The organism is Hydrogenophaga sp. (assembly GCF_030158645.1).
Taxonomy (GTDB): Bacteria; Pseudomonadota; Gammaproteobacteria; order Burkholderiales; family Burkholderiaceae_C; genus Hydrogenophaga.
Genome location: NZ_JAOASO010000168.1, coordinates 1 through 56,406, shown reverse-complemented (window position 1 = coordinate 56,406; position 56,406 = coordinate 1). Strand labels below are relative to the sequence as shown.

Sequence of the window (56,406 nt, the reverse complement as noted above, 5' to 3'; positions counted from 1 at the left end):
ACGGCGTCTGCTTCAAAAACGTGGCCGCTGGCCCGAGCGTGAACAGGTTGGGCGACTGCGTGGGTGGCAGGCCGGCGCGGATCAGCGCGTGCATGCGCGCGTAGCTGCCGGTGAAGGCGCCGTTGTTCCACACGCGCAGCAGTTGTTCGGTGAAGGCCCCGTTGTGGTCGCCGTCCATGGAGAACTGGTTGTCCTGACACCCCGAGATGAGGATGAGCGCGGGCTTGAATGCCTTGACGATGCCGGTGAGGCGGTTGCTCACGGTGACATTGGCCAGCGCGGTGTCGGGATCGGTCACGCGCCCACCGGCGTGCCTGGCCACGTCGTTCTGGAGCTGGTCGTAGAAGGCCTTGTGCGCCGCGTAGACCCGCATGCCCACGGCCAGCGGCATGATGCGCGGGCGCTGCGCCGGTGTGCCGGGCTGTGGCCGCCCGGCGCGCACCACCGTACCGCTGTGGCAACTGTCCGAGACCACGAAGATGCGCACACCGGCCTTGAACAGGCTGAGCTCGTAGTAGAGCTCGTCGTCGATCAGCTGGCCGTCGAACAGGCACCAGGTTTCGTCCTGCTTGTCGTCTTTTTCTTCACCGCTCACGTCCGGCACCTGGCCACCATGCCCGGAAAAACTCATGAAGAAAAAGTCACCGGTGGAAAGTGATTTGGCCGCTTTGCGCAGCGCCGCCAGCAGGTTGGAGCGCGTGGCTTTTTTGGTGATCAGCAGGGTGCTTTTCATGCCTTGTGATGTGGCCAGGGCGGCCATGTCGTGGGCATCGAATTCACAGGCCGCCAGCGGTCCGGTCCAGCCCTCGTAGTGGGCGGCGCTCACCTCGTTGATGCCGATGTGAAGCGACAGGGCCTGCGGCTTTTTTGCGGCGGTGGCAGATGCTTGGCTGGACATTTGAACTCCCCCGGGTGGCTGTTTCAAATTGTTTGAACTGTGCAATCTGTCACAAATTCTGGGCGCTTTGTGCCTATGAAGCAATTCACAAGTTGTAAGTGAATGTCTGTTGTGGGAGCTTTTGGGTTAAGCCTTGTGCTTGCTGTGTACACCGCCCTCATGGACAAAGGGGGCCTGGACCGCATCGCGAATCCAGGCCCCCAGGCGTGCATCGAACCGTTGAAATCGGTGCTCTTCAGTGGCCCGAAGCACCCGATGCGCCGATGCCGGTTTCCGAACGCACCTGCTGCGCAAGGAAGCCCGCGCGGTCGATCTTGGCGCGCCGGCTGTTGTCCAGGATGGAGAAGAGCCAGATGCCCACGAAGCCGATGGTCATGGAGAAGAGGGCGGGCGAGGTGTAGGGGAACAGCGCCGAGCCTTTGGGGTTGCCCAGCGTCACTTCCCACACCGAGGGCGACACGACGGTGAGCGCCACCGACGAGATCAGCCCGAGGAAACCACCGATCACCGCGCCCTTGGTCGTGCAGTCTTTCCACAGCACGCTCATGAACAGCACGGGGAAGTTGGCCGAGGCCGCGATGGCAAACGCCAGCGACACCATGAAGGCGATGTTCTGCTTCTCGAACGCGATGCCCAGCACCACCGCCACCACGCCGAGCGCGATGGTCGTCATCTTGGACACCCGCAGCTCGGAAGCGCTGTCGGCCTTGCCCTTCTTGATGACGGTGGCGTAGAGGTCGTGCGAGACGGCCGAGGCGCCCGAGAGCGTGAGGCCAGCCACCACCGCGAGGATGGTGGCAAAGGCCACCGCCGAGATGAAGCCCAGGAACACGTTGCCGCCCACCGCGTTGGACAGGTGCACCGCCGCCATGTTGTTGCCGCCCAGCAGCGCGCCCTTGGCGTCGAGGAACTGCGGGTTGGTCAGCACGAACGTGATCGCGCCGAAACCGATGATGAAGGTCAGCAGGTAGAAGTAGCCGATCCAGCCGGTGGCCCACATCACCGACTTGCGCGCTTCCTTGGCGCTGGGCACGGTGAAGAAGCGCATCAGGATGTGCGGCAGGCCGGCGGTGCCGAACATCAGCGCCATGCCGAAGCTGATGGCCGAGATCGGGTCCTTGACGAAGTTGCCCGGCCCCATGATGGATTGGCCCAGCGAGGCCGCCACCTCGGCGGTCTTGCCGTCCTTCAGGGCCAGGTCGGTCTTGATCTTCACCGCGCCGGCGAACATGGCCTCGGGGCTGAAGCCGAAGTGCCACAGCACCGACAGCGCCATGAACGAGGCGCCACCCAGCAACAGGCAGGCCTTGATGATCTGCACCCAGGTGGTGGCCGTCATGCCGCCGAACAGCACGTAGACCATCATCAGCGCGCCCACGATCACCACGGCGATCCAGTACTCCAGACCGAACAGCAGCTTGATCAGCTGGCCCGCACCCACCATCTGCGCGATCAAGTAGAAGGCCACCACCACCAGCGTGCCCGAGGCCGCGAAGATGCGGATGGGCGTTTGCTCGAAGCGGAAAGCCGCCACGTCGGCGAAGGTGAACTTGCCCAGGTTGCGCAGGCGCTCGGCCATCAGGAAGGTGATGACCGGCCAGCCCACCAGGAAGCCGATGGAGTAGATGAGACCGTCAAAGCCACTGGCCATCACCGCCGCCGAAATGCCGAGGAAAGACGCGGCCGACATGTAGTCGCCCGCGATCGCCAGGCCGTTCTGAAAGCCGGTGATGCCGCCACCGGCGGTGTAGAAGTCCGACGCCGACTTGGTCTTGGCCGCGGCCCATTTGGTGATGAACAGCGTGAACAGCACGAAGGCGCCGAACATGCCGATGGCGGTCCAGTTGGTGGCCTGCTTCTCGGACTGACCGAGGTCGGCGCCAGCGGCCCAGACAGCGGCCGACACCCCGAAGAGGGCCAGCAGTGTGAGGATGCGGCGCAGGGTGGGCGTGAGGTGCTTCATTTCGTCACCGCCTGTGCCACTGCGTTGGAGAGTTCGTCGAACTCGGTGTTGGCGCGCTTCACGTAGATCGCCGTGATGACGATGGTGAACACGATGACGCCGAAGCCGATCGGTATGCCGATCGTCATCACACCGTCACCGAACCGCTGCGAGAGGAACGCCTTGTTGAAGGCCACCAGCAGGATGAAGCCGTAGTACACGACCATCATCGCCAGGGTCAGCCACCAGCCGAAGCTGGATCGTTTCGCCTTGAGCTCCTGGTACTTCGGGTGGCTCAGGATGCGTTGGACCATGTCGTCTTGCATGGGGTCTCCTCGGTTGTGAAATGGAGCCCTCAGCGTGCGCCCGGGCTCTTACCAAGCACTGACCCGAATCTGAAGTGATGCTGACAAGGTGTCTGTCTGGTGCCGTACGCAAGCAGCCCGCTTGCTCTACTTTTGAAAGCTTCGAGTCAGCTTCGCCGCTTTCTCCTAAGGGCTTTCCCTAGATTTGAACGGTTGCGTCATGCCTGCAATTTTTCAGTAAGAAACCGTTAACACACTCGCCGCCGGAGTCACAAACTGATCCGCAGCCGACTGCGGGTGAGAACCGTCGGGCCACTGTGCCGGACCTACATGGAGCAAGCGAAAACAATGGCAACAGCTGACATGGCGAACAATGTGCGGGAGCGATCCCGTCCGATGACCCGCGAAGAGAAGAAGGTCATCATGGCCTCTTCCGCGGGCACGATTTTCGAGTGGTACGACTTCTATTTGTATGGCTCGCTGGCGGCCATCATCGGAGCCCAGTTCTTCACCGCTTTCCCTGAAAGCACGCGCAACGTGTTCGCGCTGCTGGCCTTCGCTGCCGGCTTCATCGTGCGCCCCTTCGGCGCGCTGGTGTTCGGCATGCTGGGCGACATGATCGGTCGCAAGTACACCTTCCTGATGACCATCGTCATCATGGGCGTCTCGACCTTCCTGGTGGGCATCCTGCCCAACTATGAAACCATCGGCACGGCGGCGCCCATCATCCTGATCCTGCTGCGCATGGCGCAGGGTCTGGCCCTGGGCGGCGAGTACGGTGGTGCAGCCATCTACGTGGCCGAACACGCGCCCGCCAACCAGCGTGGTTACTTCACCGCCTTCATCCAGACCACGGCAACGCTGGGCCTGCTGCTGTCGCTGATCGTGATCCTGTCGGTTCAAGGCTACGTCAACGGTGCCTACCCCGATGTGCCTCTGCTGAAGGATGGCGTGGCGGTCCTGATGGCCGACGGCAATCCGACCATGGTCAAGGCGTTCAACGCCTGGGGCTGGCGCATTCCGTTCATTGGCTCGATCTTCCTGCTGGCCATCTCGCTCTACATCCGACTGCAGATGAACGAGAGCCCGGCCTTCAAGAAAATGAAGGAAGAGGGTCGCACGTCCAAGGCTCCGCTGAGCGAAGCCTTCGGCAACTGGAAAAACGGCAAGATCGCACTGCTCGCGCTGCTGGGTCTGGTCGCTGGTCAGGCCGTCGTTTGGTACACCGGCCAGTTCTATGCGCTGTTCTTCATGCAGAACGTGATCAAGGTCGACAGCTTCACCGCCAACGTCATGGTCGCCTGGTCGCTGATCCTGGGCACGGGTGGCTTCCTGGTCTTCGGCGCGCTGTCCGACCGCATTGGCCGCAAGCCCATCATCCTGACCGGCTGCCTGCTGGGTGCGCTCACCTTCCTGCCGGTGTTCACGGCCCTGACCAAGACCGCCAACCCGGCGCTCTACACGGCACACCAGACGCCCGTCACGGTGACGGTGTCGCCGACCGACTGCTCGTTCCAGTTCAACCCGACCGGCACGGTGAAGTTCACGTCGTCCTGCGACATTGCCAAGGCACAACTGGCCCGCACCTCGGTGAACTACGAGACCATCGAGAGCGCGGCCGGCACGGTTGCCACCGTCAAGGTGGGTGAGACCGCCATCGTGTCGTACGACGCGAGCAAGTTGACCGGCGATGAGCTGAAGAAAGCGAAAGCCACCTTCGACGGCAGCCTGAATGCCGCGCTGAAGCAGGCGGGTTATCCGCTGGTGCCGGCCGACAACACATCCATCGCCAAAGCCAATCACTTCTTCGACATCTTCTCGGCGCAGAAGCTCACCATCGTTGCCATCCTGACTTATCTCGTCATCCTGGTGACCATGGTCTACGGCCCGATTGCCGCCATGCTGGTGGAAATGTTCCCGACCCGCATCCGCTACTCCGGTCTGTCGCTGCCGTATCACATCGGCAACGGCTGGTTCGGTGGTCTGATGCCCGCCACCGCGTTTGCGATCTCAGCGCAGACCGGGAACATCTACTCCGGTCTGTGGTACGCCATCGTGATCGCCGTCATGACGGTGGTGATCGGCACGATCTTCGTGCCGGGTGGCACGCACAAGAAGGACATCTTCGCCGGCGACTCAGCCGCTCGATAATGACGGGCCGATGATCGGGCCTTGGTCCTCCCGGGGACCTTGGCCCGATTGTTTTTGCGATCCGACCTTCTCCCGATTGGGCAGATGGTCGGCTTGCTTCTCGCAAATCCGATGGTGATCTCGCCGTCGGATTTGCAAGGTGCATGAAGAGGCGGGCAGGCTGCCCGTTCAAACCCCTAGGAAACGCCCCGTGACTGATCTCGTGTTCTCGCAATTGACCGACGTGTTCCGCATCGGCCTGATCATTGCCTTGGTGGTCACCATGCTGAGAACCGCGCCGGTGACCGGGCGTGTCCTGCCGTTGGCCTGCGGCGTGGTGTTTGTCGCCGTGATACTGCCAACCACCATGCCGGGTGGTTCGGCCAGCCTCACGCAGGCCATTTTGGCGGGGCTCGTTTCGAACCTGGTCATCCTGGTGCTGGTTCTGGGCATCGCCAGACTGGTCTCACGCTTGCGCCGGTGAATCCCGCAGTGGCCTGCCACTGGAGGAGGCGGATCAGTACTCCAGGCGTTCGGGCCGGATTTCCTGCAGGATGGTCGTCGCAATCTCCTCGATCGACTTGGTGGTCGTTGACAACCACCGGATGCCCTCGCGCCGCATCATCCCTTCGGCCTCGCTCACTTCCATGCGGCAGTTCTCCAGGCTCGCGTAGCGCGAGTTGGGGCGGCGCTCGTTGCGGATCTCGCTGAGGCGCTCCGGCGCAATCGTCAGTCCAAAGATCTTCTTGCGGTGCGGCACCAGGGCGGGGGGCAGCTTGCGGCGCTCGAAGTCTTCGGGGATCAGCGGGTAGTTGGACGCCTTCAGACCGTATTGCATGGCCAGGTAGAGCGAGGTCGGTGTCTTGCCGCTGCGGCTCACCCCCACCAGGATCACATCCGACCCTTGCAGGTCCTTGTGGCTCTGGCCGTCGTCGTGCGCCAGCGAGAAGTTGATCGCCTCGATGCGGTCGTTGTAGGCCTTGCTCTTGGAGGCGTCCGAAAAGCGCCCCACGCGGTGGTTGGACTTGATGCCCAGCTCCTGCTCCATGGGCTCCACGAAGGTGCCGAACATGTCGAGCATCATGCCGTTGCAGTGGTTCTGAAACACGGCCAGCACCTCCATGTTGACCACGGTGGTGAAGACCAGCGGGCGTTTGCCCTCGATCTCGGCGGTGTGGTTGATCTGGCGCACCGCCTGGTGCGCCTTGTCCACGCTGTCCAGAAACGGCAGGCGCACGCGCCGCACCTCGATCTCGAACTGGGCCAGCAGGGCGTTGCCAAAGGTCTCGGCGGTGATGCCGGTGCCGTCGGAGATGAAGAAGACCGTTCGGTTGGGCATGGGGCGCGTCCTTACAATACCGGGTGTTGTGTCGGGGCCATTATCAATGGCCCTGCCGTCTCATTTGCCTCCCTGCCCGGTGCCAGACCCACAACAGAACAACAGGTCACCAGCCCCCCGCATGGAACCCCCGGTTTTTCAACCTTAGGAGTTTTCCCATGTCCCACCTGTTTGGAGCGACCGATCTGGTCGTGCCGTTCGAGCACCTGCGCATGACCGACGTCGAGTCGGTCGGCGGCAAGAACGCCAGCCTCGGCGAGATGATTTCGCAACTGCCCAGCGGCGTGAAAGTGCCGACCGGCTTCGCCACCACGGCACATGCCTTCCGCGAGTTCCTGAAATTCGACGGCCTGACCGACCGCATCAACGCCCGCCTGGACGCGCTGGACACCGAGGACGTGCGCGCGCTGGCCCAGGCCGGTGCCGAGATCCGCGCGATGGTCGAAAACCAGCCGTTCCCGGCCGATCTGGAAAAGGCCATCCGCGAAGCGTTTGTGACGCTCACCCACGGCAACGACACGGCCTCGTTTGCCGTGCGCTCCTCGGCCACGGCCGAAGACCTGCCCGATGCATCCTTCGCCGGCCAGCAGGAAACCTTCCTCAACGTGATCGGCATCGAGGAGGTGCTGCACAAGATGAAGGAGGTGTTCGCATCGCTGTACAACGACCGCGCCATCAGCTACCGCGTGCACAAGGGCTTTGCCCACGCCGACGTGGCCTTGAGCGCTGGCGTGCAGCGCATGGTGCGTTCCGACCTGGGTGCCGCCGGTGTCATGTTCACCATCGACACCGAGAGCGGTTTTGAAGACGTGGTCTTCATCACCAGCAGCTACGGCCTGGGCGAGACCGTGGTGCAGGGCGCCGTGAACCCCGACGAGTTTTACGTGCACAAGCCCATGCTCAAGGCCGGCAAGCGCGCGCTGATCCGCCGCAACCTGGGCAGCAAGCTGATCCAGATGGGTTTCACCTCCGGAGCCGAGAAGTCGGGCGACGGCGTCCACAAGGGCAAGCTGGTGAAGACCACCGACGTGCCGGTGGAACTGCGCAACCGCTACAGCCTGACCGATGCCGACGTCGAGCAGCTGGCGCGCTACGCGATGGTGATCGAGCAGCACTACGGCCGCCCGATGGACATCGAGTGGGGCAAGGACGGCATCGACGGCGAGCTCTACATCCTGCAGGCCCGCCCCGAGACGGTGAAGAGCCAGAGCGCCGGCAAGACCGAGGTGCGCTACAAGCTCAAGGGCAAGGGCACGGTGCTGGCCTCGGGCCGCGCCATTGGCCAGAAGGTGGGCACAGGCCCGGTTCGGCTGGTGCACAACATCAGCGAAATGGACAAGGTGCAGCCCGGCGACGTGCTGGTGACCGACATGACCGACCCGAACTGGGAGCCGGTGATGAAGCGGGCGAGTGCCATCGTCACCAACCGCGGCGGGCGCACCTGCCACGCGGCCATCATCGCGCGCGAGCTGGGCATTCCGGCGGTGGTGGGTTGCGGCGACGCCACCGAGCACCTCAAAGACGGCACGCTGGTCACGGTGAGCTGCGCCGAGGGCGACACCGGCCACATCTACGACGGCCTGCTGGAGACCGAGATCACCGAAGTGCAGCGCGGCGAGATGCCCCCGCTGGACGTGAAGATCATGATGAACGTGGGCAACCCGCAGCTGGCCTTTGACTTCTGCCAGATTCCCAACGGCGGCGTGGGTCTGGCGCGACTCGAATTCATCATCAACAACAACATCGGCGTGCACCCCAAGGCGATCCTGGACTACCCCGCGGTGGACGCCGACCTGAAGAAGGCGGTGGAGTCGGTGGCCCGTGGCCATGCGTCGCCGCGCGCCTTCTATGTCGACAAGGTCGCCGAAGGCGTGGCCACCATCGCAGCGGCCTTCTGGCCCAAGCCGGTGATCGTGCGCCTGTCGGACTTCAAGAGCAACGAGTACCGCAAGCTGGTGGGTGGATCGCGCTACGAGCCCGATGAAGAAAACCCGATGCTGGGTTTCCGCGGTGCGGCGCGCTACATCAGCGAAGACTTCCGTGAAGCCTTCGCCATGGAGTGCGAAGCGCTCAAGCGCGTGCGCGAAGACATGGGCCTGGACAATGTGCAGGTGATGGTGCCGTTCGTGCGCACATTGGCGCAGGCCAAGCGCGTGACCGAGCTCATGGCCGACAAGGGCCTCAAGCGCGGTGACAACGGTCTGAAGGTCATCATGATGTGCGAGATCCCCAGCAACGCGGTGCTGGCCAAGGACTTCCTGCAGTACTTCGACGGCTTCTCCATCGGCTCGAACGACCTGACCCAGCTCACCCTGGGCCTGGACCGCGACTCCGGCCTGGAACTGCTCGCGCACGACTTCGACGAGCGCGACCCGGCGGTGAAGGCGCTGCTGAAGATGGCCATCAGCGCCTGCCTGGCCGAAGGCAAGTACGTGGGCATCTGCGGACAGGGCCCCAGCGACCATCCCGACTTTGCGCAGTGGCTGCGCGACGAAGGCATCAGCTCGATCTCGCTGAACCCGGACTCGGTGGTCGACACCTGGCAATTGCTCTCGTCCGGCCAGAAGTGAACCCCCGGCGCTGCGGCGTCTGAGCGGCAAAGCGGCAGCGGGCAACCCTGCCGCTTTTTTCATGGCCATGCCGCGTCGGTGCAAGGTCGGCGCATGGCGCACAATCGAATAGGCCACCAGCGGTCAGCGGCCGCGGCGGACGATCGAGGAGACAACCATGTTCAAAGGCCTTGCCGCCCAGCGCCTGGTGGCCCTGTTCTTCGCCGCTGCGGCGTTGTTCAACTTTCCCTTGCTGGCCTTGTGGGACCACGACGCGCGCGTGTGGGGTCTGCCCCTGTTTCCGCTGGCGCTTTTCGTCATCTGGGGTGTGCTGATTGCGGCCCTCGCCTGGGTGGTGGAACACCGCAGCAACGTGCCACCAGCCGACTGACCATGCTCCCGGCCCCGCTGGTCATCGGCGTCTCCTTTGCCTACCTGCTGCTGCTGTTTGCGGTGGCTCATTGGGGCGACCTGCGGGCCGCGCAGGGGCGCTCGGTGATCTCCAGTCCGTGGGTCTACGCCTTGTCCATGGCGGTGTACTGCACCGCCTGGACCTACTTCGGCAGCGTGGGGCGCGCGGCCAGTTCCGGTGTGTGGTTTTTGCCGATCTACCTCGGACCCATGCTGGCCATGTTGCTGGCCTGGATGGTGGTGCGAAAGATGATCCGCATCGCCAAGACCTATCGCATCACGTCGATTGCCGACTTCATCGCCAGCCGCTACGGCAAGAGCCCGCTGCTGGCCGGCCTGGTGACGCTCATCACGGTGGTGGGCATCGTTCCCTACATTGCGCTGCAGCTCAAGGCCATTGCCAGCGGGTACGCGGTGCTCACCTCCCCGCTGGGCATGCCGGCGGTGCAGAGTGCCGACTGGTGGAGCGACAGCACGCTGTACGTGGCGCTGGCCCTCGCCGGTTTCACCATCGTGTTTGGCGCGCGCCACCTGGACAGCACCGAGCGCCACGAAGGCATGGTGGCGGCGATTGCGTTCGAGTCGGTGGTCAAGCTGGTGGCGTTCATGGCGGTGGGTCTGTTCGTCTGCTTCGGCCTCTTTGCCAGCCCGGCGGCGCTGTTTGACCAGGCCCACGCGGTGGATGAGCTGCGCCGCCTGATGCAGTTTGGCCAGGGTCAGCCGTTTGCTTACGCGCAGTGGTTGGGCCTGACCTTGCTGGCCATGCTGTCGGTGATTTTTTTGCCGCGTCAGTTCCAGGTGATGGTGGTGGAAAACGTGGACGAGAACCACCTGCGCCGAGCGGTCTGGGCGTTTCCGCTGTACTTGTTGCTGATCAACCTCTTTGTGTTGCCCATCGCGCTGGGCGGTCTGCTGCACTTTGGCCCCGGGCGCATGGACCCCGAGACCTTTGTTCTCTCGCTGCCGTTGTCGCAGGGGCAGGGCGCGCTGGCGCTGTTCGCCTTCGTGGGCGGACTCTCGGCCGCCACCGGCATGGTGATCGTCGAAGCCATCGCGGTGTCCACCATGGTCTGCAACGACCTGGTGATGCCGCTGCTGCTGCGCATGCGGCGCTTTGGCGCGCGCGCCAGCGGTGACCTCACCGCGGTGCTGCTGCGCATCCGGCGCCTGGCCATCCTGGGCATCCTGCTGCTGGGCTATCTGTACTTTCACCTGGCTGGCGAGGCCTACGCGCTGGTGAGCATCGGCCTCATCAGCTTTGCAGCGGTGGCGCAGTTTGCACCCGCACTGCTGGGCGGCATGTACTGGAAGGGCGGCACGCAGCGCGGGGCGCTGGCGGGGCTGCTGCTGGGTTTTGCATGCTGGGCCTACACCCTCATGCTGCCCTCGCTGGTCAAGTCGGGCTGGCTGACCGCCGGCTTCCTGGAACAGGGGCCCTGGGGCTGGTGGCTGCTCAAGCCCGAGGCCTTTCTGGGCCTGGCCGGGCTCGACAACCTCACGCATTCGCTGATCTGGAGCCTGCTGGCCAACGTGGCGGCCTATGTGGGTGTGTCGCTCTGGCGGGCGCCCACCGCGCGCGAAACCAGCCAGGCCGTGTTGTTTGTGGATGTGTTCCAACGCACGCCGGCTTCGCGCCCGGTGTTCTGGCAGGGCAAGGCGCAGGTGTCGGCCCTGCTGCCGCTGGTGGGACGTTTCCTCGGCGTGGAGGCGGCGCAGCGCCTGTTCGAAGGCTATGCCGTGCGGGTGGGCGCGCGGCAGATCGAACAGATCCCCGCCGACGCGCGCCTGGTGCATTTTGTGGAAACCCAGCTGGCGGGTGCCATCGGCAGCGCGTCGGCGCGGGTGATGGTGGCCTCGGTGGTGGAGGAGGAGGCGCTGGACCTGGACGACGTGATGCGCATCCTCGACGAAGCCTCGCAGCTGCGCGCCTATTCGCACGCGCTGGAGGAGAAGTCTCAGTCGCTGGAGCGGGCCACCGCCGACCTGCGTCAGGCCAACGAACAGCTCAAGAGCCTGGACCGGCTCAAGGACGATTTCATGTCGTCGGTGACGCACGAACTGCGCACGCCCTTGACCTCGATCAGGGCCCTGGCCGAACTCATGCGGGACGATGCAGAAATGGACACCGTGCAACGGCAACAGTTTGTGGGCATCATCGTGGGCGAGGCCGAACGGCTGAGCCGCTTGGTGAACCAGGTGCTGGACATGGCCAAGATCGAGGCGGGCCACGCCGAGTGGCACGACGACGAGGTGGACATGAAAGCGCTGCTGGAACAGGCCGCCGGCACCATGGCCGAGCCGCTGCGCGAGCGCGGTGTGCGGCTGGTGCTGGATGTGCCGCCTCGGGTGCAGCCGCTGCAGGCCGACGCCGACCGCCTGATGCAGGTGGTGCTCAACCTGCTGTCGAACGCCGCCAAGTACGCGCCGCGCGACACCGGGTGTGTGGTGTTGAGCCTGAAGGACCGCGAGGAAGGTGTCGAAGTGGAAGTGCAGGACAACGGGCCGGGCATTGCGCCCGAACAGCAAAGCATGGTGTTCGAGAAGTTTCGCCAGATCGCGGGGGATGCGCATTACCGGCCCGGCGGCACGGGCCTGGGCTTGCCGATCAGCCGCCAGATCGTGACGCACCTGGGCGGGCGCATGTGGCTGCGGTCCACGGCGGGGCAGGGTGCGGTGTTCGGCTTCTCGTTGCCCCGCCACCGACCGACAACAACGCAAGGAGACGCACCGTGAGCCACAAAATCCTGATCGCCGACGACGAGCCCAACATCCTGATCTCGCTGGAATTCCTGATGAAGCGCGAAGGGTTCGAGGTGGTGCTCGCGCGCGACGGGCAGGAAGCCATCGAGGCCATCGTGCGCGAGCGACCGGCGCTGGTGCTGCTCGATGTGATGATGCCGGTGAAGACCGGTTTTGATGTCTGCAGCGAGGTGCGCGCCAGCGAGAGCCTGCGCGACACGCTCATCGTGATGCTCACCGCCAAGGGGCGCGACACCGACGTGGCCAAGGGCCTGGCGCTGGGCGCCGACGCTTACATGACCAAGCCGTTTTCCACCCGGGAGTTGGTGCAGAAAGTGCGCGAGCTGCTGGAACCTGCGCCATGAGCCGACGACCCGTTGACCGGCGGTTGTGGCTCGGCGTGGGGCTGGCTGGCGCCGCGGTGTTGCTGTGGCTGGGCGCCACGGCGGGCATCGTCTGGTCGACGCTGGATGAGGCACAGCGCGAACGGATGCTGGATCTGCTGAGCACGCGCGGCACGCTGGTGGCCATGATGGTCGTGGTGTTGTTCGGCGCGCTGGCGTTCACGGTGCGTGCGCTCATCCAGCACTTCATCGAACCCGCCGCCCAGCTGGCCGAGGAGGGCATGGTGCTGGTGCGCACCGATGTGGCCCGCAGCCTGCCGCCACAGGGCAGCGCTGAAAACCGCGCACTCACCGAGGTGGTCAACCAGCTGGTGGCCCAGCGCACGCGGCTGGGCAGCGAGATGGACGCGCGCGTGCAGGAAGCCAGCCGCGACATCGAGCAGGAAAAAATCCGGCTGGCTGCGTTGATGGCCGAGCTCACGCAGAGTGTGGTGGTGTGCAATCTGGACGGGCGCATCCTGCTCTACAACCAGCGCGCTCGCCAGCAGTTCCGGGCGCTCTCGCAAGCGCCCGAGGTGGGCGGTGGCGCCGAGCTGATCGGCCTGGGGCGCTCGATCTACACGGTGTTTGACCGCAAGCTGGTGGCGCATGCGCTGGAGAACATCCAGCAGCGCATGCTCGCGGGGGTTGCCCAGCCGTCGGCCCAGCTCGTCACCACCACACCGGCGGGTCAGTTGCTGCGGGTGCAGATGGCGCCGGTGCGCTCGGCGCAGGCCCAGAGCGCTGAAGACGCGGCCGACCGGGCGGAGCTCACCGGCTTCGTGCTCATGCTCGACAACATCACGCGCGAGTTCGAGGCCGAATCGGCACGCGACCGGGTGCTGCACACCCTGACCGAAGGCACGCGCTCGGCCCTGGCCAACATGCAGGCCGCGCTGGACGTGCTGGACCACCCCGATCTGGAGCCCGCCGGACGCGACCGGTTCCTGCGCGTGATCCGGGAAGAGAGCGGTGCGCTGGCGCGGCGCATCGTGACGATCGAATCGGACAACGCGCACAACCTCAAGACCCGCTGGCCGCTGGAAGACATGCTGGGAGCCGACCTGGTGTCGGCGGCGATGCGCCGCATCGAGACCGTGACTGGTCTGCCCGCCAGCGCGCTGGAGGTGAATCCGACCCTGTGGCTCAAGGTCGAGAGCTTTTCGTTGTTGCAAGTGCTGGTGTATCTCGCCGGCCGCCTGGCCGAGGAGTTCGGTGTGCGCTTCGTGCAGTTGCGGCTGGACACGGCCACCGGCAGTGCCGGCAAGGCGCAGCTCGATTTGATCTGGTCCGGGCAGGCGATCAGTAACGAGACGGTGATGAGTTGGGAAATGGAGGCGCTGAAGGTCGGCAACGAGGTCACGAGTCTGAGTGTGCGCGACGTGATCGAGCGTCACGGTGGCGCCTTCTGGTTCGAGCGCGAGCGCACGCGCCACCAGGCATTTTTCCGCATCCTGCTGCCACTGGCCGATCCGCGGGACCAGGCCGATGCGCTCAACTTCGTGCGCAGCGAGAGCCGGCCCGAGTATTACGACTTCGATCTCTTCAAAACCACCGAACAGACCCGCTCGCTGGATGAGCGTCGCCTGGCCGATCTGGTCTACACCGTGTTCGACACCGAGACCACCGGGCTGGAGCCCTCCATGGGCGACGAGATCATCCAGATCGGCGCGGCGCGCATCGTCAACGGCAAGCTGCTTCGGCAGGAGTGTTTCGAGCAGCTGGTGGATCCGCAGCGCAGCATCCCGGCGGCCTCGATTCCCATCCACGGCATCCAGCCCGCGATGGTGGTGGGTCAACCGAAGATCGGCGAGGTGTTGCCGGCTTTCCATGCCTTCGCGCAGGACACGGTGCTGGTGGCGCACAACGCCGCCTTCGACATGCGTTTTCTGCAGATCAAGGAGAAGTCCACCGGCGTGGTGTTCGATCAACCGGTGCTCGACACGCTGTTGCTGTCGGCGGTGATTCACCCCAGCCAGGATTCACACCGGCTGGAGGCGATTGCCGAACGGTTTGATGTGCCGGTGATCGGCCGCCACACGGCGATGGGCGATGCCATGGTGACGGCGGAAATCTTCATCAAGCTGATCCCGCTGCTGGCGCAGCAGGGCATCCACACGCTGGGGCAGGCGCGCGAAGCCGCTCAGAAGACCTATTTTTCGCGCCTGAAGTACTGAAACTCCGGGCGGCGTGGAGCTTTAAAACTTGTAGCGCTGGGCCAGCACCGACTGCAGCGTCTGGACCACTTGAAATGCATCCCGGAGTTGCGTGCGCTCGAAGTTGGAAATGTCGGCCGGGTCCAGAAAGTTGTCGGGATCCAGCCCCTGCGCCATCTGCCGGGCCTGGTGACGGATGCGCATCGCCGCAAGAAATTCCAGGGCGTCGCGCAGGTCGCGCGCGCTTTGTTCGCTGATGTCTCCCCCGTTGGCGGACATGAGCAGCCGGTCGTGGGTGTTGACCTCGGTGTGTCCGCCGGCCAGCGCGTAGACGCGGGCCAGATCCACGATGGGCACCACGCCGGTGTGCTTGAGATCGATGGTGCCCTTGTGCTCGCCGCTGCGAGCAGGTGACAGGCCATTGAACCAGTTCAGTGGCGGCTGGTGGGTCAGCGCAATGCCCACCATGTGCGCCAGAAACAGCGTGTTGCCCCGGGTGCCGTGCAGCACGTCGCGCCGCAAGCCGTCGAGCAGCCGGGTCTGGCCGGCAATGGCCCGCAGGTCAAAAAAAACGCAAGTGAGCATGAGCGCCTTGGGTTCGGGTTCGCGGGTCCAATGCCGGAAGTACTCCGCCCACCGGTGGCGAGGCTGTCGCCAGGCATCGGTCATGGCCATCATCTCGCCCGGGCAGTGCACGTAGCCGCACGCGTCCAAGCCGTCGCAGACGAAGCGCGCGAGGTCGCGGAAGTACTCACCGTGTTGCGACTCGTCGAACGCATCGTCGATCACCATGCAGTTGTCCTGGTCGGACTTGGCGGTCTGCTCGTTGCGGGCTTGCGAACCCGCGGCGACCCACACGTAGTCCACCGGCGCCGGGCCCAGCTGCGCCTCGCCGAGTTGGAGCAGGCGGGTCGTGATCGCGTCGGTGATGGCGGTGATGATGTGGCCGGTGTTGTAGGCCGAGGCGTCGGCGGCGGCCAGGCTTTGTTGCAGCACGCGCACCTTGGCGCTGGCACGCTGCAGGCCATCGATCGACGTTTGTTTGTAGATGTCGCCGGCCAGGTACACGGCCGAGGTGCTGTGCTGTTCGGTCAGGTCGGTCGCCGTGATCATGCCCTTGATGCACTGCCCATCGAGCACCGGTACGTGGTGAACGTTGTGGCGCGCCATCAGCAGCAGCACGTTGAAAGCCGGGTCGTGCAGGCCCACTGTGAACGGCGCCAGCGTGGCGATGTCCATGATCGGGCGCTCGGTGTCCAGCCCGGCGGCGATCACGCGGTTGCGCAGGTCGCGATCGGTGATCAGCCCGAACAGGTGGCCTTGCTCCACGATCAGGATCGAGGACACGCGCTGCTCGCTCATGTGCTGCGCTGCGGCGCGGATGCTGGTGTGCGGTGGCAGTGTGATCGGCGCGCGTTTGATCAGCGCGCTCACCGGTGTGGTCATCAGGTTGAGTGCCGTGTCCCCGGTCGTTGTGCCGGCCACGTCGGGAACGGTCGCTGCGCTGCGTGGTTCGATCGGATGTGTGGTCATTGGTTTAGCACTTAAGAATCCATTTTTCATCGGCTGCGGCGTCCACCTTGCGAACCTCGGGTTAGTCCTTAGAGGGTTTGACCTGCCTCCCGTGGGCCGCCAGCCGATTTGTAAGAAGTCGGTAAGGTGCAAATCCAGAATGGCGCCAATCCATCCAAGGCCCCCATGTTGTTCTTCATTTCTGCGGTCAAGCTGATCACCGAAATTGCCCTGTTGGCACTGGTGGGCCAATGGGTGTTGGGCTTGCTTGCCGGCAAACGCCGGGACCAGAATCTCTTTTACCAGTTGCTCCAGCTGATGGGCAAACCCTTCGTGCAGGTGGCCCGGCTGGTCACCCCGAAATTTGTGCTTGAGCGCCACCTTCCCTTGGTGGCGTTTCTCATTCTGGCTTTCATCTGGTTGGCGGTCACGCTGACCAAGGTGAACCATTGTTTGAAGATTGGAGTGGCGCTGTGTCAGTGAATCGCTCGCTCAACCGCAAGTTCATCCAGTTGCAGATTCGCGCCCTGGTGCTTTTTGGCCAGCGCGAAAGGGCACTGGAACGCGTGGGTGACTTGCTCGACGTCAACGGGGCCGATGCCTACGCGCTGGCCACGCGCGCCCACCTGTTGGCCGAGCTGGGCGACAAGACCGGCGCGCAGCAGGCCTTGCAGCAACTCGTGGCTGCCCAGCCGACGCAGCCCGCGGGCTGGTTCAACCTGGGGTACCTCAGCGAAGAGATGGGCCAGCTGGAGCAGGCCGAAGCGGCCTTCCGGCGCGCCACCGAACTCGATCCCACACTCGACCGGGCCTGGTACGGCCTGGCTTTGAGTCTCATTCGCCAGCGCCGGTTTGACGACGCCGTCACCGCCCTGCGCAAGAACACCGAACTGCAACCGATGAGCCCTTACGGCTGGTACCAGCTGGCCCGGGTTCATGTGGACCGGCAAGAGCCCGACGAGGCCGCGAAGATCATTCGCCACCTCCGAAAGTTCGAGCCCAAAGTGGCTGCTCAGCTGGAGCGTGAGACCGGTCTTGGGCAACAAGCCCAGGCCTGATTTCACGCTGCGGTTGCGCTGCTGCCAAAAGGGGAGGCCGGTGGAAGCCGGTTTCCGAGAAACGCGGACGGGTTGCAGTCTGCCCGGGGGACTGGGGCGGTGTCCGTGATGTGCCCGAGAGGGTGTTCTTGATGGAGGTCGATCGCATGGAACTGACTGACAAGCACCGCCGCTACTGGCGGAAAAACCTCAACGTCACCGCCATATTGCTTGCAATATGGTTCGTCGTGACGTTTGTGGTGAGCTACTTCGCGCGTGAGCTGAGCTTCAACTTCTTTGGTTGGCCGTTCAGCTTCTGGATGGGTGCACAGGGCGCCTTGGTGGTGTACTGCGTGATCATTGGGTACTACGCCTGGTACATGAACAAACTCGACATCGAGCACGGTGTCGAAGAGACCGAGGAATAACACCATGGCAGGCATGTTCGAAACCCAAGCCGGTGGTGGCCAAGGCAACAAGGCCTTCAAGCAACAACTCAACAAGGTGTACACGTGGTACACGGGCGGGTTCTTCATCTTCGTGGTGGCCCTGGCCATCCTGGAGCAGATGGGCTTGTCGCGCGAATGGATCGGCTTCATCTTCCTGCTCGCCACCATCGGCTTGTACGCGGGCATCGGCATCATGAGCCGCACCACCGACGCGGCCGAGTACTACGTGGCGGGTCGACGGGTTCCAGCGGTCTACAACGGCATGGCCACGGGCGCGGACTGGATGTCGGCCGCGTCGTTCATCGGCATGGCTGGCACGCTCTACCTGACCGGCTACAGCGGCCTGGCCTTCATCATGGGCTGGACGGGTGGCTACTGCCTGGTGGCGCTGTTTCTCGCACCCTACCTGCGCAAGTTCGGTCAGTTCACCATCCCCGACTTTTTGGGTGAGCGCTACGGCGGCAACCTGCCGCGATTCATCGGCATCTTCGCGGCCATCCTCTGCTCGTTCACCTACGTGGTCGCGCAGATCTACGGTGTGGGCCTGATCACCTCGCGCCTGACCGGCGTGGCCTTCGAACTCGGGATCTTCCTGGGTCTCGGCGGTATCCTGGTGTGCTCGTTCCTGGGTGGCATGCGCGCGGTGACCTGGACGCAAGTGGCGCAGTACATCATCCTGATCGTGGCCTACATGATCCCGGTGGTGTGGCTCTCCGTGAAGCAGACCAGCGTGCCGGTGCCGCAGGCCGTCTACGGCTTCCAGCTGGAGAAGGTCACGGCCAAGGAAAAGCTGCTGGCAGCCGATCCGAAGGAGCTGGAAGTTCGCGAGATCTTCAAGCAGCGGTCTGCCGCACTGGCCGAGAAGCTCAAGGACCCGGCCGCTGCGCTGGCCGCCGACAAGGCCGCCGCCGAAGCGAAGCTGAACGAGTTGCGTGCCGCCAATGCGCCATCGGCCGACATCTCTGCCGCAGAGAAGGCCATCTCTTCCTTGCCCAAGGACGCAGACGCCGCCAAGAAAGCATGGACCGCGGCCAAGACGAGTGCCGACAACAAGGCCAAGCCGCTCAACGGCATGCCACCGCACGCACAGCAGTTCTCGGGTGACCCGAATGGGGATGCCGCAGCGGTCAAGTCGTACGACACCTCACGGTTGAACTTCCTGGCGCTGATCTTCTGCCTGATGATCGGCACAGCGGCGTTGCCGCACATCCTGATGCGCTACTACACGGTGCCCAGCGTGCGCGAGGCCCGCGAGTCGGTCACCTGGTCGTTGTTCTTCATCTTCCTGCTGTATTTCACCGCGCCGGCCCTGGCCGTGCTGGTGAAATACGAGGTGTTCCACGTGCTGGTCGGCACACCGTTTGACCAGCTGCCCGCCTGGGTGGCCTCGTGGAACAAGGTGGATCCCACCTTGATGTCGATCACCGACATCAACAAGGACAACATCCTGCAGCTCAACGAGATGACCATCGGTGGCGACATCATCGTGCTGGCCACGCCGGAAATCGGTGGCTTGCCTTATGTGATCTCGGGTCTGGTGGCCGCGGGTGGCCTGGCGGCTGCGCTGTCCACGGCTGACGGCCTGCTGCTGACCATCGCCAACGCGCTGTCGCACGACCTGTACTACAAGATGATCGACCCCAACGCCTCCACCGCCCGCCGCGTCACCATCTCCAAGATGCTGCTGCTGATCGTGGCGTTGGCCGCAGCGTACGTGGCGGCGCAGAAACCGGCGGACATCCTTTTCCTGGTCTCGGCGGCGTTCTCGTTCGCAGCGGCGGCGTTCTTCCCGGCGCTGGTGCTGGGCATCTTCTGGAAACGCGCCACCGGCATCGCCGCCTCGATCGGCATGGTCGCGGGTCTGGGCATCACCGTGTACTACATGGTGACCACCCAGCCCTGGATGCGCGGCATCTTCGGCGTGACCTCGCCCATCGAGCTGTGGTTCGGCATCCTGCCGATCTCGGCCGGGGTGTTCGGTGTGCCGGTCGGTTTTGCCGTGATCATCCTGCTGAGCCTGGTGACACCGGCCCCGAGCCGCAAGGTGCAGCAGCTGGTCGAGCATGTCCGCTACCCCAGCTTGCGCATGAACTGAGCACAAGCTCAGTCACCCCCGCCCACTCACCGCCTCGGCGGCCAGTGGGCCCCAACCCGGCCAGTTTCGCGACTGGCCGGGTTTTTTGCTAGAATCGTGGGCTTGCCTTGCTGCACCCCATCTGACGCTGGGGGCAGCTCCAACCCAAGTCCGCCATGTGGCGGGCGAATCCACAAGGAGAGTCCATGCGTCATTACGAAATCGTTTTGCTGATCCACCCGGATCAAAGCGAACAGGTTCCAGCCATGCTGGAGCGTTACAAGGGCATGATCACCGCCGGCGGCGGCAAGATCCACCGCGTTGAAGATTGGGGCCGTCGCCAGATGGCTTACCAGATCAACAAGCTGTCCAAGGCCCACTACCTGTGCGTCAACATCGAGGCCGATCAGGCCGTGATGGCCGAACTGGAGCACGCCTTCAAGTTCAACGATGCCGTGCTGCGCCACCTCACCGTGTTGCGCAAAAAAGCCGATACCGGTCCTTCGTCCATGATGAAGTCGGTCGAGCGCGAAGAAGCCCGCAAGCTTCAGCAGCCCGAGCAGCGCACCCAGCAGCACCAACCGCAGGAACAGGCCCAGGCTTGATGCCCGGTGCGCGTTAACGTCAACGGGTGAACCAGACACAATTGTCGGCAGTGGTGGTGCAGGTGCAAAGCCTGCGTTACACACCGGCAGGCATACCGGCCGTCAACCTCGTGCTCGAACACGAGTCACAGATCGTCGAACTGGACACCCCCAGGCAAGTGAAACTGCAACTCAGGGCGATTGCCTTCGGGTCGCACGCCGAAATCCTCTCCCGACAGGGACTTGATTCGGTTTGTGAGTTTCACGGCTTCCTGACCAACGCGCGCAATGGCAAAGGCGTGGTGTTCCACATCCAAGATTTCAGCAAGACATAGGAAGGCCCATCATGGCGTCACCCAAACGTTTCAACAAAGACAAGCGCCCCAAGCGCAACACCCAATCGCTGCTGTTCAAGCGCAAGCGCTTCTGCCGCTTCACCGTGGCCAACGTCGAAGAAGTCGACTACAAGGACGTTGACGTCCTGCGCGACTTCATCGCCGAAAACGGCAAGATCATCCCCGCGCGCCTGACCGGCACGCGTGCCTTCTACCAGCGTCAGGTCAACACCGCCATCAAGCGCGCGCGCTTCCTCGGCATGTTGCCTTACAGCGACCAGCACCGCGTCTGAAAGAGAGCCTGACATGCAAATCATCCTGCTCGACAAAGTTGTCAATCTCGGCGCCCTCGGCGATGTGGTCAAGGTCAAGGACGGCTACGCCCGCAACTTCCTGATCCCCTCGGGCCGTGCCCGCCGCGCCACGCAAAACGCTATCGCCGAATTCGAAGCGCGTCGCGTCGAACTCGAAAAAGTGGCTGCTGCCAAGCACGCCGAAGCCCAGGCTTTGGGCGAGAAGCTCGCCTCCGTGACGGTCAAGCTGTCGCAAAAGGCCGGCGTTGACGGTCGCCTGTTCGGTTCCGTCACCAACCACGACGTGTCCGAAGAGCTGAACAAGCAAGGCTTCAAGGTCGCCAAGTCGCAAGTGCGCATGCCCAATGGTCCCCTCAAGAACGTGGGCGACTACACGGTCAGCGTGAACCTGCACACCGACGTGACGGTCGACGTCAACGTCACGGTGCTCGGCGAAACCGCCTGAGTTCCGCGCGAGCGCCCAGGCGCTTCGCACAAAAGCCGCTGCCCTCGGGCCGCGGCTTTTTTCATGGCGCGGACCTCTTCCCCCAGAGGCGGGCCTTCCTCCCTGGACCGTCCGTCATCCACGCCTTTTACCGGACTTGTCCACAGACTTGTCCCATGACTTCCCGGGGTCCAGCGCGTACCATGGCCCTTTACTTTTCTCACGCCGATGTCCGCCGTCTTCTCCAGTTCCTTCTCCTCATTTGATGCCGGCCTGGACGAGGGTGGCGTCGACCGACAGGTGGCTCAGTTGCGGGTTCCCCCGCACTCCATCGAGGCTGAGTCCAGCGTTCTCGGCGGTTTGCTGCTCGACAACGGCGCCTGGGACCGGGTGGCGGACCTCGTCAACGATTCCGACTTCTACCGCTACGAACACCGCCTGACGTACTCGGCCATCGCCACGATGGTCAACGCCAGCAAACCGGCTGACGTGGTGACCGTGTTCGAGCACTTGCAGAACCTGGGCAAAGCCGAGGAGGCCGGCGGTCTGGCCTACCTCAATTCGCTGGCGCAGTACGTGCCGAGCGCGGCCAACATCCGGCGCTACGCCGAGATCGTGCGCGAGCGCGCCATCCTGCGCAAACTGGTGGCCGCCAGCGACGAGATCGCCACCGCAGCCTTCAACACCCAGGGCAAGTCGGTCGACAAGATCCTGGACGAAGCCGAGCAGAAGATCTTCAACATCGGCGAAGAAGGCTCGCGGATGAAGGAGGGCTTCCAAGGCATGGACACGCTGGTGGTCGAACTGCTCGACCGCGTGCAGGAGATGGCCGACAACCCCAACGACATCACCGGCGTGCCCACCGGTTTCGTCGATCTGGACCGCATGACCTCCGGCCTGCAAGCCGGTGACCTGGTGGTGCTGGCGGCCCGCCCGTCCATGGGCAAGACCGCGTTTGCGATCAACATCGCCGAACACGTGGCGCTCAATGAGGGTCTGCCGGTCGCGGTGTTCTCCATGGAGATGGGTGCATCCCAGCTGGCGGTGCGTATCGTCGGCTCGATCGGCCGCATCAACCAGTCCCACCTGCGCAACGGCAAGCTCACCGACGACGAGTGGCCGCGCTTGACCGAGGCCATCGAGAAACTGCGCAACGTCTCGCTGCACATCGATGAAACCCCTGGCCTCACCGCCAGCGTGCTGCGCGCCAACGCGCGACGCCTCTCGCGCCAGTGCGGCAAGCTCGGTCTGATTGTGGTCGACTACTTGCAGCTCATGAGCGGCAGTGGTGGTGACGGTGACAACCGCGCGTCCGAGCTGGGTGAGATTTCGCGAGGTCTGAAAATGCTCGCCAAGGAACTGCAGTGCCCGGTGATTGCGCTGTCACAGCTCAACCGCAGTGTGGAAACCCGCACCGACAAGCGCCCGATGATGAGCGATTTGCGCGAGTCCGGCGCCATCGAGCAGGACGCGGACATCATCATGTTCATCTACCGCGACGAGTACTACACCAAGGATGCCTGCAAGGAACCGGGTGTGGCCGAGATCATCATCGGTAAACAGCGAAACGGTCCCACGGGCACGGTGAAGCTGGCCTTCCTGAACATGCTCACGCGGTTCGAGTCGCTGGCGGGTGGAGGGGACTTCTGATCTGGCAGCGGACATGAAAAAACCCGGCCATGGCCGGGTTTTTTGTTGTTCTCTTGAACGATCGGTTCAGAGCACTTCCGATGCAAAGTCGGCCAGACGCGAACGTTCGCCGCGCGCCAGCGTGATGTGCCCGCCGTGCGGCCAGCCCTTGAAGCGGTCCACCGCAAACGTCAGGCCCGACGAACCTTCGGTCAGGTAGGGCGTGTCGATTTGCGCCAGGTTGCCCATGCAGATGATCTTGGTGCCCGGGCCGGCACGCGTGATCAGCGTCTTCATCTGCTTGGGCGTCAGGTTCTGCGCCTCGTCGATGATCACGTACTTGTTCATGAAGGTGCGACCGCGCATGAAGTTCATGCTCTTGACCTTGATGCGGCTGCGGATGAGTTCGTTGGTCGCGGCGCGGCCCCACTCGCCGGCGTTGCCGCCGTCGCCCTTGGCCAGGAACTCCAGGTTGTCGTCGAGCGCGCCCATCCAGGGGCCCATCTTTTCCTCTTCGGTGCCGGGCAGGAAGCCGATGTCTTCGCCCACGCTCACGGTGGCGCGGGTCATGATGATCTCGGTGTAGCGGCGGTCGTCGAGCACCTGCGTGAGGCCGCTGGCCAGTGCCATCAGCGTCTTGCCGGTGCCGGCCGTGCCAGCCAGCGTCACAAAGTCGATCTCGGGGTCCATCAGCAGGTTGAGCGCGAAGTTTTGCTCGCGGTTGCGGCTGGTCACGCCCCACACCGCGTTCTTCAGGTGGGTGTAGTCCTTGAGCGTCTTGAGCACCGCGGTCTTGTCACGGATCTCCGTCACACGCGCGTAGAGCGAAGGCTCGCCCGGCGCTTCGAAGTAGACAAACTGGTTGATGTAGAACTGACCCACCGCCGGACCGCTCACGCGGTAGAACGTGTGGCTGCCGCTTTGCCAGCTCTCGATGGTCTTGCTCTGGCGCGTCCAGAAGTCCTGTGGCAGCGCCAGCGCACCCGCATACAGCAACTCGCCGTCGTCCAGCGTCTTGTCGTTCTGGTAGTCCTCGGCAGCGAGGCCCAACGCGCGCGCCTTCACGCGCATGTTGATGTCCTTCGACACCAGGATCACTTCGCGCTCGGGATGGCGTTGGCGCAGCGAATGCACCACGCCCAGGATCTGGTTGTCGGCCTTGCCCTGCGGCAGGCTGGAGGGCAGGTTGCTCTCCAGCGGTTCGGTCTGGAAGAACAGCAGGCCGCGCGCGCCGTGGTGACCCGTGGCCGAGAGCTTGAGGCCCTTGGTCATGTCGCCACCTTGCTGCGCCACCAGCGCGTCGAGCGTGCGGCTGGTCTGGCGACCGTTGCGCGCCACTTCCGTCATGCCCTTTTTGTGACCATCGAGCTCTTCGAGCACGATCATGGGCAGGAAGATGTCGTGTTCCTCGAAGCGGAACAGGCTCATGGGGTCGTGCAGCAGCACGTTGGTGTCCAGCACAAACAGCCGGGCAGGGCCGTTACCGGCCTTGCCGGCGGCGCGGCGGCGACTGCCGGACGAGGCCGTGACCTGCGCTGCCTGCGCGCTTCTCTCTGCCGGAACGACCGGTGTCGTGGCCTTTGACGTTGCGGGTGCGGTTTCGGTGCGCTCGGTCTGCACAGGGGTCGCCACCGTGGCGGGCTTGCGGCCTCGCCCGCCTGCCCGGCCGGCGGATTTGGCTGCCGGTGGGGGCGTCATGGCTGTTGCCTCAGGAAGGCGCGCGGGTTGGGCAACGGGCGCAGTCACGGCGGGCGACGCGACGGTCTCCAGCTCGAAGGGTTCTTCGGCGGCTTTGAGGCTGTAAGCCTCGGGTGAGAGAAGGGCGGCGCGTTTGGAGGGAGCTGGAGGCAGTGGCATGTGGGCTTGTGTGTTCAGCGCGAAGCTGGAAAACAAAAAGCCGCCGGGGTGACCGGGCGGCTTTGGGATCTGCTTGCAGGGGGCAGAAGGGGTGGGGCTGAAAGGCTTCCCGGTGTCATGAAATCATTATGCATGACTCCTGTGACGCGGCTCACTCCCGCGAAGCGCCGACCCGGAGGATGCCGGTCAGGCGGCCTTCTTGAGGGCTTTGACGGCTTTGAGCACGTCTTCCACGTGCCCGGGCACTTTCAGTCCACGCCACTCTTCCTTCAACACGCCATCGGGGCCGATGAGGAAGGTGCTGCGCTCGATGCCCTTGACCTTTTTGCCGTACATGATCTTGTTCTTGACCACGCCGAACATGTGGCACATTTTCTCTTCGGTATCGGCGATCAGCTCGAAGGGCAGTTCGAGTTTGGTCTTGAAATCGTCGTGGGACTTCATGTTGTCGCGCGACACGCCGAACACCTGGGCGCCGGCTTTCACGAAGTCCTTGTACTTGTCGCGGAACTGCATGGCTTCGGTGGTGCAGCCGGGCGTGTTGTCCTTGGGGTAGAAGTACAGCACGATGGTCTGGCCCAGATGGGTCTGGTTGCTGACCTTGATGCCGCCGGTGGCCATCGATTCGAATTCGGGAATGGGTTTATTGACAACGACTGCCATACTGCGTGGACCCCTGACGTAAGTTGGTGGTGATGCGTTGGCTTCCCGGCTGTTTCACGGCGAGCTCTGCATTGCAGCAATGGGACCCGTGGCAGGAAACAATCGAGTATTTTACCCTGATTGCGTCCGTCCGTCATGCTGGAGGCCCCCAGCGTCGGCCCGCGCTTCAGGTTTCCAGGAGCAAAGCCGCCACCACGCGGCGGCCTTCGCTCGCGAGGATGTTGTAAGTGCGGCAGGCGGCGGCTGTGTCCATGGTCTCGATGCCGATGCGCCGTGCGATCAGGCCCCGCAGCAAACCGGGTGGCGCGAAGCGCAACCGGCCACCGCTTCCGAACACGATGAGTTCGGGTGGTTCGACAGAGGGCTCGATGAGCATGTCGAAGTGAGCAGCTTCCAACGACTCGAAACGCGCGCAAGGCCAAGCGGACCATTCGCGTTTGGGTGTGAGCACCAGGCTGTGGGTGTGGCGCTGGCCGTTCACCGCGATCCAGCCGTCGCCATAGCCGGTGACGGACTGGATTTCCAGCTTGTCGGAGTGCAGTTTCATGGGGCGGTGGCCAATCTGGCGGGCTGCGGAACTGTGGTCAAATTGCAGGTTTTCCCTGCAGACGAGACCGAATATACCGCCCGGTGCAACCTGCCGGGAACACTGCGCCGCACGACCCCAAAACCCCCAGGGAGTGACCTTGAAGACCATCCAGAAATCCGCCAAGCTGGCCAACGTGTGCTACGACATCCGTGGGCCCATCATGGACGCGGCACGCAAGATGGAAGACGAGGGTCACAAGATCATTCGGCTGAACATCGGCAACCTGGCGGTGTTTGGTTTTGATGCACCGGAAGAGATCCAGCAGGACATGATCCGCAACCTGCCGAATTCGGCGGGCTACTCGGACAGCAAAGGCATCTTCGGCGCGCGCAAGGCGGTGATGCACGAGACGCAGACGCAGGGCATCAAGGGTGTCACGCTCGACGACATTTACCTTGGCAACGGCGCCAGCGAACTGATCGTGATGGCCACCAATGCGCTGCTCGACGACGGAGACGAGCTGCTGCTTCCCGCGCCCGACTACCCGTTGTGGACCGCGGCCGTGAGCCTCTCGGGCGGCACGCCGGTGCACTACATGTGCGACGAGTCCAACGGCTGGATGCCGGACCTGGACGACATCCGCCGCAAGATCACACCGGCCACCAAGGGCATCGTGGTGATCAACCCCAACAACCCGACCGGCGCGCTGTATTCCGACGAGCTGCTCAAGGCCATCGTCGAGATCGCACGCGAACACGGCCTGGTGATCTTTGCCGACGAGGTCTACGACAAGGTGCTGTACGACGGCGTGAAGCACACGGCGATTGCCAGCCTCTCGGACGACGTGCTCACGTTGACCTTCAACTCGTTGTCCAAGAGTTACCGCTCGTGTGGTTACCGCGCGGGCTGGCTCATTGTCTCGGGCGACAAGAAGCCGGCCAAGGACTACATCGAGGGTTTGAACATGCTCTCGAACATGCGTCTGTGTGCCAACGTGCCGGGCCAGTGGGCGATCCAGACCGCGCTCGGCGGTTACCAGAGCATCAACGACTTGGTGGGCGAGGGCGGGCGCCTGCGCCGCCAGCGCGACCTTGCGCACGAATTGATCACCGCCATTCCGGGTGTGAGTTGCGTCAAGCCCTCGGCCGCGCTCTACATGTTCCCCAAGCTCGATCCAACGATGTACCCGATCGAGGATGACCAGCAGATGTTCCTGGAGCTGCTGCAGGAAACGCGCGTGATGCTGGTGCAGGGCTCCGGCTTCAACTATCCCGACAACCAGCATTTCCGCATCGTGTTTTTGCCGCACGAAGACGACTTGCGCGAAGCCATCAACCGCGTCGCGAAGTTTCTTGAAGGCTGGCGAAAACGCCACGGCACCTGATTTTTTGCTCTCCAACCATGACCGACATGAAACCGATCCAAGTAGGCCTTCTGGGCATAGGCACCGTGGGCAGTGGCACGTTCAACGTGCTGCAGCGCAACCAGGAAGAAATCCGCCGGCGCGCCGGTCGTGGCATTGAAATCACCATGGTGGCCGACCTGGACACCGCCCGCGCGCAGTCCATCGTGGGTGCGGATGTGAAGGTGGTGAACGACGCGCGCGCGGTCATCGCCAACCCCGAGATCGACATCGTGATCGAGCTCATCGGCGGCTACGGCATTGCCAAGGCGCTGGTGATGGAAGCCATCGCCGCCGGCAAACATGTGGTCACGGCCAACAAGGCTCTGCTGGCGGTGCACGGCACCGAGATCTTTGCTGCGGCGTCGGCCAAGGGTGTGATGGTGGCGTTTGAAGCGGCGGTGGCCGGTGGCATTCCCATCATCAAGGCGCTGCGCGAGGGCTTGACGGCCAACAGCATCCAGTGGATCGCCGGGATCATCAACGGCACCACCAACTTCATCCTGTCCGAGATGCGCGACAAGGGCCTGGACTTTGCCGTCGTGCTCAAGGAAGCGCAGCGCCTCGGCTACGCCGAAGCCGACCCGACCTTCGACATCGAAGGCGTGGACGCGGCCCACAAGGTCACGCTCATGAGCGCGATCGCCTTCGGCATCCCGGTGCAGTTCGACAAGGCCTACGTGGAAGGCATCACCCAGCTGGGCGCCACCGACATCAAGTACGCCGAACAACTGGGTTACCGCATCAAGCTGCTGGGCATCACGAAGCGAACCGCCAAAGGCATCGAACTGCGGGTGCACCCCAGCCTGGTGCCTGCGAAGCGCCTGATTGCCAACGTGGAAGGTGCGATGAACGCGGTGGTGGTGCAGGGTGATGCTGTGGGCACCACGCTGTACTACGGCAAGGGTGCGGGCAGCGAGCCCACCGCCAGCGCCGTGATCGCCGACTTGGTCGACATCACGCGCCTGCACACCGCCGACCCGCACCACCGCGTGCCGCACCTGGCCTTCCAGCCCGATGCGATGAGCGATCTCAGCGTGCTGCCCATGAGCGAGGTGGTGACGAGTTATTACCTGCGCCTGCGGGTGGCCGACGAGGCCGGTGTGCTGGCCCAGGTCACCGGTCTGCTGGCGGGTTCGGGCATCAGCATTGACGCGGTGCTGCAGCGCGAGGCCGACGAGGTGAGTGGTGAGGGTGGCACGTCCACGGACCTGATCATCCTCACACACAGCACCCGCGAAGGCACCATGAACGATGCGCTGGCGCAGCTGCAAAAGTTGCCCACCGTGCTCGCGCCCATCGTGCGCATCCGCAAGGAAGAGCTGAACTGATGCTGTACCTCTCCACACGCGGCGATCCGGGGCGCAAGCACTTCTGCGAAATCCTGCTCGAAGGCCTGGCGCCCGATGGCGGCCTGTACTTGCCCGAGCGGTATCCGCAGGTGGATGCACCCCTGCTGGCTCGCTGGCGCCAGGCGTTCAACCAGGGTGCGACCGGCGGGTACGCGGCGCTCGCTTTTGAAGTGCTGTCGCTGTACATCGACGACATTCCCGCGGCCGACCTGCGCGCGTTGTGCCAGAAGACTTACACCGAAGCGGTGTACGGCACACCGCAGATCGTGCCCCTGAAGAAGCTGGAAGACCCGTCGGCCGGCTCGGGTCAGGCCGGATTCTTCCTTGAAGCCCTGTCCAACGGCCCCACGCTGGCCTTCAAGGACATGGCGATGCAGTTGCTGGGCAACCTGTTCGAGTACGAACTGGCGCGTCGTGGTGAAGAACTCAACATCCTGGGCGCGACCTCGGGCGACACCGGCAGCGCGGCGGAGTACGCGATGTGTGGAAAAAAAGGCGTGCGCGTGTTCATGCTGAGCCCGCACGGCCGCATGAGCCCGTTCCAGCAGGCGCAGATGTTCAGCCTGATGGACGAGAACATCCACAACATCGCGATTGAAGGGGTGTTCGACGACTGCCAGGACATCGTCAAGAACGTCAGCAACGACCTCGCGTTCAAGCGCGCGCACAAGATCGGCACCGTCAATTCGATCAACTGGGCCCGGCTGTTGGCGCAGGTGGTCTATTACTTTGCAGGCTACTTCCAGGCCACCACCCAGGACACCGAGCGCGTCTCTTTCACCGTGCCCAGCGGCAACTTCGGCAACGTGTGCGCCGGTCACGTGGCGCGCCAGATGGGTCTTCCGATCGAGCACCTGGTGGTGGCCACCAACGAGAACGACGTGCTGGACGAGTTCTTCCGCACCGGGGTGTACCGCGTGCGCGCGAGTGCCGACACGCACGAGACCTCCAGCCCGTCGATGGACATTTCCAAGGCCAGCAACTTCGAGCGGTTTGTGTTCGATCTCCTGGGACGCAACGGTCTCCGCGTCAAGGCATTGTTCGGCGATGCACTCGCACGTGAGGGCCGCTTCGAGCTGGGCGCCGACCCGGCATTTGCCGACGCTGCCACCCGCTACGGATTTCGCAGCGGCAAGAGCACGCACGAGAACCGCCTGGAGACGATCCGCGATGTGTTCAAGCGCCATGGTGTCATGATCGACACGCACACCGCCGACGGCGTGAAAGTCGCGCGTGAACACCGACAGCCCGGCGTGCCCATGATCGTGCTGGAGACCGCGCTGCCCATCAAGTTTGCGGAAACCATCGTGGAAGCGCTGGGGCAGCAGCCGCACCGCCCGCCGCAGTTCGACGGCATCGAAGACTTGCCCAAGCGCGTGCGAGTTATGTCGGCGAGTACGTCCGACGTGCAGGCCTTCGTGGTCGAGCATTGCGTCCGGACATGAGGGTTGTTGGATTCGCCGGCTTTTCGGGATCGGGAAAAACCACGCTGGTTGAACAGCTGATTCCCGCGCTCAAGCTGCGAGGCCAGCGCGTGTCGGTGGTCAAGCACGCACACCACAGGTTCGACATCGACCACCCGGGGAAGGACACCTGGCGCCACCGCGAGGCAGGCGCTTTCGAGGTGCTGGCCGCGTCGCCCAAACGGCTGGTGCTCATGCGCGAACTCGAAGCCGTTGTCGAGCACTCGGTGCACGATCTGCTGGCCCAGCTGCGCGCTGATGTCGACTGGGTGCTGGTCGAGGGCTTCAAGCAGAGCAACCTGCCCAAGGTCGAGGTCTGGCGCCAGAGCCATGGCAAGCCGCTGCGCTTTCCCGACGATCAGCACATCGTGGCCATCGCCACCGATGACGCCCGTGCGCTGCCGGTGGCCGCCCATTGCCCCGTGCTGGATTTGAACGTGGCCGATGACGTGGCTGCGTGGTTGGTCGACAATGCGGAGCGGTTCGAATACCGCACCCCGTTGAGCCTATGACCTCGCCCCAACCCTCCCAACATCGCGCGCCCTTGAAATCGCTGGACGACGCCCTCGTCAGCCTGCTGTCGCACGCGCGCCCGCTGACCGGCGTCGAGACCGTGACCACCTTCGAGGCGGATGGGCGCGTGCTGGCGCACGACCTCGTGTCTGCACTCCAAGTGCCGCCCAACGACAACTCGTCCATGGACGGCTATGCCCTGCGCGCAGCCGATGTGACGGCGCCCGGCCAGGTGCTGGCTGTGACGCAGCGCATCGCCGCCGGCCACGCAGGAGAACCGCTGGAGCCCGGCACCTGCGCACGCATCTTCACGGGTGCGCCCATGCCCGCCGGTGCCGATGCGGTCGTGATGCAGGAAGACACCATCGAGGTGGGTGGCAACATCCACGGCGTGCACATCCAGACCGCGCCCCGGCCGGGCCAGTGGGTGCGCCGCGCCGGTGAAGACGTCACGCGCGGTGCGGTGGTGTTGGCCAAGGGCGAACGCCTGTCGCCCGCGAGCCTGGGCCTGGCCGCGAGCCTGGGTCTGGCGCACCTGGGTGTGGTGGCGAGGCCTCGCGTGGCGCTCTTCTCCACCGGGGACGAACTCGTGATGCCGGGCGATGTGCCGCCCGAGGCCATGAAGCCCGGCGCGATCTACAACTCCAACCGCTTTTTCCTGCGTGCGCTGCTGCACCGCATGGGCTGCGAAGTGAGCGACCTGGGCATCGTGCCGGACAAGCGCGACGCCACACTGGCCGCGCTCAAGACAGCGGCCGACCACCACGACCTCATCCTCACCAGCGGCGGCGTGTCGGTGGGCGAAGAAGACCACATCAAACCCGCCGTGCAACAGCTGGGCAGCCTGGACCTCTGGCAGATCGCCATGAAGCCGGGCAAGCCGTTTGCCTACGGCACGGTGAAACGCGACGCTGGTGCCGGCGTCGCCGCCGCGGCACCCTGCCATTTCATCGGTCTGCCCGGCAACCCGGTCTCCAGTTTCGTGACCTTTCTGCTGCTGGTGCGACCCTTCCTGCTGCGGCTGCAAGGTGTCGAATCGACAGCGCTCAAAGCCATCACGCTGCCCGCCCATTTCACCCTGGACAAGGCCGACAAACGCCGCGAGTTCCTGCGCGTGCGCCGCAATGCGGCCGGTGGTCTCGATCTGTTTCCGAACCAGAGTTCGGGTGTGCTGACGTCGGCCGTCTGGGCCGATGGCCTGGTCGACAACCCGGGCGGCACCACGGTAGCCCATGGCGATCCGGTTTCGTTCATCTCCTTGTCGGATCTCCTCGCATGAAAGTCCAGTTGCGTTATTTCGCCTCCATCCGAGAGGCCTTGGGCACCGGCAGCGAATCCCTCGACACGCAGGCCGGCACGCTGGCTGCGCTGCGGGCCGAGCTGGTGGCCCGTGGTGGTGCCTACGCCGAGGCGCTCGCGCCGGGAAAATCGGTGCGGGTGGCCCTGAACCAGACCATGAGCGCCGAGACCGCTGCGCTCCCCGAAGGTGCCGAGGTGGGCTTCTTCCCCCCGGTGACCGGGGGCTGACATGAGCGCCCGCGTCAGCATCCAGACTGAAGACTTCGACCTCTCGACCGAGGTGGCCCGTCTGCGCGAAACGCAGAGGGGCATTGGTGCGGTGTGCTCATTCATCGGTACGGTCAGGGACCGCAACGACGGCCAGCACGTCAGCACCATGGAGCTGGAGCACTACCCCGGCATGACCGAAAAGTCCATCGAGGCCATGATTGACGAGGCACACCGCCGCTTCGACCTCTTCGGCGCCCGCGTGATCCACCGTGTGGGGCTGCTGCAACCGCTGGACCAGATCGTGCTGGTGGCCGTGGCTTCGGCGCACCGCGGCCAGAGCTTCCAGGCCTGCGAATTTCTCATGGACTACCTCAAGACCCAGGCCCCGTTCTGGAAGAAGGAACAGACGCCCGAAGGCGCACGCTGGGTGGACGCCCGTGTGAGCGACGACGCTGCGCTGGCGCGCTGGGGCATCGCCGCCACCAACAGCTGAACCGCTGTCCTTCCAGCCCTGTTTCGGGGCCCTGACGCTTCGTGCCTGGCGGCGCGAGCAGCCCACCCTGACCATGACCGGTGAGGTTCAGCGACGCCCGGCGCCGAGTCGTTCAGCCATGGCGACCGAAGCTGTGCGCCGAGGTCTCACCCGTGTGTTTGTCCAGGTGGCCGCCAGCAACCCGTCCGCGCGTTCCCTCTACCGCCGCGCCGGCCTCAACGTGGCCTGGCCTTGCGCGCACTGGCGCCCTCCGCTGGTGGATTGATCTGGGTCAAGCCAGCGCACCGCCCATGGGCGCACCCTGCCTGGGCGGCTTGAAAAACGCGGGAGTGCCGCCAACTGCCCACCATTCTGATCACCCGGAGAGCTCCTTCATGCGACTCGACAAACTCACCACCAAATTCCAAGAAGCCCTGAGCGAGGCCCAGACCCTGGCACTCGGCGCCGACCACGCCTACATTGAGCCGGCCCACCTGCTGCTGGCCTTGCTGCGCCAGACCGATGGTCCGCAGTCGCTGCTGCAGCGCGCGGGCGTCAACGTGCCCGGCCTGGCCAAAGCCACCGAAGCGGCCATCAAGCGCCTGCCCGAAGTGCAGGGGCAAGACCAGGTCCAGGTGGGCCAAGAACTGGCCAAGCTGCTGCAGGCCACCGAAAAGGAAGCCATCAAGCGCGGTGACCAGTTCATCGCCAGCGAGCTCTTTCTGCTGGCCGTGGCCGACAGCAAGGGCGAGCTGGGCCGCATGGCCAATGAGAATGGCTTGAACCGCAAGAGCCTGGAGAGCGCCATCACCGCGGTGCGCGGCGGGCAATCCATGGACAGTCCGGAGGCCGAAGGCCAGCGCGAGGCGCTCAAAAAATACACCATGGACCTCACCGAGCGTGCCCGCTTGGGCAAGCTCGATCCGGTGATCGGCCGCGACGACGAGATCCGCCGCGCCATCCAGGTGCTGCAGCGCCGCACCAAGAACAACCCCGTGCTCATCGGCGAACCCGGCGTCGGCAAAACCGCCATCGTCGAAGGCCTGGCGCAGCGCATCGTGGCGGGCGAGGTGCCCGATTCGCTCAAGGGCAAACGCGTGCTGAGCCTGGACATGGCCGCGCTGCTGGCCGGCGCCAAGTTCCGTGGCGAGTTCGAGGAACGCCTCAAGACCGTGCTCAACGAGCTGGCGAAAGACGAAGGCCAGACCATCGTCTTCATCGACGAGCTGCACACCATGGTGGGCGCGGGCAAGGCCGAAGGTGCCATGGACGCGGGCAACATGCTCAAGCCGGCGCTCGCGCGCGGCGAATTGCATTGCGTGGGCGCGACCACGCTCGATGAATACCGCAAGTACATCGAGAAAGACGCCGCGCTCGAGCGCCGCTTCCAGAAGATCCTGGTCGGCGAGCCCAGCGTGGAAGCCACCATCGCCATCCTGCGCGGGCTGCAGGAAAAGTACGAAGTGCACCACGGCGTGCAGATCACCGACCCGGCCATCGTGGCCGCGGCCGAGCTCAGCCACCGCTACATCACCGACCGGTTTTTGCCCGACAAGGCGATCGACCTGATCGATGAGGCCGCGTCCAAGATCAAGATCGAACTCGACTCCAAGCCCGAGGTGATGGACCGGCTCGACCGCCGCCTGATCCAGCTGCAGATTGAGCGCGAGGCCGTGCGCCGGGAAAAGGACGAGGCATCGCAAAAGCGCTTCGGCCTGATCGAGGAAGAGATCGCCCGCCTGACCAAGGAAATCTCGGACTACGACGAGATCTGGAAGGCCGAAAAGGCCGCCGCGCTCGGCTCCAAGGACGTGATGGAAGAGATGGACCGCATCCGCTCGCAGATCAAGACCTTCACCGACAAGGGCGACTTCAACAAGGTCGCCGAGCTGCAGTACGGCAAGCTGCCCGAGCTGGAAAAACGCCTGAAGGACGCGCAGGCCGCCGAGTCGGGTAAGGCGCTGAACAAGGACGGCAAGGGCCGCCCGCAGCTGCTGCGCACGCAGGTCGGCGCCGAGGAGATCGCCGAGGTGGTGGCCCGCGCCACCGGCATCCCGGTGAGCAAGCTCATGCAGGGCGAGCGCGACAAGCTGCTGATGATGGAAGGCAAGCTGCACGAGCGTGTGGTCGGCCAGGACGAGGCCATCGGCGCGGTGGCCAACGCGATCCGCCGCTCGCGCTCGGGCCTGAGTGACCCGAACCGCCCGACCGGATCCTTCCTGTTCCTCGGCCCCACCGGCGTGGGCAAGACCGAGCTGTGCAAGGCGCTGGCCGGTTTCCTGTTCGACAGCGAAGACCACCTGGTGCGCATCGACATGAGCGAGTTCATGGAGAAACATTCCGTGGCGCGCCTCATCGGCGCGCCACCCGGCTACGTGGGCTACGAGGAGGGCGGCTACCTCACCGAAGCCGTGCGCCGCAAGCCCTACAGCGTGCTGCTGCTCGACGAGGTCGAGAAGGCCCACCCGGACGTGTTCAACGTGCTGCTGCAGGTGCTCGACGACGGCCGCCTGACCGACGGCCAGGGCCGCACCGTGGACTTCAAGAACACCGTGATCGTGATGACGAGCAACATCGGCTCGCACCTGATCCAGGCCATGGTGGGCGAGCCGTATGAAGACGTGAAAGAAGCCGTCTGGGGCGAACTCAAGAACCACTTCCGTCCGGAGTTCCTCAACCGCATCGACGAAACCGTGGTGTTTCACGCGCTGGACGCACAGCACATCGAGTCGATCGCCGGGATCCAGCTCAAGGTGCTCGAGGCGCGCCTGGCCAGGATGGACCTGCACCTGCAGGTGTCGCCGGCGGCGCTGGCCGAGCTGGCCAAGGTCGGCTTCGACCCGGTGTTCGGCGCGCGGCCCCTGAAGCGCGCCATCCAGCAGCGCATCGAGAACCCCCTCTCGAAATTCCTGCTGGAAGGCCGTTACCCGCCGAAATCGGCGATTCCGGTGGACGTGGACCCGGTGCAGAACCCGGGCGTGTTCGAGTTCGGCGACGCGGTGGCCGAAGGCTGATCCGGGGAGGGGCCCCCATCCGTCGGGATGGGGGCTTGCCCCTACCGCAGTCGGGGCGCCAGACCTATCATCCGCCCATGACCCAGATACCCCCGACCCTTCCCCTGCGCGCCCTGTTTGACGCACAGCACAGCGCCAGCCGCGCCCAGATCGATGTGCCACTGGCGCTGCGCCGCGACCGCCTCGCGCGGCTCAAGGTGCTGATTGACCAGCACGGGGCTGCGCTGTCCGACGCGGTGCAGGCCGACTTCGGCGTGCGATCGCGCCAGCTCACCGAAGTGGCCGATTTGTTCGTGCTGCGTGCGGCCATCGGGCAGCTGCACAAGGAACTGCCGCACTGGATGAAAACCCGCCGCGTGGCCACGCCGCTGTACTTGCAGCCCGCCAGCGCGCACATCCAGCGCCAGCCGCTGGGCGTGGTGGGCGTCATCGGCCCCTGGAATTACCCGTTGCAGCTGAACCTCGGCCCGGCCGCCACCGCGCTGGCCGCGGGCAACCGCGTGATGCTCAAGCCCAGCGAACTCACGCCCCACAGCTCGGCGCTCATGGCCTCGCTGGTGCAGGGCGCGTTCTCCGCCGACGAGTTCAGCGTGGTGCTCGGGGGCGCCGACGTGGCGCACGACTTCGCCAGCCTGCCGTTCGACCACCTGTTCTTCACCGGCTCCACCGCCGTGGGGCGCAAGGTGGCTGCCGCTGCGGCCGCCAACCTCACGCCCACCACCCTGGAACTGGGTGGCAAGTCACCCTGCATCGTGGACACGTCGTGCAACCTGGATGAGGCGGCGGTGAAAATTGCCCATGGCAAGCTGCTCAACGCCGGCCAGACCTGCATCGCGCCCGACTACGTGATGCTGCCGCGCGGCCAGGAAGCCGCGTTCGAGCGGGCGTACACCGCGGCTGTGGCCCGCTTGTTCCCCACCATTGCCGGCAACCCCGATTACGCCGCCATCGTGAGCGATCGCCACCACGCCCGTTTGCAGGCGCTGCTGAACGAAGCCGCCTCCCACGGTGCTCGCGTGGTCGATGTGGCGCCGCAGGCGGCGACCGGCGTGGTACCGATGTCGCGCCAGATGAACCCCACCCTGGTGTTCAATCCCGATTCAGGCTTGAAGCTGCTGGACGAAGAAATCTTCGGTCCCATCCTCCCGGTGGTGGCGTACGACAGCCTGGACGAGGCCATCCGCTACATCAACGCCCGCCCGCGGCCGCTGGCGCTTTACTGGTTCGGCACCGACACCTCCCAACGCGACCAGGTGATGGCGAATACGGTGAGCGGCGGGGTGAGCGTCAACGACACCCTCATGCACGTCGCCCACGAAGGCCTGCCGTTCGGCGGCGTGGGCGAAAGCGGCTGGGGCGCGTACCACGGCGAAACCGGTTTCCTGCGCTTCACCCAGCAAAAGCCCGTTCTGGTGCAGTCGCGCTTCTCGATGGGGCATGTGTTCTACCCGCCCTACGGGCCGCGCTTCGACCAGATCATGGGGCTGCTCAAGCGCTGGTTGTGAGCTTTCGCTGACGCGGCTCAGGCGCCGGTCAGCGTGTCCTCATCGGGGTCGGGTTGCACGACCGCTGCGGTGTTCTGCAGAAAACCCTTTTCCATCAGTCCGTAGGCCAGTTCGGACACGTCCGTGCCCAGCAGCAGCGACAGCTCCTGCTCGCTGCGCCGACCGTTGGCCATGAGCAGCAGCGTGTGCGCTTGCCGGCCCACCGCGTCGGGGCGGGACAGGGCTTCCCATGCCATGTTGGTTTTGGCGTAGCGCCGGGCGGTGGTCTGGATCATTGTTGTTTCCCTGAAGCCGGTGTGTGTTTGACAGCACCCTTGCATGTTGCATGCCAGTTGTGACAGCGCTTTGACGCCGCGGCCTTTCTGCAGCAGTGTTGACCGTTCGGAGACCGATATCCGCCTTATCTCAGTGGTGTCACGCCCCGGGCGGCATGCGCAGGTATAACCGTGACTTGTTTCACACCCCGACCTGGCGGCCCACAGCCGCGATCAGCCGATGACGGTGCCCCCCCGATTGCTGCAGCAGTGCCTTGCCGAGGCACTTGAAGACGCCCCCGCGATGCTCGGGCGTTGCCTTGACGCGGCGGTGATTGGCTTGCAGGAGGCCGAGAAGCAGTGCCTGGAGTTGGCCCAGCGCGATCGCATTGCCAAAGCCTGGTGGCGCATTCGCCAGGAAAAAGAAGGCTGGGTGACCGATTACCCGCAGCGTCTGCGCGAGGCGTTTGCCGTGCCCACCGACGCACCCGCTTCATCCCGCACCGCCTTGCTGACCGAGTCCGCGTACCTCTCGCTGGTGGAGGACGACACCGTCACCGAGTCGATCGAATCGGCCCGTCTGTTGCAAAGCTTGCTGCCACCGCTGGAGCAAGAACTCAAGGTGCTGGACGCGCTCATGAGTTCGTTGCAAGGTCTGGCCACGGTGCAGGCCGACATGAACCCCTTGCGCCCGGCCGTTTTTGTGCGGGCGTTGCGGGACATGATGTCGCTGGACGAGCCCGATTCCCAGTTGCGCGCACTTTGGCTGCGTCACTGCGGCAAGGCCCTGGGTCACGAACTCAAGGGGCTTTACGCCCGTCTCACCCTGGTGCTGCAACGCGCCAACGTGCAGGAAGCCGGCTACCGCGTGCGCCTCATGGCCGACGCCCCGGGCGCGGCAGCCAGGTCGGCCGCCGGTGCGGCCCGCGCCGCACGCGGACCAGGCCCGGCGGCCACCGAGTGGAATCCTTCGGGGCAGGCGCCGCTGGAACACCGCGGCGACAGCACGGGCGAGGCGCACTGGGGCGGCTTCGTGCCCGACATGCCGCAACTTGCCCGCCTGCAGACGCCGGTGGACAACCAGTACCTGCACAACTTCCTGGAGAAGGGCGGACAGCGGTACGAGCAGACGCTCGCGCCCGAGTACTACGAGCAGGTGAGCGAAGAGCTTGCCGCCATCGAGGCCTTTGCCGCCATCCCCACGCTCGACGAGACGATGGTGGTGCGGCGCAGCGAGCAGTACAAGGCCCTGCCTGCGGTGGACCGGCCGGCGCGATCGGTGGACATCGGCACCCAGCTCAGCCAAAAGACCTGGGGCGACTTTGCCGCCGCCCACGAGCGCGCCCGCGTGCTCATGCAGCTCAAGCAGAAGGCCGAGCGCGTGGCGCAGGCCATGGGCCTGGATGTGGTGCGCAAGTTGGTCAACCAGGTTGCGCAAGACCCGCTGCTGTTGGCGCCGGTGCGCGAAGCCGTGGTGGCGCTGGAGCCTTCACTCTTGCGCCTGGCCATGGCCAACCCGCGCTTTTTCAGCGAAGACGCCCACCCGGCTCGCCGCCTGGTGGAGTGCGTGGCGCAGCGCAGCTTCAAATACAACGACGAGTTCGCCAGTGAGTTCGCCGAGTTTTTCCAGCCGGTGCAGCAGGCGTTCAATGCGCTCAACGAACTCGAGACCGACGATCCGCAAGCGTTCTCGATCGCGCTCGACGAACTGCTCCAGGAATGGGAAAGCCAGGACCGGCAGGACGTGGCCGCGCAGGACAACAACCTGCAGGCCATCCGGCACGCGGAAGCGCGCCAGACCTTGGCCGACCAGGTCGCGTGGGACTTGAGCCAGCGGCCGGACGTGGACCACGCGCCAGGCTTCATCCTCGACTTCCTCTATGGTCCCTGGTCGCTGGTGATTGCCTCGGCGCAGCTCAATGCGCCCCAGGGCCAGCTCGATCCAGGTGGCTACCGCAAGGTGGTTTCCAACCTGCTGTGGAGCACCAAAAAAGAAGTCACCTTGCGCCTGCCGGCCCAACTGCTGGAGATGGTGCCCGGCATGCTGGGCACGCTGCACGCGGGCCTGGAGTCGCTGGGCAAGACGCGCGAAGAAACCAAACCGTTCTTCGATGCGCTGATGCGATTGCACCAGCCGGTGCTGGGTCTGCGGCGCGCGCGGGCGAGGGCCGACGCGAGTGCGTCGAACCCGGTGCCGCTGGAGACCTCGTCCATGTCGATGGAGCTCGACGAAACCCTGCCCGCCACGCCGGAGCAGCGCAAACCCCGAAAGGCCGCCCAGCCCTGGCTGGGACGTGAAGAGCTGGAAGCGGCGGGTTTTGAAGACACCCTGCCCACCGACTTTTCCGAACTCTCCGACCACAGCCCGGCGAGCGAAGCCTCACCTGTGCAACCGGGCAGCGAGCCGGCGGCGCCAGGCGAAGAGGACATTCCGTTCGATGCCATCACATTGCTGGCCGGCCTGCGCGAAGGCGACTGGGTCGACCTGTATTCGCACCGCGAGTGGCTGCGTGCCCAACTGATCTGGGCCAGCAACCGCGGCACGCTGTTCATGTTTGTGAGCCGGGGCGGCCGCCCGCATTCCATGACCAAACGCAGTTGCGAACGCCTGATTGCCAACCGCCTGCTGCGGCCCGTGGACGGCCAGAGCGTGGTGCGCAAGGCCATCGAGGCCATCGCAGCCGATCAGCCCCGGGTCGACGAAGCCGTGGCGGCCTGAGGCCTGGCCCTGGCCTGGGCCAGCAGTCGGGTGGGAGGCAGGCCCATGGCCGACTTGAACATGGCGGAAAACGCGCTTTCGCTCGCATACCCACTGGCCTGAGCCACCCGGGCCACCGACACGCCCCGTGCCAGCATGGGCATGGCGTGCGCCAGCACCACCTGCTGGCGCCAGCGCTGAAAGCTCGTGCCCAGTTCGTCCCGAAACAGCCGCGCCAGCGTGCGTTCGCTGGCCCCGGCGTGCGCTGCCCAGGCCGCGAGCGTGGCGTGCTGGGCCGGGGCCTGCATCACCGCTTCGCACAGGTTGCGCAGCCGCCGGTCGCCACCACCGACGCAGGGCATGGGCACGCCCAGCGGCTGGGTGTCGGCGTGCTCCATCTCGTGCAACAGCAGGGTCAGCAACGCCCGACCGGCTGCCAGGGTGGGTGGCTGCGGCCGGTCCAGCGCGTGCACCAGTTCGCGCAGCAGGGGCGACACCACCATCACGCGCGAGTGGGTCCAGTGCGTGGGCACGGTGCTGGCGTCGATGTAGAGCGTGAGCAGCTGGGCCGCTTCGACGATCGTCACGGCGTGCCGGGCGCCCGGCGGTATCCACACCGCGCGCGAGGGCGGCACGATGGTGGTGGTTTCCCGGGAGGCCGCTTGCTCGCCCGCGTCCACGGTCACCTGCAAGAGGCCGCTGGCGCAGTAAGCCAGTTGGCCCCAGGCGTGGTGGTGCGGTTCGAACTGGTTGTCGCTGTCGACCTGGCGCGCCCTGCAGCGCACCGGGTGTTGCGGTGTGGGTCGGAACGGATCGGTGTCCCCCAAAGGGAGGGCGCGGGGAGCGGGGCGGCGGCGGGCAGGCGGCATGTCGGGAGCTTCGACCGGTTTTGGCTGGATGGCGACGATTCTTGTCTTTCCATCGCCATTCTGCATGCGTCTGCCGCCGTACGATCGGCGCCATGAACACCGCCACCATGGGTGCGGCCGCACCGGTCAACCCCGTTCCCCTCAAGCAGGACGCCGCCGTCATCGGCCTGGTGGGCCTGGCCCACGCGACCTCGCACTTTTCGCACCTGTTGCTGGCGCCGCTCTTTCCCGTGTTCATCCGCGACTTTGGTCTGAGTTATTCGGACGTCGGCCTGCTCATGACGTTGTTCTTCGTGATCTCGGGCGCTGGGCAGGCGCTGTCGGGTTTCCTGGTGGACCGCGTGGGCGCCCGCCCGGTGTTGTTCGCGGCCATCGGCTGCTTTTTGGTGGCTTCGCTGGCGGCTTCGCAAGCCACCAGCTACGCCGGCCTGGTGCTGGTGGCCATGCTGGCGGGGCTGGGCAACGCACCGTTTCACCCGGCCGACTTCACCATCCTCAACCAGCGCGTGTCTGCCCCGCGGCTGGGCCATGCCTTCAGCGCACACGGCCTCACGGGCAGCCTGGGCTGGGCGCTTGCGCCGGCGTTTCTGATCGGCATCACCGCGCTGGCCGACTGGCGCACCGCCTACCTGGGCGCTGCGCTGTTGTATGTCGTGGTCCTCGCGGTGCTGTTCTGGCAACGCGACAAGCTGTTGACCGAGGTGGTGGTGCGTCCCAGCGGGGCGCCCCGCGGCGACATGGCTTTTCTGCGGCTGCCGGTGGTGTGGTGGTGCTTCGCGTTTTTCCTCCTGTCCACCATGACGCTGGCCGTCGTGCAGACCTTCGCGCCGTCCATCCTCAACGTGGTGCACGGCGTGAGCGTGGAGATGGCCACCCTCACGATCAGCGCCTACATGCTCTGCTCGGCGCTGGGCATGCTGGTGGGTGGATTTGTGGCGGCGTACAGCCAGAACCACCGCTGGTCCAGCGACCGCGTGGTCGCCATCGCCATGACCGCCGGCGCGCTGCTGCTGTTGCTCTGCGCCACCGGCTGGCTGGGTGCCGTGGGCACCATGGTGGCGCTGGCCGCCACCGGGTTTGCGGTGGGCGTGGGCGGGCCCAGTCGCGACATGATGATCAAGAAGGCCACGCCCAAGGGGGCCACCGGGCGTGTGTACGGCACGGTGTACTCGGGACTCGACGTGGGCTTCGCCTTGTCGCCGCTGATCTTCGGCCTGACCATGGACCGTGGGTGGTACGGGCTCACGCTGGCCGGTGCCGCGCTGGTGCTGATGGTGTCGGTGTTCGCTGCGGTGGGCGTGGGCCAGCGCACGGCCACGGCACGCTAGCGGGCGCGGCACAATGCCGCCATGACTTCAAACATTGCTGGACACCTGCTCGTTGATTGCCTGATCGCCCAGGGCGTGACCCACGCCTTCGGCGTTCCGGGCGAGAGCTACCTCGCCGTCCTCGACGGCTTCCACGCCCGCGCTGACCGCATCCGTTTCATCACCAACCGCCAGGAGGGCGGCGCAGCGTTCATGGCAGACGCCCAGGGCAAGCTCACCGGGCGTCCCGGCGTGTGTTTCGTGACCCGTGGGCCCGGCGCCACCAACGCGTCGATTGGCCTGCACACCGCCTTTCAGGACAGCACACCCATGGTGCTGTTCATCGGCGACGTGGCCAGCGACGCGCGCGACCGCGAAGCCTTTCAGGAAGTCGACTACCTGTCGTTCTTCGGCCCCTCCACCAAAGGGATGGCCAAACGCGTGGAGCGCATCGACGACGCGCGCCGCATTCCGGAATACGTGGCGCGTGCGTTTGCCACCGCCATGAACGGCCGGCCCGGCCCGGTGGTGCTGGTGCTGCCCGAAGACATGCTCACGCAAACCGTGGACGCGCAACCCCTGCCGCGCGTGGAAGCGGTGCAGGCCTGGAGCGACCCGGGCGCGCTGCGCGAGCTGCGCACACTGCTGCTGGCGAGCGAGCGACCGATGGTGATTGCGGGTGGTGGTGGCTGGACGCCGCAATCCGCCGCCGCGCTGCAGCGTTTTGCCGAGAACTGGCAACTGCCGGTGACCAACGCCTTCCGTTTTCAGGACACCTTCGACAACCACCACGCGCTGTACGCCGGTGACGTGGGCCTGGGCATCAACCCCGCGCTGGCCGCGCGCGTGCGCGAAAGCGACCTGCTGATCGCCATCGGCCCGCGCCTGGGCGAGTCCACCACCGGCGGTTACACGCTGATCGAAGCTCCGGTGCCCAAGCAGAAGCTGGTGCACATCCACGCCAGCCCCGAAGAGCTGGGTCGGGTGTACCAGCCCACGCTGGCGATCAACGCCACCATGAACGCGGCGGCGCGCAGCCTGGAGGTGCTGACCGCACCGCCCACGCTGCCCTGGGTGGAGTGGACGCAGGCCTGCCACACCGACTACCTGGCCAACATCGATCCGGCCAACGGCGGCATCACGCTGCCCGGCACCATCGACATGCCGGCGATCATCCACACGCTTCAAAAGCATCTGCCGGCAGACGCTGTGCTCACCAACGGCGCGGGCAATTTCGCGAGTTGGATGCACCGCTTCTTCCGCTACCACGGCCTGGTCAAGGGCTACAAGACGCAACTCGCACCCACCAACGGCGCCATGGGGTACGGCGTGCCGGCCGGCATCGGCGCGGCGATCCTCACCGGCCGCACCGCCTTCACCATCGCGGGCGATGGCGACTTCCTCATGAACGGCCAGGAGCTCGCCACCGCGTTGCAACACGGGGCCAAGAGCATCGTGCTGCTGCTCAACAACGGCAGCTTCGGCACCATCCGCATGCACCAGGAACGCGAGTACCCGGCCAACGTGAGTGGCTCGGCCCTGGCCAACCCCGACTTCTGCGCCCTGGCGCGGGCCTACGGTTACGCAGCCGAGCGCATCACCCACACCGCCGAGTTCGAGCCCGCACTGCGGCGCGCGCTGGCCGCGACCGGCGGCAGCCTGATCGAAGTGATGATCGACGTGGACGTGATCACCACCCGGGGCACGCTGAGCGCCATCCGGGCGCGCGCGCAGGCGGCTGGACTGCTGCCGGACTGAGCTCGCCGCACCACGCCGTTTGGTGAATACCGCACAAACCGCCCCCGCATTGGCACACAGCCTGTGTGGGCCTCGCCTGCCTAGACTGGGGCATCCCATCCAAGGAGAGCGGTCATGTGGCAAGCCAGCAGCGCGAACAGAGCATCCGGTCTTCCCGAACCGAGCAGCTTGCCGGGGCAGGGCGCCGCGTCCCGATCCCATCTGCTGCGAGCGCTCGATGAGGTGGACTACGGCGTGCTCATCATCGATGCACAAGGCACGGTCCTGCACGCCAACCACCTGGCGCGCCATGAACTGGCGAGCGCCCGCATGCTGGTCTCGTACGGCAACACCCTGCTGGGCAGCAGCGCCGAGTTCACCGCGCAGATCCAGGCCGCCATGGACGCTGCGTTTCGCGGTCAGCGTCGGCTGGCACTCTTGAACAAAGGCGAGCGAGAGCTGGCCCTGACCTTCACACCCCTGAGCCACCCGCTTGAAGGCGACGCACCGACGGTGCTGGTGATGCTCTCCCGTCAGAGCACCTGCGACAACCTCGCGGTGCGCATGTTCGCCCGCACCATTGGCCTGAGCCCGAGCGAAGAAGCCGTGCTCATGGGTTTGTGCCGTGGCCTGGAGATTCCCGAGATCGCGGCCGAGCACGGCGTGGCGCAATCCACCATCCGAAGCCAGATCAAGACCTTGCGCGAGAAGGCCGGGTCGGCCAGCATCCGCCGCCTGCTCCAGCGCATCAACACCTTGCCACCGGTGGTACCCGCCTTGCGCATCGTGATGCCCATGCCCCACAATCCTTCGGAGTCCATCCATCCGTGAGCATGAATGCCGGTCACCCTTCCCGCTGCCTTTGCCCATCCCAACCAACACATTGAAGCGCTGGCCGCGCTCGGCGTTCAGCGCCGTTACCGGCGAGGCACGCTGCTGATCCAGGAGGGAGAGACCGGTGACACGCTGTACATCGTTCTGCAAGGCCGACTGCGCGCTTTTCTGTCGGACAACAACGGCCGCGAACTGACCCTGGGTCTGTACGGCCCGCTGGAGTACGTGGGCGAGATGTCGCTGGACGGCGGGCCGCGTTCGGCCAACGTGGAAGCCGCCGAGCCAAGCACCTGTGCGGTGGTGACACGCGCCACGCTGCTGGCCTACATTGCCGAACACCCCGAATTCGCGCTGGAGCTCATGGCCCGCCTGATCCGTCGCGCGCGACTGGCCACCGAGAGCGCGCGCAGCGTGGCGCTGATCGACGTCTACGGCCGACTCGTGCGCTTGCTCAATTCGCTGGCACAGATACCGAACGAGCGGGGCGAGCGCGCCCTCAAGGAGCGGCTCACCCACCAGCAGATGGCGCAACACCTGGCGTGCTCGCGCGAGATGGTGAGCCGCCTGCTGAAGGACCTGGAAACGGGCGGCTACATCGACGTGCGCGAGCGCTGGATCTGGTTGCTCAAGACACTGCCCGCGCGCTGGTAGCGTTCAGGGCAGGTTGATCAGCCGCCGCGCCTCTTGCGGCGCGGCCGAGCTGGTGCCCGCCAGCCGCACCGCGCTGCCACTCAGGCTGCCCGCACCCAGCACCCCCCACAGCGCAGCGTTGTCGTCACTGGCAGCCAGCGTGTCGGGCACTTTCCTCACCCCTGCGCGCTGCGGCCGGCCCGCATCAGGATCGGGCTTGCGAGGCGAGTAGCGCGCAAAGTCCCCGTTGGCCGAGACCTGCCGGCGGACACCACCCACGCTCACCGTTTTCTGGCCGGTCGAGAGGCTGTTGAAGGTGCCGCTGCGGCGGATCGGCGTGGGGTTGTCTGGGTGGTCCACGAAGCTCTCGACATTGCCGCTGGTGTCGTACCGCGCGTCTTCGAAGCGGGACTGCCGCGCTCCTGTGCTCTGGCCCAAAGCCACGTCGTCTCGTTCGATGTAGCCGTCGAACACCACGGGTTCGGTGCCGCCGTTCTTCAGCGTCACCGTCCATGAGCCGAACGGCGCGGTGGCGGCCTTGGCCCGGCGGCTGAATGTGGGCGCCAGTGCGATCAGGGCGCAGGTGCTGCCCAAGCCCAGTGCCGACGTTTTTGGGTAGATGACGCCACACGCAGGCAGACCGTGGGCACCCAGCCACACCCCCGAGGCACCCATGCGCAGCGGGGGCAACGGCTGGTCGTGCCCGGGAGGTGTCACGCTCAGGGTGACACCCTCTGCCCCGTAGGGTATCCACAGTTCCAGAAAGCTTTGCGTGCGGTCGTCGGGCAGAACGCGCCAGTGCAAGGGCAGCGAAGCACCCGGCGCCAGCGTGCCGTTGGCGTGCGTCTGGCTCTGGTAGGCATTGCCTGCGGGCACCGTCACTTGCAGGCGCCCATCGAGGAGCCCGATCAGCTGGTCCATGGCGGCTTCGAGGATGGAGCTGCCGTCGTGCGGCCCCGCCAGCGTGCCCCAGCTGATGTTGACCACCAGCTGCGCCTCGGGCGTGCAGCGCGCGAGGATGTACATGAGCGCATCGAGCACGCTCGCATTCATGGCGCCGCCCGAGGTGTCGCGCACATTGGCCACGTCGAACTGCACCGCGATCAGGTCGCAGCGGCTGGCATCGTCGTCCACCGGCTGGAGCGGGGTGCCCTGGCCGCAGGCCAGGCTCATCACATGCGTTCCGTGGCTGACGGGTTTGCTCAGTTCCCACAGTTGCAGGTCCCGGTAGAGGCCTTCCTCGTCAAGCCGCCCTTGGTGGGTGTGCGCCGCCATGGCTGCCTGGATCGCGGCACCCGAGAGCTCGTGGCCATAGCCCATGTCGCGCGGGCGGGGACCTGCGCGGGCCGGGTCCAGCGGTGTGCGGTGGTGCGGTTCGTTGCCCGGCCAATCCCCATCTTGCGTGTCATCCTGGCGCCAGAAGTGTTTGACCCGTGTGCGGCCCTGCGGATCCAGGAACACCTGGTTTGCAAATGCCAGTCCCCCGTCAATCAGTCCGAGCACTTTGCCGCTCAGGCGATCGGGCGCGCTCACGGGACGCGAATCGGGTGTGCAGGGGTCGTGGATCGGCTGGGTGTGGTGGCCCACCGGCAGGCCCAGCTCGAAGCGCAGGATCAGCCGGCGCAGTGCCGCATCCGACCGCAGTTTCTCGAAAAATCGGCGTTTCACATGCGCTGTGCAAAACCGCAGCGTCGGCAGGTTGAGGTACACACGCGGGATTTGCAACCACTTGACGTTCGAAGCTTGCACCAGCGCCGGCACGCTGGCGCCCGGTGTTAGTTCGATGACGATCGGCAACCACGTCGGGGGCTTGCCTTGGGGCTTGACCCGGTAGCCTGCGAAGCGGTCGGCTTCGGCCCACGCCAGGTAGGGGTCTTGACCGTCGATGGCGCCCGGCGCGCCCCAGTCGATGCCGGTGAATTCGCCGGTCGGCAGCGGTGACCAGGCAGCGCTCATTCGCAATCCCTCCGTGCTGCGCACGGCGGGGCGAGCTTGCTTGGGACGGCCCGGCGCTGCGCTCATTCGAGATCCCTCCGTGCTGCGCACTGCGTGGCGAGCTTGCTTGGGACGGCCCGGCGCTGCGCTCATGCCCACTCCTTGAGCGCTTCCTCCCAGAGCCAGGCGAGCAGGGGGGCGGATCCCACCCCTGTGGTGTTGGCCGACCGTGTGTACGCGTGACCGCTGGTGTGGTTCATCGACTGGTGCAGATTGAAATCCAGCGGTTCGCCGTTGGGGCCCTCGAACAGGCGCCCGTCAAAGCCGCGCTCGTGCACCTTCAGGCCGGTGGCGCGCGCCACTAGAAATTCGGCGAGCGCAGTGCCGAGCAGGCGTCCGCATGCGCTGTCGACCGGGTAATGCACGCCGGCCACCACGCGGTTGGTGGCGATGCGAGCCGCCAGGCGCTGCAGTTGTTCGTGGCTGGCACGGCCATTGGGCGTGCCGCCCTTGGGAGAGGCAGCGTCGAGCAGGGCTTCCAGCAGCACCGCCACTGCGAAGGATTCGGTGGCGTGGCCACTGGGCCAGCTGCCGTGCCCCGGTGTGTCGATCATCGGCTGGATTTGCGGTGACAGGGCCACCGGTCGCAGGCAGGCGAAGATGTGCTTGAAGCGCATTTCGACATGGACGCACAGCAAGAAGACCAGGTCCATCAGTTGCAGCGTTTTCTTGTGCCGGTGCGCGGTGAGTCCGACCACCGATGACCAGAAGGCCACGGGTGGGCTCACCTGCGCGAGGATTTCCATGGCGCGGTCACCCCGAAGATCGGCGTAGGCCGCCACCAGATCCAGCTGCTTCTTGAACTGCGCTCTGGAGGGCGCGCGCAGTGTCACCAGGGGCTTGCGCTCCAATGTCCGGGACTGCAGATTGGCAAATTCCAGCCGTGCCTTGTTCGAGCCTTGTGTCCTGAACAGCAGGCCTTCGATCAGCTCACTGAAGCAAGCCTCGACCCGGGGACCGTCGGCCCACAGCGCGAGGTTGGAGGGTTTGTCGAAACCGGGTTCGGCCACGTGCAGGGAGGCACCCGTGAAGGGGCCGACCACCGCAGCCCGGTTCAAGATCAGCGCGTCGGAAGCAATGAACCCCGCGCTGGCGCCACTCGCCCCGCTTGCGCCACTCGCGCCCGATGCACCGCTGGCCCCGCTCGCGCCACTGGCTCCGGACGCACCGCTGGCTCCGCTGGCTCCACTGAAATACGACATGCTCGCTCCCTGCTGGGTGGTTGAAGAATGAATGTGTTGATCAGCTCTCGGGCAGGCCCAGCGCCGTGAACACGCTGGCAATGCGCTTTCGCTGCGGATTGGGTTTGCCGTACTTCAGGTATTCCGCGAGGGTGAGCCGTGGCTGGATCGAGCGCAACCAGTCGAAGGTCTTGCGCGCCTCGGCCTCTTGCCCGGATTCGTACTGCGCCGTCATCAGCGTGCGCAAAGTGGGCGGATGAAACCGGTTTTGCTTCAGGGACGCGCTGCTCATGGCGATGCATTGCGCCAGGTGACCCGACGCGAGATAGCTGTTGGCCAGCAGCATCTCGAAATAGAAGCGCTGTGGATCGATGGGCGACAACTGCAACGCGGTCTCGGATTCGCTCACGGCCGCTCCAGGATCGCCCCACATGCACGACCAGAAGCCGCAATACAACCAGGCAATCGGATCGTTCGGGTTGTTTTGGGTGGCTTCCTGCAGCAGGCTTCGGGAGTCGGCCACGTTGTCGCCGAGGTGGCACATGGCGTGGCCTTTGATGGCCATGGCCAACGAGCTGTTGGGCTCCAGATCCAGTGCGCGATCGGCGGTGTCGATCGCGCGCTGAAAGTCCTTCGCGGGCTCGGACGACATGCCTTGCACCACCTGCATGATGTGCCATTTGGCCAGCCAGGCCCAGGGTGAGGCCACGCGCTTGTGTCGCTCGGCCACGGCTTCGAGCAACTGCCGGCTTCGGTGCAGGTCGCGCGGGGTGGAGCGGTGCATCAAGGTGATGCCACCGAGCATCAGCGCGTTGCTGTCGAGTTGGGGCAAAGGCAGGACCAGTGTGCGCTGGACGACGTCGTTGAGGGTGGCCTTGGCGCATGCGGCGCACAGGGCTTCGAGCAAGACGCTTTGAACCTCCATCAGGTCCCGCACGTCCCCCGTCAAGCGATCTGCCCAGATCACTTCTGTGCGTCGGTTGTCGGTGAGTTCGGCCATGATCACGACCTTCTCCCCGTAGGTGACATAGCTGCCACCCAGCACAAAGGTGGCTTCCAGACGCGCGCCGATTTCGGCCGCAGACGAAGGGCGGCTGCGAAATGCCGTGGTGGACAGCCGGGAAATCACGCGCAGGTCGGGGCTGCGCGAGAGCTGCGCGATCACGCCGTCGGCGATCAACTCGCCGATGACGAACTGCTCTGCCACGTGACTGCGCGTCTCGAAGGGCACCACGGCAATGGACGGGCGAAAGTCCAGCGCCGCGCCCTCCGGCACGAGGGCGCGCAACGAAGACGATCTGCCGGTCACGGGAAAGACAGCCCAAGTCCTCACCGGATCGGGCCAATGCTTGAGGTAACTGTCGCCGCGGTCTTCAACCTCGGCGTCCATGCCCACAACGATCCCGTCGAACACGCTGGACGTGATGACGGTCTCGCCCGGCGCTGCCAGCTCGGACACCCGGGCGGCCAGGTTCACGCCGTGGCCGTAGACATCTTTGTCGTCGGCGTAGAGGTGGGCGGCGTTGATGCCCGCTCGCAGATGCATCTGGCGTGCATCGGGAAGGGTTTCGTTGAGCGGGGCAAAGTGCTTGTGCAGCGCGAGTGCGGCACGCACTGCGTCGGTGGGGTGGTCAAACTCCACCAGCATTCCGTCCCCCAGGCTTTTGACCATGCGGCCTTTGCAGGCCGGCAGCACCACGGTGGTGGCGTGGTGAACAAAGCCGCGCCACTGGTTCACCACGGCAGCCTCGTTGGCGGCCATCAGCCGCACCGACTCCACAAGATCGATCACCAGCACCACCTTGTGGCGTTGCTGGGGAAGCGGTGGAACATCCCCGTCGGCGACCGGTTCTGTGATGGATGAAATGGAGCTGCTGATCATGCCGGTGGGGGTATGCAGTACATCGCAGTTTCTCACAGCTGACCACGATGAATGCCAGGCTGTGGGCCAAAAAACAAAGCCGACTGGCGTCGGCTTTGCTGGGAGCTTCACACCCCGTGAGGTGTGTGAATCACGATCACTTGAGGTGGTCGTTGACCAGCTTGGTCATCTCGAACATGGAGGCCTGGGCCTTCTTGAAGATTTCCTTGAGCTTGGCGTCGGCGTTGATCATGCGACGGTTGACCGAGTCCTGCAGCTTGTTCTTCTTGATGTAGTCCCAGATCTTCTTGGTGACTTCGGTGCGCGGCAGGGGGCTGGCACCCACGATGGCGGCCAGAGCGGCGCTGGGGGTCAGCGCTTTCATGAACGCGGCGTTGGGTGTGCGCTTCTTGGCGGGAGCGGCTTTCTTGGCGGCGACCTTCTTGGCGGGTGCAGCTTTTTTGGCTGGTGCGGCCTTTTTGGCCGGCGCAGCCTTCTTCGCAGGAGCAGCCTTCTTGGCAGGTGCTGCGGCCTTCTTGGCCGGAGCAGCAGCCTTCTTGGCAGGTGCTGCGGCTTTCTTGGCCGGAGCAGCAGCCTTCTTGGCCGGAGCCGCTTTTTTAGCGGGAGCTTTTTTCGCAGTTGCCATGGTTGAATTTCCTTCTAGAAGTTGACTTATTTCCCAGCGGAAAACGCGCTTTCACACTGGTGTCTCGGATGCTAATGGAGATGCCTGCGCAATCCAAGGAGGGCCAAGGGGTTTTTTCTCCGTTTTCAGAGGGGAAAAGCGGCTTTTTGGCGAGGAAAACAACACTTCGATGCGACGAGAGCCAAGCGCGGCGCGGGCTGCAGGCGCATCTGCTCAAATTCGGCCCTGTTTTCGTCACCCAACACGCCTCGTTTTTCCACAGGAAATGCCATGACCACCTCAATTCCGTTTTCCACTTGCGACCTGTGTGATGCCCACAAGAACGACACCACCGGCGGCTTTCGCGTGTTGCCACCCGTGTTCCGCGACTTCGGCGCAGTGCGGCGTTTTTGCGGGCCTGTGGTCACGGTCAAATGCTTCGAGGACAACTCGCTGGTGAAGGCCGCGGTGGACAGCGCCGGTGAGGGCCGCGTGCTGGTGGTCGACGGCGGTGGCTCGTTGCGCCGCGCACTGGTGGGCGGCAACCTCGCCGCATCGGCGGCGGCCAACGGCTGGGCCGGTGTGGTGGTCGATGGCTGTGTGCGGGACGTCGCCGAGATGGCAGAGAGCCAGACGGGCATCCGTGCATTGGCGCTCATCCCGTTGCCCACCGAAAAACGCAATGAAGGCCAGCGCGATGTCGCGGTGCAGATCCAGGGCGTTTGGGTGCGTCCTGGCGACTGGCTCTATGCCGACGAAGACGGAATCGTGGTGTCGGACCGGTCGCTGAACTAGTCAGGCAGTGATGCCTTTGTAGAGCATGTACGCCGCCAGCATGTAGAGAAGACCGGCGAACACGCGCTTGAGCGACTTCACCGGCAGCGCGTGCGCTGCCCTCACGCCCAGCGGCGCCATCAGAACGCTCACGCTGGCAATCACCAGCAGCGCGGGCAGGTAGATGTAACCCACCGCACCTGCAGGCAGGTTCTGCACGTTCTGCCCGGCAATGACGTAGCCCACCGCATTGGCCAGTGCGATCGGAAAACCGAGCGCAGCGCTGGTGGCCACGGCGCTGTGGATGGCCACGTTGCACCACGTCATGAACGGCACACTGACAAAGCCGCCGCCCGCGCCGACGAGACCGGACAGAAAGCCGATGACACTGCCCGCACCGATCAGGCCCGGCGTGCCGGGAATCGTGCGCGTGGCCTTGGGCTTTTTGTCGATCAGCATCTGCGTGGCCGAGAAACTCACGAAGCCGGCGAAGAAGAAGGCTAGCCAGCTGCCCTTGAGCAAGGCAAACACACCCAGGCTGGCAATCATCGAACCCAGCACGATGCCGGGCGCAAGGCCCTTGACGATGTCCCAACGCACAGCGCCGCGCTTGTGGTGCGCACGCACGCTGGAGATGGACGTGAAGATGATGGTGGCCATGGAGGTGGCGATGGCCATCTTGACCGCGAGGTCGGCCTCCACACCCCGTGCCGAGAGGATGAAGGTGATGAAGGGCACCATGAGCATGCCGCCCCCGATGCCCAACAAGCCGGCGAGGAAACCGGTACCCAGGCCGAGCACGGCCAATTCAAAAATCAGGAGGGGGTCGAGAGGCATGAAAGGTGTCTGCAAGTGCCGCCGGACCGGCATCCTGAACCGGGGTTCAGGTGGGCAAGGGCAGCGTGGCTTCGGGATCGTCTGACGCGAGACGCTCACGCCAGCCACGCAATGTACCAAGCCCGGGCTCTATGAGCATTGGTTCAAGGAAATATAAAGCCCGGCGCGCACTGCAGACACGCAAATTGTAGGTGCTGCATGCGGCCTGCGCGGGCCGAGGGACAAGAAAAGGCGCCGCAGTGACGGACGGTGTCGATGCGGGGGCGATCCGTCAAAGGAGGCGACCGTCTTTGTCGAGCGTCTGGTCCAGCCGGCGCATGAGTTCGTCCACGCGCGCTTGCGTGTGGGGGTCGAGCGTCTCGTGGTCGAATGCGCCCCCGGCTTCCGCAAACGCGCTGTTGTCGGCCTGGCCGAACGACGACGCCTGGAAACTTTCGGCTTCCAGGCGTTCGGCTTCTTTCTGCGACAGCTCGAAAGCGAGGTTGAGCGAGGCCAGCACGGCGATCCGGTCGCGCGCTTTCACCTTGCCCGCATCCCGGATGCGACACATGGCGGTGTCCACACGCTCCACCGCGTCGAGCAACGACGATTCGCCCCCGGGCGGGCACGAGAGCAGGTAGCTCTGGCCCATGATCTGAACCTCGATCTGTTTGCTGCCGGGCTTGTTCACGAGTGGTCCTTGTGGGTATCCGACGGCGACCGGGTCGCCTCGACCTGGCTGGGCGCCAGGCGTTCGAGCAGCGCATCGATGCGAGCGCGCGCGGCCATCAGACGGGATTTGAGCGAGTCGCGCTCGGCCTGCAGTGCGTGCACCTGCTCGACCAGCAGGGCGTTGGTGCGCTGCAGTTCTTCGTGGCGCAACAGCAGGCGTTCGACACGCTCGGTGATCTGGTCAAGGTGCTTGGGATCGGCCATGGTGGGGACTCGCAGTTTTCACATTGTAGGGTTGGCCCAGGGAGCTGCGGCTTAGAATGCCGCCTGTTGGTGCTCGCGGTGTGGTTCACATGCCGCAGTTCAACGGGAAGCAGGAGGGCGGGCCGACAAAGACCCACCTAACCTGCGCTGCCCCCGCAACGGTAAGCAGACGAGAGACCCGACGCAGATCGGGCCACTCCGCTTTCATCTTGCAGCCACTGGACGACACACCTTGTTGTCTGGGAAGGCGATGAAGGTTGTTCTGTCAGCCCGGATACCGGCCAACAAGGTGGTGGTGCGTCTGGCAACAGGCGCACCGCCGTGACGCTCATGCACCGTCGGGGAAGGCGGTGAGGGCTTTGTCTCTTGTTTCTTCATCATGAAAATCCGAAATCTGCGCGCGCCTGTGGCCGCGCTGCCGCTGGCCGTTCTGGTCGCTTTCCCTTTGCACGCCCAAACCGTTGCGTCGAGCAACCTGCCCGAGACGGTGGTGACCGCCACTCGCTTTGCGGAGCCGCTCGCCTCGCTGCCGTTGGGCGTGAGCGTCATCTCCGCCGAGCAGATTCGCGCTTCCGGCGCGAGCACCGTCAATGAGGCGGTGATGAAGTTGCTGGGCGTGCCTGGCCGCCAGGACTCTTATGGGGGTGGCGACTATGCGCTGGATCTCCGGGGCTTTGGGACCACGTCCGACAGCAATCAGGTGGTGGTGCTCGACGGCGTTCGCCTGAACGAAGCCGATCTCGGTGGCACTCGGCTGGCGGGCATTCCGATCGACACGGTTGAGCGCATCGAAGTGCTGCGCGGCAGCGGCTCGGTGCTGTACGGCGAGGGTGCCACCGGGGGCGTGATCGTCATCACCACCCAAGCGGGCAACGGCTCGGCGCGCCGCAACAGCGCCACGCTGTACGGCGCTGTGGGCAGCAATGATTTGCGCGAACTGCGCGCCAACGCCACGGTCGCCAGTGGCGGTTTTTCGCTGGACCTGCACGGACAGCGCCGCGAAACCGACAACCACCGCGACAACTTCCGCTCCGAGACCGATGGTGCGGGTTTCACGGCTCAGTGGTCGAACGACACCTTGCGCCTGGGCTTGCGCCATGACCGAGATGCACTGGACACCGGATTGCCGGGGTCGCTGACCGCCACACAGTACGCGGCGAACCCGCGTCAGACCACGCAGCCCAACAATTGCGCCAGCATCCGCAACGAGCGCAGTGGCGTGTTTGCTGAAGCCATGCTGGGCAGCTGGCAGCTCGGCATGGACGCCGGCTCGCGCGACAAGGCCCTGGCCAGCGTTCGTCCCGGCTCGGTGTACGCCTATGACGTCGAGGCGCAACAGCTGGCGCTGAAGGCGCGCCACACGAGCCAGTGGGGTGCAGCCCGCAACGCCCTGGTCATCGGGCACGACCGTGGTGAATGGGATCGCGTTGTCCAGGGCGCGTTCGGATCCGTGGCAGGGCAGACGGCCCGCGGCTGGTACCTCAAGGACGACCTCACTCTGGCGAGTGGAACGCGCTTGTCTGCTGGCGTGCGCACGGAAAAACTGGCCAAGAACGTCGACGACGGCTTCGCTCCCGTGCAGCTGTCGGAGCGCGAAACCGCCTGGGAGCTGGGTGTGAGCCAGCCTTTGACCTCTGCCACCACGGTGTGGGCACGCGTGGGCAACAGCTTCCGACTGGCCAACGTGGATGAATTCAGCTTCACGAATCCGGCCGTGCTGATCCGACCGCAGACGTCGCGCGATCTGGAGGCCGGTGCGCGCTGGGTGCAGGGTGCTTACAAGCTCGAGGCGCGCCTGTACCGCAGCAACCTCACCGACGAGATCGGCTACGACCGCAACGCGGTCGGTCCCAACTCGCCGCTGTTTCCGGGGGCCAACATCAACTTCGATCCCACCCGCCGCCAGGGCCTGGAAATCGATGGTGACTGGAAGCTCAGCACCACGCTGTCCCTGGGCGCTCGGGTCGCGTTGCGGCGCTCGACTTTCCGCGAGGGCCCTTACAGCGGCAAGGACGTGCCACTGGCGCCTCGACGCACACTGGCATTGCGTGCCGACTGGGTGCCGATGGCCGGGCACCGCTTGAGTGGTGGCGTGAATTTTGTGGGCTCGCAGCATCCCGATTTCGCCAATGTCTGCCGCATGCCGGCTTACACCACGGCGGATGCGCGCTACGCGGTGCAGGTGAAGAACATGGAGCTGTCGTTCGGGGTGAACAACCTGTTCGATCGCGATTTCTACACGCAGGCTTTCGGTTGCGTGGCTGGGCAGACCTCGTCCATCTATCCCGAGGCCGGTCGCACCTTCACCGCCGCACTGCGCATGTCGTTCTGACGCCGCCATGAGCACCACCCACCTCGGCCCGCAGCGCATCGTCTGCCTCACCGAAGAAACCACCGAGT

Annotated in this window: 50 protein-coding genes, 1 other RNA gene and 1 riboswitch (1 of these 52 only partly in view); of the genes, 33 read left to right on the top strand and 18 right to left on the bottom strand. The window is 65.0% G+C overall.

From position 1 onward, the window contains the following. The 3 genes from Q1W68_RS18195 to Q1W68_RS18185 form a co-directional block, all read right to left on the bottom strand. Positions 1-898: the 5' portion of a caspase family protein gene (locus Q1W68_RS18195; protein ID WP_300659565.1), read on the bottom strand. The gene continues 11 nt to the left of window position 1, outside the view; 898 of the gene's 909 nt are visible here — the first part of the coding sequence; it begins with the start codon at positions 896-898; its stop codon lies off the left edge, out of view. Between the two features lie 235 nt (positions 899-1,133). Further along, positions 1,134-2,861, bottom strand: coding sequence for a cation acetate symporter (locus Q1W68_RS18190; RefSeq protein ID WP_300659562.1), 1,728 nt, complete (start codon positions 2,859-2,861; stop codon positions 1,134-1,136). Continuing rightward, a complete protein-coding gene (locus Q1W68_RS18185; RefSeq protein WP_300649210.1) occupies positions 2,858-3,166 on the bottom strand; it encodes a DUF485 domain-containing protein in 309 nt (102 codons plus the stop codon). The genes Q1W68_RS18190 and Q1W68_RS18185 overlap by 4 nt, the downstream gene beginning before the upstream one ends. 375 nt (positions 3,167-3,541) lie before the next feature. Between Q1W68_RS18185 and Q1W68_RS18180 the strand changes: the two genes are divergently transcribed. Then, complete coding sequence (locus Q1W68_RS18180) at positions 3,542-5,296, top strand: MFS transporter (protein WP_300649211.1); 1,755 nt, start codon at positions 3,542-3,544, stop codon at positions 5,294-5,296. A 190-nt stretch (positions 5,297-5,486) separates the two neighbouring features. Beyond that, complete coding sequence (locus Q1W68_RS18175) at positions 5,487-5,759, top strand: hypothetical protein (protein ID WP_300649213.1); 273 nt, start codon at positions 5,487-5,489, stop codon at positions 5,757-5,759. A gap of 33 nt (positions 5,760-5,792) precedes the next feature. Here the strand turns inward: Q1W68_RS18175 and Q1W68_RS18170 are convergent, their stop codons facing one another. Continuing rightward, a complete protein-coding gene (locus Q1W68_RS18170; protein WP_300659561.1) occupies positions 5,793-6,614 on the bottom strand; it encodes a pyruvate, water dikinase regulatory protein in 822 nt (273 codons plus the stop codon). A gap of 158 nt (positions 6,615-6,772) precedes the next feature. Between Q1W68_RS18170 and ppsA the strand changes: the two genes are divergently transcribed. The 5 genes from ppsA to Q1W68_RS18145 all read left to right on the top strand — a co-directional run bounded on the left by ppsA (position 6,773) and on the right by Q1W68_RS18145 (position 14,873). Further along, positions 6,773-9,184: a phosphoenolpyruvate synthase gene (ppsA, locus tag Q1W68_RS18165; protein WP_300717225.1), complete on the top strand. Its 2,412-nt coding sequence runs from the start codon at positions 6,773-6,775 to the stop codon at positions 9,182-9,184. 157 nt (positions 9,185-9,341) lie between these two features. Then, positions 9,342-9,554 (top strand): hypothetical protein, encoded by a 213-nt coding sequence (locus tag Q1W68_RS18160; protein ID WP_300659557.1) that lies wholly within the window; start codon positions 9,342-9,344, stop codon positions 9,552-9,554. Positions 9,555-9,556: 2 nt separating this feature from the next. Next, positions 9,557-12,307 (top strand): sensor histidine kinase, encoded by a 2,751-nt coding sequence (locus Q1W68_RS18155; RefSeq protein ID WP_300717224.1) that lies wholly within the window; start codon positions 9,557-9,559, stop codon positions 12,305-12,307. After that, a complete protein-coding gene (locus Q1W68_RS18150; protein ID WP_300653635.1) occupies positions 12,304-12,678 on the top strand; it encodes a response regulator in 375 nt (124 codons plus the stop codon). The genes Q1W68_RS18155 and Q1W68_RS18150 overlap by 4 nt, the downstream gene beginning before the upstream one ends. Further along, positions 12,675-14,873 carry an exonuclease domain-containing protein gene (locus tag Q1W68_RS18145; RefSeq protein WP_300653638.1) on the top strand — a complete coding sequence of 733 codons (2,199 nt, stop codon included), beginning with the start codon at positions 12,675-12,677 and terminating at the stop codon, positions 14,871-14,873. Before Q1W68_RS18150 ends, Q1W68_RS18145 begins: the two co-directional genes overlap by 4 nt. Before the next feature lie 21 nt (positions 14,874-14,894). Here the strand turns inward: Q1W68_RS18145 and Q1W68_RS18140 are convergent, their stop codons facing one another. Continuing rightward, the gene (locus Q1W68_RS18140; protein WP_300653641.1) at positions 14,895-16,385 is read right to left on the bottom strand and encodes a putative nucleotidyltransferase substrate binding domain-containing protein; all 1,491 of its coding nucleotides are present in this window, start codon (positions 16,383-16,385) and stop codon (positions 14,895-14,897) included. A 222-nt stretch (positions 16,386-16,607) separates the two neighbouring features. On the opposite strand from Q1W68_RS18140, the gene Q1W68_RS18135 reads away from it, so the two are divergent. The 9 genes from Q1W68_RS18135 to dnaB all read left to right on the top strand — a co-directional run bounded on the left by Q1W68_RS18135 (position 16,608) and on the right by dnaB (position 23,231). After that, positions 16,608-16,847, top strand: coding sequence for a hypothetical protein (locus Q1W68_RS18135; RefSeq protein ID WP_300653657.1), 240 nt, complete (start codon positions 16,608-16,610; stop codon positions 16,845-16,847). Then, positions 16,838-17,422 carry a tetratricopeptide repeat protein gene (locus tag Q1W68_RS18130; RefSeq protein ID WP_300717223.1) on the top strand — a complete coding sequence of 195 codons (585 nt, stop codon included), beginning with the start codon at positions 16,838-16,840 and terminating at the stop codon, positions 17,420-17,422. The genes Q1W68_RS18135 and Q1W68_RS18130 overlap by 10 nt, the downstream gene beginning before the upstream one ends. Before the next feature lie 146 nt (positions 17,423-17,568). After that, positions 17,569-17,829, top strand: a complete 261-nt coding sequence (locus Q1W68_RS18125) for a DUF4212 domain-containing protein (RefSeq protein ID WP_300717222.1) — start codon at positions 17,569-17,571, stop codon at positions 17,827-17,829. 4 nt (positions 17,830-17,833) lie between these two features. Continuing rightward, positions 17,834-19,945: a sodium:solute symporter family protein gene (locus Q1W68_RS18120; protein ID WP_300717221.1), complete on the top strand. Its 2,112-nt coding sequence runs from the start codon at positions 17,834-17,836 to the stop codon at positions 19,943-19,945. A 185-nt stretch (positions 19,946-20,130) separates the two neighbouring features. After that, on the top strand, positions 20,131-20,529 hold the full coding sequence (gene rpsF, locus Q1W68_RS18115) for a 30S ribosomal protein S6 (protein WP_300660468.1): 399 nt from the start codon (positions 20,131-20,133) through the stop codon (positions 20,527-20,529). A gap of 26 nt (positions 20,530-20,555) precedes the next feature. Next, the gene (gene priB / locus Q1W68_RS18110) at positions 20,556-20,843 is read left to right on the top strand and encodes a primosomal replication protein N (RefSeq protein WP_056276853.1); all 288 of its coding nucleotides are present in this window, start codon (positions 20,556-20,558) and stop codon (positions 20,841-20,843) included. 11 nt (positions 20,844-20,854) lie between these two features. After that, entirely contained in the window at positions 20,855-21,136 is a 282-nt protein-coding gene (gene rpsR / locus Q1W68_RS18105) for a 30S ribosomal protein S18 (RefSeq protein ID WP_056276851.1), read from the top strand. A 13-nt stretch (positions 21,137-21,149) separates the two neighbouring features. Further along, on the top strand, positions 21,150-21,602 hold the full coding sequence (gene rplI, locus Q1W68_RS18100; RefSeq protein WP_300653650.1) for a 50S ribosomal protein L9: 453 nt from the start codon (positions 21,150-21,152) through the stop codon (positions 21,600-21,602). Positions 21,603-21,809: 207 nt separating this feature from the next. Then, a complete protein-coding gene (dnaB, locus tag Q1W68_RS18095) occupies positions 21,810-23,231 on the top strand; it encodes a replicative DNA helicase (RefSeq protein WP_300650154.1) in 1,422 nt (473 codons plus the stop codon). Positions 23,232-23,297: 66 nt separating this feature from the next. Here dnaB and Q1W68_RS18090 read toward each other — a convergent pair whose 3' ends face one another. The 3 genes from Q1W68_RS18090 to Q1W68_RS18080 all read right to left on the bottom strand — a co-directional run bounded on the left by Q1W68_RS18090 (position 23,298) and on the right by Q1W68_RS18080 (position 26,277). Next, positions 23,298-25,067, bottom strand: coding sequence for a PhoH family protein (locus Q1W68_RS18090; RefSeq protein ID WP_300650156.1), 1,770 nt, complete (start codon positions 25,065-25,067; stop codon positions 23,298-23,300). Positions 25,068-25,253: 186 nt separating this feature from the next. After that, positions 25,254-25,730: a peroxiredoxin gene (locus Q1W68_RS18085; protein WP_291217561.1), complete on the bottom strand. Its 477-nt coding sequence runs from the start codon at positions 25,728-25,730 to the stop codon at positions 25,254-25,256. Between the two features lie 166 nt (positions 25,731-25,896). Further along, a complete protein-coding gene (locus tag Q1W68_RS18080) occupies positions 25,897-26,277 on the bottom strand; it encodes an Mth938-like domain-containing protein (protein ID WP_300650157.1) in 381 nt (126 codons plus the stop codon). Between the two features lie 139 nt (positions 26,278-26,416). Between Q1W68_RS18080 and Q1W68_RS18075 the strand changes: the two genes are divergently transcribed. From Q1W68_RS18075 to Q1W68_RS18030, 10 genes are all read left to right on the top strand, one after another. Beyond that, the gene (locus tag Q1W68_RS18075; protein ID WP_300650159.1) at positions 26,417-27,643 is read left to right on the top strand and encodes a pyridoxal phosphate-dependent aminotransferase; all 1,227 of its coding nucleotides are present in this window, start codon (positions 26,417-26,419) and stop codon (positions 27,641-27,643) included. A gap of 26 nt (positions 27,644-27,669) precedes the next feature. Next, positions 27,670-28,992, top strand: coding sequence for a homoserine dehydrogenase (locus tag Q1W68_RS18070; RefSeq protein ID WP_300658353.1), 1,323 nt, complete (start codon positions 27,670-27,672; stop codon positions 28,990-28,992). Next, the gene (gene thrC / locus Q1W68_RS18065) at positions 28,992-30,458 is read left to right on the top strand and encodes a threonine synthase (RefSeq protein ID WP_300650161.1); all 1,467 of its coding nucleotides are present in this window, start codon (positions 28,992-28,994) and stop codon (positions 30,456-30,458) included. Before Q1W68_RS18070 ends, thrC begins: the two co-directional genes overlap by 1 nt. Then, a complete protein-coding gene (mobB, locus tag Q1W68_RS18060; RefSeq protein WP_300650163.1) occupies positions 30,455-30,988 on the top strand; it encodes a molybdopterin-guanine dinucleotide biosynthesis protein B in 534 nt (177 codons plus the stop codon). Before thrC ends, mobB begins: the two co-directional genes overlap by 4 nt. Continuing rightward, entirely contained in the window at positions 30,985-32,268 is a 1,284-nt protein-coding gene (glp, locus tag Q1W68_RS18055) for a gephyrin-like molybdotransferase Glp (RefSeq protein WP_300650165.1), read from the top strand. The genes mobB and glp overlap by 4 nt, the downstream gene beginning before the upstream one ends. Continuing rightward, positions 32,265-32,516, top strand: a complete 252-nt coding sequence (locus Q1W68_RS18050) for a MoaD/ThiS family protein (protein WP_300650166.1) — start codon at positions 32,265-32,267, stop codon at positions 32,514-32,516. The genes glp and Q1W68_RS18050 overlap by 4 nt, the downstream gene beginning before the upstream one ends. Position 32,517: 1 nt before the next feature. Then, complete coding sequence (locus Q1W68_RS18045) at positions 32,518-32,991, top strand: molybdenum cofactor biosynthesis protein MoaE (protein ID WP_300650167.1); 474 nt, start codon at positions 32,518-32,520, stop codon at positions 32,989-32,991. A 118-nt stretch (positions 32,992-33,109) separates the two neighbouring features. Further along, positions 33,110-33,256: a hypothetical protein gene (locus tag Q1W68_RS18040; protein ID WP_300650169.1), complete on the top strand. Its 147-nt coding sequence runs from the start codon at positions 33,110-33,112 to the stop codon at positions 33,254-33,256. A 109-nt stretch (positions 33,257-33,365) separates the two neighbouring features. After that, a complete protein-coding gene (clpB, locus tag Q1W68_RS18035; RefSeq protein WP_300717220.1) occupies positions 33,366-35,984 on the top strand; it encodes an ATP-dependent chaperone ClpB in 2,619 nt (872 codons plus the stop codon). 77 nt (positions 35,985-36,061) lie between these two features. Then, the gene (locus Q1W68_RS18030) at positions 36,062-37,489 is read left to right on the top strand and encodes a coniferyl aldehyde dehydrogenase (RefSeq protein ID WP_300650173.1); all 1,428 of its coding nucleotides are present in this window, start codon (positions 36,062-36,064) and stop codon (positions 37,487-37,489) included. A gap of 17 nt (positions 37,490-37,506) precedes the next feature. Here the strand turns inward: Q1W68_RS18030 and Q1W68_RS18025 are convergent, their stop codons facing one another. After that, positions 37,507-37,764: a hypothetical protein gene (locus Q1W68_RS18025; protein WP_300650175.1), complete on the bottom strand. Its 258-nt coding sequence runs from the start codon at positions 37,762-37,764 to the stop codon at positions 37,507-37,509. 220 nt (positions 37,765-37,984) lie between these two features. Between Q1W68_RS18025 and Q1W68_RS18020 the strand changes: the two genes are divergently transcribed. Beyond that, complete coding sequence (locus tag Q1W68_RS18020; RefSeq protein WP_300650177.1) at positions 37,985-40,462, top strand: DUF1631 family protein; 2,478 nt, start codon at positions 37,985-37,987, stop codon at positions 40,460-40,462. Here Q1W68_RS18020 and Q1W68_RS18015 read toward each other — a convergent pair. Then, on the bottom strand, positions 40,429-41,310 hold the full coding sequence (locus tag Q1W68_RS18015) for a helix-turn-helix transcriptional regulator (protein WP_300650180.1): 882 nt from the start codon (positions 41,308-41,310) through the stop codon (positions 40,429-40,431). The genes Q1W68_RS18020 and Q1W68_RS18015 overlap by 34 nt on opposite strands. Before the next feature lie 92 nt (positions 41,311-41,402). On the opposite strand from Q1W68_RS18015, the gene Q1W68_RS18010 reads away from it, so the two are divergent. From Q1W68_RS18010 to Q1W68_RS17995, 4 genes are all read left to right on the top strand, one after another. Next, entirely contained in the window at positions 41,403-42,638 is a 1,236-nt protein-coding gene (locus tag Q1W68_RS18010; protein WP_300650183.1) for an MFS transporter, read from the top strand. Positions 42,639-42,659: 21 nt separating this feature from the next. Then, positions 42,660-44,375, top strand: coding sequence for a thiamine pyrophosphate-binding protein (locus tag Q1W68_RS18005; protein ID WP_300650185.1), 1,716 nt, complete (start codon positions 42,660-42,662; stop codon positions 44,373-44,375). Positions 44,376-44,489: 114 nt separating this feature from the next. Continuing rightward, positions 44,490-45,185: a hypothetical protein gene (locus Q1W68_RS18000; protein WP_300650186.1), complete on the top strand. Its 696-nt coding sequence runs from the start codon at positions 44,490-44,492 to the stop codon at positions 45,183-45,185. 6 nt (positions 45,186-45,191) lie between these two features. Then, the gene (locus Q1W68_RS17995) at positions 45,192-45,839 is read left to right on the top strand and encodes a Crp/Fnr family transcriptional regulator (protein WP_300650187.1); all 648 of its coding nucleotides are present in this window, start codon (positions 45,192-45,194) and stop codon (positions 45,837-45,839) included. Positions 45,840-45,842: 3 nt separating this feature from the next. Here Q1W68_RS17995 and Q1W68_RS17990 read toward each other — a convergent pair whose 3' ends face one another. From Q1W68_RS17990 to Q1W68_RS17975, 4 genes are all read right to left on the bottom strand, one after another. Next, a complete protein-coding gene (locus Q1W68_RS17990) occupies positions 45,843-47,774 on the bottom strand; it encodes a S8 family serine peptidase (protein WP_300650190.1) in 1,932 nt (643 codons plus the stop codon). A gap of 128 nt (positions 47,775-47,902) precedes the next feature. Then, positions 47,903-49,015 carry a phosphatase PAP2 family protein gene (locus Q1W68_RS17985; protein ID WP_300650193.1) on the bottom strand — a complete coding sequence of 371 codons (1,113 nt, stop codon included), beginning with the start codon at positions 49,013-49,015 and terminating at the stop codon, positions 47,903-47,905. A gap of 40 nt (positions 49,016-49,055) precedes the next feature. Then, complete coding sequence (locus tag Q1W68_RS17980) at positions 49,056-50,876, bottom strand: hypothetical protein (protein WP_300650196.1); 1,821 nt, start codon at positions 50,874-50,876, stop codon at positions 49,056-49,058. A gap of 136 nt (positions 50,877-51,012) precedes the next feature. Then, the gene (locus Q1W68_RS17975; RefSeq protein ID WP_300650199.1) at positions 51,013-51,501 is read right to left on the bottom strand and encodes an SWIB/MDM2 domain-containing protein; all 489 of its coding nucleotides are present in this window, start codon (positions 51,499-51,501) and stop codon (positions 51,013-51,015) included. Between the two features lie 270 nt (positions 51,502-51,771). Here Q1W68_RS17975 and rraA point away from each other — a divergent pair, with 270 nt between their 5' ends. Then, positions 51,772-52,275, top strand: coding sequence for a ribonuclease E activity regulator RraA (rraA, locus tag Q1W68_RS17970; RefSeq protein WP_300717219.1), 504 nt, complete (start codon positions 51,772-51,774; stop codon positions 52,273-52,275). Here rraA and Q1W68_RS17965 read toward each other — a convergent pair whose 3' ends face one another. From Q1W68_RS17965 to Q1W68_RS17950, 4 genes are all read right to left on the bottom strand, one after another. Continuing rightward, positions 52,276-53,091 carry a sulfite exporter TauE/SafE family protein gene (locus Q1W68_RS17965; RefSeq protein ID WP_300717218.1) on the bottom strand — a complete coding sequence of 272 codons (816 nt, stop codon included), beginning with the start codon at positions 53,089-53,091 and terminating at the stop codon, positions 52,276-52,278. A 2-nt stretch (positions 53,092-53,093) separates the two neighbouring features. Further along, positions 53,094-53,273, bottom strand: a non-coding RNA gene (gene ssrS / locus Q1W68_RS17960) — 6S RNA. 89 nt (positions 53,274-53,362) lie between these two features. After that, positions 53,363-53,761 carry a cell division protein ZapA gene (locus Q1W68_RS17955; protein ID WP_300650204.1) on the bottom strand — a complete coding sequence of 133 codons (399 nt, stop codon included), beginning with the start codon at positions 53,759-53,761 and terminating at the stop codon, positions 53,363-53,365. Further along, complete coding sequence (locus Q1W68_RS17950) at positions 53,758-54,006, bottom strand: DUF904 domain-containing protein (RefSeq protein ID WP_300650207.1); 249 nt, start codon at positions 54,004-54,006, stop codon at positions 53,758-53,760. The genes Q1W68_RS17955 and Q1W68_RS17950 overlap by 4 nt, the downstream gene beginning before the upstream one ends. A 50-nt stretch (positions 54,007-54,056) precedes the next feature. After that, a riboswitch (cobalamin riboswitch) is annotated at positions 54,057-54,307 on the top strand. 78 nt (positions 54,308-54,385) lie between these two features. On the opposite strand from Q1W68_RS17950, the gene Q1W68_RS17945 reads away from it, so the two are divergent. Next, the gene (locus Q1W68_RS17945) at positions 54,386-56,338 is read left to right on the top strand and encodes a TonB-dependent receptor (RefSeq protein WP_300658240.1); all 1,953 of its coding nucleotides are present in this window, start codon (positions 54,386-54,388) and stop codon (positions 56,336-56,338) included. The last annotated feature ends 68 nt before the right edge of the window (positions 56,339-56,406 follow it).

What these genes read in the sequence shown, in the direction of transcription:
- Q1W68_RS17995 (WP_300650187.1), top strand. Translation starts at nt 45,192, where the DNA reads ATGCCGGTCACCCTTCCCGCTGCCTTTGCCCATCCCAACCAACACATT.
- Q1W68_RS18020 (WP_300650177.1), top strand. Translation starts at nt 37,985, where the DNA reads ATGACGGTGCCCCCCCGATTGCTGCAGCAGTGCCTTGCCGAGGCACTT.
- Q1W68_RS18180 (WP_300649211.1), top strand. Translation starts at nt 3,542, where the DNA reads ATGACCCGCGAAGAGAAGAAGGTCATCATGGCCTCTTCCGCGGGCACG.
- Q1W68_RS18145 (WP_300653638.1), top strand. Translation starts at nt 12,675, where the DNA reads ATGAGCCGACGACCCGTTGACCGGCGGTTGTGGCTCGGCGTGGGGCTG.
- Q1W68_RS18160 (WP_300659557.1), top strand. Translation starts at nt 9,342, where the DNA reads ATGTTCAAAGGCCTTGCCGCCCAGCGCCTGGTGGCCCTGTTCTTCGCC.
- rraA (WP_300717219.1), top strand. Translation starts at nt 51,772, where the DNA reads ATGACCACCTCAATTCCGTTTTCCACTTGCGACCTGTGTGATGCCCAC.
- mobB (WP_300650163.1), top strand. Translation starts at nt 30,455, where the DNA reads ATGAGGGTTGTTGGATTCGCCGGCTTTTCGGGATCGGGAAAAACCACG.
- Q1W68_RS18085 (WP_291217561.1), bottom strand. Translation starts at nt 25,730, where the DNA reads ATGGCAGTCGTTGTCAATAAACCCATTCCCGAATTCGAATCGATGGCC.
- Q1W68_RS18015 (WP_300650180.1), bottom strand. Translation starts at nt 41,310, where the DNA reads ATGCCGCCTGCCCGCCGCCGCCCCGCTCCCCGCGCCCTCCCTTTGGGG.
- thrC (WP_300650161.1), top strand. Translation starts at nt 28,992, where the DNA reads ATGCTGTACCTCTCCACACGCGGCGATCCGGGGCGCAAGCACTTCTGC.
- Q1W68_RS18120 (WP_300717221.1), top strand. Translation starts at nt 17,834, where the DNA reads ATGGCAGGCATGTTCGAAACCCAAGCCGGTGGTGGCCAAGGCAACAAG.
- Q1W68_RS18185 (WP_300649210.1), bottom strand. Translation starts at nt 3,166, where the DNA reads ATGCAAGACGACATGGTCCAACGCATCCTGAGCCACCCGAAGTACCAG.
- Q1W68_RS17990 (WP_300650190.1), bottom strand. Translation starts at nt 47,774, where the DNA reads ATGAGCGCTGCCTGGTCACCGCTGCCGACCGGCGAATTCACCGGCATC.
- ppsA (WP_300717225.1), top strand. Translation starts at nt 6,773, where the DNA reads ATGTCCCACCTGTTTGGAGCGACCGATCTGGTCGTGCCGTTCGAGCAC.
- dnaB (WP_300650154.1), top strand. Translation starts at nt 21,810, where the DNA reads ATGTCCGCCGTCTTCTCCAGTTCCTTCTCCTCATTTGATGCCGGCCTG.
- Q1W68_RS17965 (WP_300717218.1), bottom strand. Translation starts at nt 53,091, where the DNA reads ATGCCTCTCGACCCCCTCCTGATTTTTGAATTGGCCGTGCTCGGCCTG.
- clpB (WP_300717220.1), top strand. Translation starts at nt 33,366, where the DNA reads ATGCGACTCGACAAACTCACCACCAAATTCCAAGAAGCCCTGAGCGAG.
- Q1W68_RS18170 (WP_300659561.1), bottom strand. Translation starts at nt 6,614, where the DNA reads ATGCCCAACCGAACGGTCTTCTTCATCTCCGACGGCACCGGCATCACC.
- Q1W68_RS18140 (WP_300653641.1), bottom strand. Translation starts at nt 16,385, where the DNA reads ATGACCACACATCCGATCGAACCACGCAGCGCAGCGACCGTTCCCGAC.
- Q1W68_RS18045 (WP_300650167.1), top strand. Translation starts at nt 32,518, where the DNA reads ATGAGCGCCCGCGTCAGCATCCAGACTGAAGACTTCGACCTCTCGACC.
- Q1W68_RS18030 (WP_300650173.1), top strand. Translation starts at nt 36,062, where the DNA reads ATGACCCAGATACCCCCGACCCTTCCCCTGCGCGCCCTGTTTGACGCA.
- Q1W68_RS18090 (WP_300650156.1), bottom strand. Translation starts at nt 25,067, where the DNA reads ATGCCACTGCCTCCAGCTCCCTCCAAACGCGCCGCCCTTCTCTCACCC.
- Q1W68_RS18050 (WP_300650166.1), top strand. Translation starts at nt 32,265, where the DNA reads ATGAAAGTCCAGTTGCGTTATTTCGCCTCCATCCGAGAGGCCTTGGGC.
- rpsF (WP_300660468.1), top strand. Translation starts at nt 20,131, where the DNA reads ATGCGTCATTACGAAATCGTTTTGCTGATCCACCCGGATCAAAGCGAA.
- Q1W68_RS17975 (WP_300650199.1), bottom strand. Translation starts at nt 51,501, where the DNA reads ATGGCAACTGCGAAAAAAGCTCCCGCTAAAAAAGCGGCTCCGGCCAAG.
- Q1W68_RS17945 (WP_300658240.1), top strand. Translation starts at nt 54,386, where the DNA reads ATGAAAATCCGAAATCTGCGCGCGCCTGTGGCCGCGCTGCCGCTGGCC.
- rplI (WP_300653650.1), top strand. Translation starts at nt 21,150, where the DNA reads ATGCAAATCATCCTGCTCGACAAAGTTGTCAATCTCGGCGCCCTCGGC.
- Q1W68_RS18000 (WP_300650186.1), top strand. Translation starts at nt 44,490, where the DNA reads ATGTGGCAAGCCAGCAGCGCGAACAGAGCATCCGGTCTTCCCGAACCG.
- Q1W68_RS18040 (WP_300650169.1), top strand. Translation starts at nt 33,110, where the DNA reads ATGGCGACCGAAGCTGTGCGCCGAGGTCTCACCCGTGTGTTTGTCCAG.
- Q1W68_RS18190 (WP_300659562.1), bottom strand. Translation starts at nt 2,861, where the DNA reads ATGAAGCACCTCACGCCCACCCTGCGCCGCATCCTCACACTGCTGGCC.
- Q1W68_RS17985 (WP_300650193.1), bottom strand. Translation starts at nt 49,015, where the DNA reads ATGTCGTATTTCAGTGGAGCCAGCGGAGCCAGCGGTGCGTCCGGAGCC.
- Q1W68_RS17980 (WP_300650196.1), bottom strand. Translation starts at nt 50,876, where the DNA reads ATGATCAGCAGCTCCATTTCATCCATCACAGAACCGGTCGCCGACGGG.
- Q1W68_RS18005 (WP_300650185.1), top strand. Translation starts at nt 42,660, where the DNA reads ATGACTTCAAACATTGCTGGACACCTGCTCGTTGATTGCCTGATCGCC.
- Q1W68_RS18010 (WP_300650183.1), top strand. Translation starts at nt 41,403, where the DNA reads ATGAACACCGCCACCATGGGTGCGGCCGCACCGGTCAACCCCGTTCCC.
- Q1W68_RS18155 (WP_300717224.1), top strand. Translation starts at nt 9,557, where the DNA reads ATGCTCCCGGCCCCGCTGGTCATCGGCGTCTCCTTTGCCTACCTGCTG.
- Q1W68_RS18025 (WP_300650175.1), bottom strand. Translation starts at nt 37,764, where the DNA reads ATGATCCAGACCACCGCCCGGCGCTACGCCAAAACCAACATGGCATGG.
- Q1W68_RS18080 (WP_300650157.1), bottom strand. Translation starts at nt 26,277, where the DNA reads ATGAAACTGCACTCCGACAAGCTGGAAATCCAGTCCGTCACCGGCTAT.
- Q1W68_RS18070 (WP_300658353.1), top strand. Translation starts at nt 27,670, where the DNA reads ATGAAACCGATCCAAGTAGGCCTTCTGGGCATAGGCACCGTGGGCAGT.
- rpsR (WP_056276851.1), top strand. Translation starts at nt 20,855, where the DNA reads ATGGCGTCACCCAAACGTTTCAACAAAGACAAGCGCCCCAAGCGCAAC.
- glp (WP_300650165.1), top strand. Translation starts at nt 30,985, where the DNA reads ATGACCTCGCCCCAACCCTCCCAACATCGCGCGCCCTTGAAATCGCTG.
- Q1W68_RS18125 (WP_300717222.1), top strand. Translation starts at nt 17,569, where the DNA reads ATGGAACTGACTGACAAGCACCGCCGCTACTGGCGGAAAAACCTCAAC.
- Q1W68_RS17950 (WP_300650207.1), bottom strand. Translation starts at nt 54,006, where the DNA reads ATGGCCGATCCCAAGCACCTTGACCAGATCACCGAGCGTGTCGAACGC.